The organism is Thiomicrospira pelophila DSM 1534 (assembly GCF_000711195.1).
Taxonomy (GTDB): domain Bacteria; phylum Pseudomonadota; class Gammaproteobacteria; order Thiomicrospirales; family Thiomicrospiraceae; genus Thiomicrospira; species Thiomicrospira pelophila.
The window spans coordinates 1,671,075-1,728,745 of sequence record NZ_JOMR01000001.1 but is presented as its reverse complement, the minus strand read 5'-3'; the positions used below and the strand labels follow the sequence as shown (position 1 = coordinate 1,728,745).

54 protein-coding genes (2 of these 54 cut by a window edge) are annotated in these 57,671 nt (G+C 45.5%); 28 read left to right on the top strand and 26 right to left on the bottom strand.

Annotated features, from left to right (window positions below):
• The 11 genes from N746_RS0108280 to N746_RS0108230 all read right to left on the bottom strand — a co-directional run.
• Nucleotides 1-2, bottom strand: partial view of a late competence development ComFB family protein gene (locus N746_RS0108280; protein ID WP_029935683.1) — a 2-nt sliver only. It extends 286 nt beyond the left edge of the window; a 2-nt sliver of its 288-nt coding sequence is all that appears in the window; only part of the start codon is in view: it crosses the left edge, with 2 bases visible at nucleotides 1-2; its stop codon lies beyond the left edge, outside the window.
• 15 nt (nucleotides 3-17) lie between these two features.
• Entirely contained in the window at nucleotides 18-287 is a 270-nt protein-coding gene (locus N746_RS0108275; protein ID WP_029935681.1) for a late competence development ComFB family protein, read from the bottom strand.
• A 128-nt stretch (nucleotides 288-415) separates the two neighbouring features.
• Entirely contained in the window at nucleotides 416-1,702 is a 1,287-nt protein-coding gene (gene purD, locus N746_RS0108270; RefSeq protein WP_029935680.1) for a phosphoribosylamine--glycine ligase, read from the bottom strand.
• A 200-nt stretch (nucleotides 1,703-1,902) separates the two neighbouring features.
• A complete protein-coding gene (gene purH / locus N746_RS0108265; RefSeq protein WP_029935679.1) occupies nucleotides 1,903-3,465 on the bottom strand; it encodes a bifunctional phosphoribosylaminoimidazolecarboxamide formyltransferase/IMP cyclohydrolase in 1,563 nt (520 codons plus the stop codon).
• Nucleotides 3,466-3,525: 60 nt separating this feature from the next.
• Nucleotides 3,526-3,783 carry a helix-turn-helix domain-containing protein gene (locus tag N746_RS0108260; RefSeq protein WP_029935677.1) on the bottom strand — a complete coding sequence of 86 codons (258 nt, stop codon included), beginning with the start codon at nucleotides 3,781-3,783 and terminating at the stop codon, nucleotides 3,526-3,528.
• Between the two features lie 28 nt (nucleotides 3,784-3,811).
• The gene (gene dusB, locus N746_RS0108255) at nucleotides 3,812-4,777 is read right to left on the bottom strand and encodes a tRNA dihydrouridine synthase DusB (RefSeq protein WP_029935674.1); all 966 of its coding nucleotides are present in this window, start codon (nucleotides 4,775-4,777) and stop codon (nucleotides 3,812-3,814) included.
• 34 nt (nucleotides 4,778-4,811) lie between these two features.
• Nucleotides 4,812-5,687, bottom strand: a complete 876-nt coding sequence (gene prmA, locus N746_RS0108250; protein ID WP_029935672.1) for a 50S ribosomal protein L11 methyltransferase — start codon at nucleotides 5,685-5,687, stop codon at nucleotides 4,812-4,814.
• 11 nt (nucleotides 5,688-5,698) lie between these two features.
• On the bottom strand, nucleotides 5,699-7,045 hold the full coding sequence (gene accC, locus N746_RS0108245) for an acetyl-CoA carboxylase biotin carboxylase subunit (protein ID WP_029935670.1): 1,347 nt from the start codon (nucleotides 7,043-7,045) through the stop codon (nucleotides 5,699-5,701).
• Nucleotides 7,046-7,060: 15 nt separating this feature from the next.
• Nucleotides 7,061-7,519, bottom strand: a complete 459-nt coding sequence (gene accB, locus N746_RS0108240; RefSeq protein ID WP_029935668.1) for an acetyl-CoA carboxylase biotin carboxyl carrier protein — start codon at nucleotides 7,517-7,519, stop codon at nucleotides 7,061-7,063.
• Between the two features lie 29 nt (nucleotides 7,520-7,548).
• Nucleotides 7,549-7,986: a type II 3-dehydroquinate dehydratase gene (gene aroQ, locus N746_RS0108235; protein WP_029935666.1), complete on the bottom strand. Its 438-nt coding sequence runs from the start codon at nucleotides 7,984-7,986 to the stop codon at nucleotides 7,549-7,551.
• 210 nt (nucleotides 7,987-8,196) lie between these two features.
• Nucleotides 8,197-10,422, bottom strand: coding sequence for a protein-disulfide reductase DsbD (locus tag N746_RS0108230; RefSeq protein ID WP_051678591.1), 2,226 nt, complete (start codon nucleotides 10,420-10,422; stop codon nucleotides 8,197-8,199).
• Between the two features lie 259 nt (nucleotides 10,423-10,681).
• Between N746_RS0108230 and N746_RS0108225 the strand changes: the two genes are divergently transcribed.
• From N746_RS0108225 to N746_RS10705, 4 genes are all read left to right on the top strand, one after another.
• Nucleotides 10,682-11,200: an FxsA family protein gene (locus N746_RS0108225; protein WP_029935663.1), complete on the top strand. Its 519-nt coding sequence runs from the start codon at nucleotides 10,682-10,684 to the stop codon at nucleotides 11,198-11,200.
• Nucleotides 11,201-11,237: 37 nt separating this feature from the next.
• Complete coding sequence (locus N746_RS0108220; protein ID WP_051678590.1) at nucleotides 11,238-11,507, top strand: hypothetical protein; 270 nt, start codon at nucleotides 11,238-11,240, stop codon at nucleotides 11,505-11,507.
• A gap of 159 nt (nucleotides 11,508-11,666) precedes the next feature.
• Entirely contained in the window at nucleotides 11,667-12,575 is a 909-nt protein-coding gene (locus tag N746_RS0108215; protein WP_029935659.1) for a phosphate/phosphite/phosphonate ABC transporter substrate-binding protein, read from the top strand.
• Nucleotides 12,572-15,022: an EAL domain-containing protein gene (locus N746_RS10705; protein ID WP_051678589.1), complete on the top strand. Its 2,451-nt coding sequence runs from the start codon at nucleotides 12,572-12,574 to the stop codon at nucleotides 15,020-15,022. Before N746_RS0108215 ends, N746_RS10705 begins: the two co-directional genes overlap by 4 nt.
• Here N746_RS10705 and N746_RS0108205 read toward each other — a convergent pair.
• The 5 genes from N746_RS0108205 to yrfG form a co-directional block, all read right to left on the bottom strand.
• A complete protein-coding gene (locus tag N746_RS0108205) occupies nucleotides 15,000-15,335 on the bottom strand; it encodes a hypothetical protein (protein ID WP_029935654.1) in 336 nt (111 codons plus the stop codon). The two genes, N746_RS10705 and N746_RS0108205, sit on opposite strands and share 23 nt — an antisense overlap.
• 7 nt (nucleotides 15,336-15,342) lie before the next feature.
• On the bottom strand, nucleotides 15,343-17,256 hold the full coding sequence (uup, locus tag N746_RS0108200) for an ATP-binding cassette ATPase Uup (protein ID WP_029935652.1): 1,914 nt from the start codon (nucleotides 17,254-17,256) through the stop codon (nucleotides 15,343-15,345).
• A 66-nt stretch (nucleotides 17,257-17,322) separates the two neighbouring features.
• Entirely contained in the window at nucleotides 17,323-18,030 is a 708-nt protein-coding gene (locus N746_RS0108195; protein ID WP_029935650.1) for a spermidine synthase, read from the bottom strand.
• Nucleotide 18,031: 1 nt separating this feature from the next.
• Complete coding sequence (locus N746_RS0108190) at nucleotides 18,032-18,571, bottom strand: redoxin domain-containing protein (RefSeq protein WP_029935648.1); 540 nt, start codon at nucleotides 18,569-18,571, stop codon at nucleotides 18,032-18,034.
• A complete protein-coding gene (gene yrfG, locus N746_RS0108185; protein ID WP_029935646.1) occupies nucleotides 18,564-19,244 on the bottom strand; it encodes a GMP/IMP nucleotidase in 681 nt (226 codons plus the stop codon). Before yrfG ends, N746_RS0108190 begins: the two co-directional genes overlap by 8 nt.
• Before the next feature lie 122 nt (nucleotides 19,245-19,366).
• Between yrfG and nudE the strand changes: the two genes are divergently transcribed.
• From nudE to N746_RS0108120, 13 genes are all read left to right on the top strand, one after another.
• Complete coding sequence (nudE, locus tag N746_RS0108180; protein WP_029935644.1) at nucleotides 19,367-19,921, top strand: ADP compounds hydrolase NudE; 555 nt, start codon at nucleotides 19,367-19,369, stop codon at nucleotides 19,919-19,921.
• Nucleotides 19,918-20,763, top strand: coding sequence for a 3'(2'),5'-bisphosphate nucleotidase CysQ (gene cysQ, locus N746_RS0108175; RefSeq protein ID WP_051678588.1), 846 nt, complete (start codon nucleotides 19,918-19,920; stop codon nucleotides 20,761-20,763). The genes nudE and cysQ overlap by 4 nt, the downstream gene beginning before the upstream one ends.
• A 440-nt stretch (nucleotides 20,764-21,203) precedes the next feature.
• Complete coding sequence (locus tag N746_RS0108170; protein ID WP_029935640.1) at nucleotides 21,204-21,416, top strand: Flp family type IVb pilin; 213 nt, start codon at nucleotides 21,204-21,206, stop codon at nucleotides 21,414-21,416.
• Nucleotides 21,388-21,885 carry a hypothetical protein gene (locus tag N746_RS0108165; protein WP_029935639.1) on the top strand — a complete coding sequence of 166 codons (498 nt, stop codon included), beginning with the start codon at nucleotides 21,388-21,390 and terminating at the stop codon, nucleotides 21,883-21,885. The genes N746_RS0108170 and N746_RS0108165 overlap by 29 nt, the downstream gene beginning before the upstream one ends.
• A gap of 17 nt (nucleotides 21,886-21,902) precedes the next feature.
• Nucleotides 21,903-22,775: a Flp pilus assembly protein CpaB gene (gene cpaB, locus N746_RS0108160; protein ID WP_029935637.1), complete on the top strand. Its 873-nt coding sequence runs from the start codon at nucleotides 21,903-21,905 to the stop codon at nucleotides 22,773-22,775.
• Nucleotides 22,772-24,352 (top strand): type II and III secretion system protein family protein, encoded by a 1,581-nt coding sequence (locus N746_RS0108155; RefSeq protein WP_245603355.1) that lies wholly within the window; start codon nucleotides 22,772-22,774, stop codon nucleotides 24,350-24,352. Before cpaB ends, N746_RS0108155 begins: the two co-directional genes overlap by 4 nt.
• Nucleotides 24,349-25,638, top strand: coding sequence for a CpaE/TadZ family protein (locus N746_RS0108150; RefSeq protein ID WP_029935633.1), 1,290 nt, complete (start codon nucleotides 24,349-24,351; stop codon nucleotides 25,636-25,638). Before N746_RS0108155 ends, N746_RS0108150 begins: the two co-directional genes overlap by 4 nt.
• Nucleotides 25,635-27,032: a TadA family conjugal transfer-associated ATPase gene (locus N746_RS0108145; protein ID WP_029935631.1), complete on the top strand. Its 1,398-nt coding sequence runs from the start codon at nucleotides 25,635-25,637 to the stop codon at nucleotides 27,030-27,032. The genes N746_RS0108150 and N746_RS0108145 overlap by 4 nt, the downstream gene beginning before the upstream one ends.
• Nucleotides 27,032-27,976 carry a type II secretion system F family protein gene (locus N746_RS0108140; protein ID WP_029935628.1) on the top strand — a complete coding sequence of 315 codons (945 nt, stop codon included), beginning with the start codon at nucleotides 27,032-27,034 and terminating at the stop codon, nucleotides 27,974-27,976. The genes N746_RS0108145 and N746_RS0108140 overlap by 1 nt, the downstream gene beginning before the upstream one ends.
• A 5-nt stretch (nucleotides 27,977-27,981) precedes the next feature.
• Complete coding sequence (locus tag N746_RS0108135) at nucleotides 27,982-28,878, top strand: type II secretion system F family protein (protein WP_029935627.1); 897 nt, start codon at nucleotides 27,982-27,984, stop codon at nucleotides 28,876-28,878.
• A 5-nt stretch (nucleotides 28,879-28,883) separates the two neighbouring features.
• Nucleotides 28,884-29,507 carry a tetratricopeptide repeat protein gene (locus tag N746_RS0108130; protein ID WP_162173036.1) on the top strand — a complete coding sequence of 208 codons (624 nt, stop codon included), beginning with the start codon at nucleotides 28,884-28,886 and terminating at the stop codon, nucleotides 29,505-29,507.
• Nucleotides 29,504-30,772 carry a hypothetical protein gene (locus N746_RS0108125; RefSeq protein ID WP_029935622.1) on the top strand — a complete coding sequence of 423 codons (1,269 nt, stop codon included), beginning with the start codon at nucleotides 29,504-29,506 and terminating at the stop codon, nucleotides 30,770-30,772. The genes N746_RS0108130 and N746_RS0108125 overlap by 4 nt, the downstream gene beginning before the upstream one ends.
• A 28-nt stretch (nucleotides 30,773-30,800) precedes the next feature.
• On the top strand, nucleotides 30,801-31,415 hold the full coding sequence (locus tag N746_RS0108120; RefSeq protein ID WP_029935619.1) for an outer membrane beta-barrel protein: 615 nt from the start codon (nucleotides 30,801-30,803) through the stop codon (nucleotides 31,413-31,415).
• 101 nt (nucleotides 31,416-31,516) lie between these two features.
• On the opposite strand, the gene N746_RS0108115 is transcribed toward N746_RS0108120, so the two are convergent.
• The 4 genes from N746_RS0108115 to N746_RS0108100 all read right to left on the bottom strand — a co-directional run bounded on the left by N746_RS0108115 (nucleotide 31,517) and on the right by N746_RS0108100 (nucleotide 36,167).
• On the bottom strand, nucleotides 31,517-32,338 hold the full coding sequence (locus tag N746_RS0108115) for an SDR family oxidoreductase (protein WP_029935617.1): 822 nt from the start codon (nucleotides 32,336-32,338) through the stop codon (nucleotides 31,517-31,519).
• 218 nt (nucleotides 32,339-32,556) lie between these two features.
• Complete coding sequence (locus N746_RS0108110) at nucleotides 32,557-33,843, bottom strand: OmpP1/FadL family transporter (RefSeq protein ID WP_029935615.1); 1,287 nt, start codon at nucleotides 33,841-33,843, stop codon at nucleotides 32,557-32,559.
• A gap of 440 nt (nucleotides 33,844-34,283) precedes the next feature.
• Nucleotides 34,284-34,856 (bottom strand): DUF302 domain-containing protein, encoded by a 573-nt coding sequence (locus N746_RS0108105; RefSeq protein ID WP_029935614.1) that lies wholly within the window; start codon nucleotides 34,854-34,856, stop codon nucleotides 34,284-34,286.
• A 177-nt stretch (nucleotides 34,857-35,033) separates the two neighbouring features.
• Nucleotides 35,034-36,167: a 4-phosphoerythronate dehydrogenase gene (locus N746_RS0108100; protein WP_029935611.1), complete on the bottom strand. Its 1,134-nt coding sequence runs from the start codon at nucleotides 36,165-36,167 to the stop codon at nucleotides 35,034-35,036.
• 73 nt (nucleotides 36,168-36,240) lie between these two features.
• Here N746_RS0108100 and N746_RS0108095 point away from each other — a divergent pair, with 73 nt between their 5' ends.
• The 6 genes from N746_RS0108095 to N746_RS0108070 all read left to right on the top strand — a co-directional run bounded on the left by N746_RS0108095 (nucleotide 36,241) and on the right by N746_RS0108070 (nucleotide 44,639).
• Complete coding sequence (locus N746_RS0108095; protein ID WP_029935610.1) at nucleotides 36,241-36,870, top strand: alpha/beta hydrolase; 630 nt, start codon at nucleotides 36,241-36,243, stop codon at nucleotides 36,868-36,870.
• 172 nt (nucleotides 36,871-37,042) lie between these two features.
• The gene (locus N746_RS0108090) at nucleotides 37,043-38,410 is read left to right on the top strand and encodes a TolC family protein (RefSeq protein WP_029935608.1); all 1,368 of its coding nucleotides are present in this window, start codon (nucleotides 37,043-37,045) and stop codon (nucleotides 38,408-38,410) included.
• A 20-nt stretch (nucleotides 38,411-38,430) separates the two neighbouring features.
• Entirely contained in the window at nucleotides 38,431-39,531 is a 1,101-nt protein-coding gene (locus tag N746_RS0108085; protein WP_029935606.1) for an efflux RND transporter periplasmic adaptor subunit, read from the top strand.
• 3 nt (nucleotides 39,532-39,534) lie between these two features.
• Complete coding sequence (locus N746_RS0108080; RefSeq protein ID WP_029935604.1) at nucleotides 39,535-42,867, top strand: efflux RND transporter permease subunit; 3,333 nt, start codon at nucleotides 39,535-39,537, stop codon at nucleotides 42,865-42,867.
• A gap of 120 nt (nucleotides 42,868-42,987) precedes the next feature.
• Nucleotides 42,988-43,890: a site-specific tyrosine recombinase XerD gene (xerD, locus tag N746_RS0108075; RefSeq protein WP_029935601.1), complete on the top strand. Its 903-nt coding sequence runs from the start codon at nucleotides 42,988-42,990 to the stop codon at nucleotides 43,888-43,890.
• A 23-nt stretch (nucleotides 43,891-43,913) separates the two neighbouring features.
• Nucleotides 43,914-44,639: a DsbC family protein gene (locus N746_RS0108070; protein ID WP_029935600.1), complete on the top strand. Its 726-nt coding sequence runs from the start codon at nucleotides 43,914-43,916 to the stop codon at nucleotides 44,637-44,639.
• Nucleotides 44,640-44,777: 138 nt separating this feature from the next.
• Here N746_RS0108070 and N746_RS0108065 read toward each other — a convergent pair whose 3' ends face one another.
• From N746_RS0108065 to N746_RS0108050, 4 genes are all read right to left on the bottom strand, one after another.
• Nucleotides 44,778-45,488, bottom strand: coding sequence for a TIGR04211 family SH3 domain-containing protein (locus tag N746_RS0108065; protein ID WP_029935597.1), 711 nt, complete (start codon nucleotides 45,486-45,488; stop codon nucleotides 44,778-44,780).
• Nucleotides 45,466-48,234: a valine--tRNA ligase gene (locus N746_RS0108060; protein WP_029935595.1), complete on the bottom strand. Its 2,769-nt coding sequence runs from the start codon at nucleotides 48,232-48,234 to the stop codon at nucleotides 45,466-45,468. Before N746_RS0108060 ends, N746_RS0108065 begins: the two co-directional genes overlap by 23 nt.
• A 173-nt stretch (nucleotides 48,235-48,407) precedes the next feature.
• Entirely contained in the window at nucleotides 48,408-49,169 is a 762-nt protein-coding gene (locus N746_RS0108055; protein WP_169736000.1) for a 2OG-Fe(II) oxygenase, read from the bottom strand.
• 18 nt (nucleotides 49,170-49,187) lie between these two features.
• Nucleotides 49,188-49,973 carry a flagellin N-terminal helical domain-containing protein gene (locus N746_RS0108050; protein ID WP_029935590.1) on the bottom strand — a complete coding sequence of 262 codons (786 nt, stop codon included), beginning with the start codon at nucleotides 49,971-49,973 and terminating at the stop codon, nucleotides 49,188-49,190.
• A 73-nt stretch (nucleotides 49,974-50,046) separates the two neighbouring features.
• On the opposite strand from N746_RS0108050, the gene N746_RS0108045 reads away from it, so the two are divergent.
• Nucleotides 50,047-50,475, top strand: a complete 429-nt coding sequence (locus tag N746_RS0108045) for a hypothetical protein (protein ID WP_029935587.1) — start codon at nucleotides 50,047-50,049, stop codon at nucleotides 50,473-50,475.
• Nucleotides 50,476-50,581: 106 nt separating this feature from the next.
• Here N746_RS0108045 and N746_RS0108040 read toward each other — a convergent pair whose 3' ends face one another.
• A complete protein-coding gene (locus tag N746_RS0108040; RefSeq protein ID WP_029935585.1) occupies nucleotides 50,582-51,829 on the bottom strand; it encodes an ammonium transporter in 1,248 nt (415 codons plus the stop codon).
• Between the two features lie 20 nt (nucleotides 51,830-51,849).
• Nucleotides 51,850-52,188, bottom strand: coding sequence for a P-II family nitrogen regulator (locus N746_RS0108035; protein WP_029935583.1), 339 nt, complete (start codon nucleotides 52,186-52,188; stop codon nucleotides 51,850-51,852).
• Between the two features lie 219 nt (nucleotides 52,189-52,407).
• Between N746_RS0108035 and N746_RS0108030 the strand changes: the two genes are divergently transcribed.
• The 4 genes from N746_RS0108030 to N746_RS0108015 all read left to right on the top strand — a co-directional run.
• Nucleotides 52,408-53,214: a hypothetical protein gene (locus N746_RS0108030; RefSeq protein ID WP_245603353.1), complete on the top strand. Its 807-nt coding sequence runs from the start codon at nucleotides 52,408-52,410 to the stop codon at nucleotides 53,212-53,214.
• Nucleotides 53,207-55,951 carry a bifunctional [glutamate--ammonia ligase]-adenylyl-L-tyrosine phosphorylase/[glutamate--ammonia-ligase] adenylyltransferase gene (gene glnE / locus N746_RS0108025; RefSeq protein ID WP_029935580.1) on the top strand — a complete coding sequence of 915 codons (2,745 nt, stop codon included), beginning with the start codon at nucleotides 53,207-53,209 and terminating at the stop codon, nucleotides 55,949-55,951. The genes N746_RS0108030 and glnE overlap by 8 nt, the downstream gene beginning before the upstream one ends.
• A gap of 149 nt (nucleotides 55,952-56,100) precedes the next feature.
• On the top strand, nucleotides 56,101-56,604 hold the full coding sequence (locus N746_RS0108020) for a DUF3015 family protein (RefSeq protein ID WP_051678587.1): 504 nt from the start codon (nucleotides 56,101-56,103) through the stop codon (nucleotides 56,602-56,604).
• Between the two features lie 63 nt (nucleotides 56,605-56,667).
• Nucleotides 56,668-57,671 carry the 5' portion of an Lnb N-terminal periplasmic domain-containing protein gene (locus N746_RS0108015; RefSeq protein ID WP_162173035.1) on the top strand. Its footprint extends 331 nt past the window's final position, so 1,004 of the gene's 1,335 nt are visible here — the first part of the coding sequence; its start codon is at nucleotides 56,668-56,670; the stop codon falls past the right edge of the window.

The window sequence follows — 57,671 nt, the reverse complement described above, 5'->3', positions numbered from 1 at the left end:
ATGGTCGCGGCTCCTTATCAAGCGGTGCGGTTGTGTATTCTGGTGACTTTGTCATGAGCATAGGCGACGGCATCTTTGACAGAATCGACAATTTTCATACGTTCGTTTTCGGTCATAAAAAAACACATGTCGACATTATGCCTGATATAGCGGGGTTGAATTTTATTGAGCGCTAAACAAGCCATGTCTTCAATCTCATCTTCACTTAAGCTGTCATTTGCATAAAACTGATTGATTTCATCAAACACGAGTTTTTCATAATAATTGTGAACAGAATCAAATGCCATGAGCCAAATACCTCGTAAATTCAATTTGTATTTTACCAACAGGTGAGAATATTGATAGGGGAAATTTAGGTAGGTTTTGAAACGGGACTGGCTTTGATAGCAAAACCAGTCTGAGGCAAGGAAGTGGATTATTTTTCGCGCGCGATTGCACGATAGCCTATGTCAGAACGTGAAAAACAGCCGGACCACTTAACTTGTTTGACGCCTTCATACGCACGTTTTTGTGCGGCGGTAACGTTATCGCCTAACGCGGTGACGCATAACACGCGACCACCGTTAGTAACGACTTGGTTTTGGTCATTCAGTGCAGTTCCGGCGTGGAAGACTTTTAAATCATCCGCATTGACTTGCTCTAAACCAGAGATCACATCCCCTTTATTGTAGTCTTCAGGATAACCGCCAGCCGCTAACACCACGCCTAAGGCGCTTCGTGCATCCCATTGGGCTTCAACCTGATCCAAGCGCTTGTCTAAAGCAGCCAAGCAAAGATCAGCCAAGTTAGATTGCAAGCGCATCATAATCGGCTGAGTTTCTGGGTCACCAAATCGACAGTTAAATTCCAATACTTTTGGCGTGCCGTCGGCGGCGACCATGACACCGGCGTATAAAAAGCCGGTGTAAGGCAAGCCATCCGCCGCCATACCTTTGATGGTAGGGTAGATCACTTCATTCATAATGCGGTTGTGAATCTCTGGCGTTACCACCGGAGCTGGCGTGTAAGCACCCATGCCGCCGGTGTTGGGGCCTTTGTCGCCATCATCACGCGCTTTATGATCTTGCGAGGTCGCCATCGGTAAAACATGCTCGCCATCCGCCATGACGATAAAGCTGGCTTCTTCGCCGTATAAAAATTCTTCGACCACCACGCGTGAACCCGCGTCACCAAATTTATTGCCCGCTAACATATCGCGAATCGCTTCTTCCGCTTCAGCGTTAGTTTGCGCCAGGATCACGCCTTTGCCTGCGGCTAAGCCGTCGGCTTTAATTACAATCGGCGTGCCTTTTTCAGCGATGTAGGCTAACGCCGGATCAACTTCGGTGAACACTTGGTATTCGGCGGTCGGAATTTTGTGCTTAGCTAAAAAGTCTTTACTAAAGGCTTTCGAACCTTCTAGCTGAGCCGCCCCTTTGCTGGGGCCAAAGCATTTTAAGCCAGCCGCTTCAAACGCATCCACCACCCCAATTACTAATGGCGCTTCTGGACCAACAATGGTTAAATCAATCGCCTTGTCTTTAGCAAACGCCACCAGGTCTGCTAGATCGGTCACACCGATATCGACATTGGTTAAACCCGGCTCAATCGCGGTACCCGCATTACCCGGTGCCACAAACACCTGCTCAACATTAGGCGCTTGCAACGTCTTCCAAGCCAACGCATGCTCACGCCCACCATTGCCAATAATTAAAACTTTCATTTAATCTTCCTTTACTTGATTCACCACGAAGTTCACGAAGAACACGAAGGAAAAACAAAATTTAATGCTGTAGAGCAGTCTGCGCTTTGCTCAAGATCAAGGCGGAGAAATGATCCGAAGCGCAGCCTACTAAAAGTAGGTGAGCATCGGAAGCGTTTCTCCAACGCCGAGATTGAGTAAATAAGCGGCTGCGGATTTATTTAATGTTTGAAGTGTCTCATTCCAGTGAACACCATCGCGATGCCGTGTTCGTTGGCGGCGGCGATGACTTCTTCGTCGCGCATGGAGCCACCCGGGTGAATCACAGCTTTAATCCCGGCCGCCGCCGCCGCATCTATACCATCGCGGAAAGGGAAGAAGGCATCTGATGCCATGACTGAGCCTTTCACTTCTAAACCTTCATCGGCGGCTTTAATGCCCGCGATTTTGGCACTGTAAACACGGCTCATCTGGCCAGCGCCCACACCAATCGTCATGCCGTCTTTAACATACACAATCGCGTTAGATTTAACGTATTTCGCCACTTTCCAGGCAAATAATAGGTCTTGCATTTGTTCAGCCGTTGGAGCGGTGTCGGTGACCACTTTTAAGTCTGATTCGGTAATCATGCCTAAGTCGCGATCTTGGACTAATAAACCACCGGTAACACGCTTGTAATCGTAAGCCGCCTGTTGACCAGACAGTTCGCCACAAGCTAGTAGGCGCACATTTTTCTTCGCTTCGACAATCGCTTGAGCTTCAGCGCTAATACTTGGTGCGATAATCACTTCAACAAACTGACGATCCACAATTGCTTGGGCGGTTTGCGCGTCAAGTTCGCGGTTAAACGCGATAATGCCGCCAAACGCTGAAGTCGGGTCGGTTTTATAAGCACGATCATAAGCTTCAAATAAGCTAGAACCAATTGATACACCGCAAGGATTGGCGTGTTTGACGATTACGCAAGCGGTTTTATCAAAGGTTTTCACCAATTCTAAAGCGGCATCCGTATCGGCAATGTTGTTGAATGACAGTTCTTTACCTTGTAGTTGAGTGGCGCTTGAAACGGAGGCCTCAGTAGCATTGCGTTCTACATAAAACGCGGCTTTTTGATGTGGATTTTCGCCATAACGCATCGACTGTTTTTTCACAAACTGAGTGTTGAAAGTGCGCGGGAAACGATCGGTTTGATCTTCTGAGAACATGGTGCCGAAGTAGTTGGCAATGGCGCCGTCATAACGTGCGGTTTGTTCAAAGGTTTTAATCGCTAAATCAAAACGCGTCGCATGTGCAAGCTGACCGTTATTAGCTTGCAACTCTTCTAGAATGCGAGCGTAATCTTTTGGGTCGGTAACGACGGCGACGTCTTTGTGGTTTTTGGCGGCCGAACGCAACATGGTTGGGCCACCGATGTCGATATTTTCTACGGCGTCTTCTAGCGAGCAATCGGCTTTGGCAACGGTCGCTTCAAACGGGTATAAGTTCACGACGACCATATCAATTGGTTTAATGCCGTGTTCGGCCATAATCGCATCATCTTTACCACGACGGCCTAATAAACCACCATGTACTTTCGGGTGCAGGGTTTTAACGCGTCCGTCCATCATTTCTGGAAACCCTGTGTAATCCGATACTTCGGTCACTTGCAGACCGGCTTCTAATAAGGCTTTATATGTGCCGCCTGTTGATAAAATATCAACGCCCATTTTATTTAGGGTTTGGGCAAATTCAATAATGCCAGTTTTATCAGAAACACTGATTAATGCACGACGCACGGGTTTCATAACGATCTCCAGGAATAACAAATTTTAAAAAGAAAAAGGGTGTTTGGCTTTTGCGAGGGTTCAATCCGAATCAATCATAATATTGTATTGCAGAATTTTCTTGCGTAGGGTGTTGCGGTTAATGCCAAGAATACAAGCGGTTTTGGATTGATTGCCGCAAGATTTAGTCAGCACATATTCAATTAGGGGTTTTTCGACCTGTTGAATCACCATTTCATGCAGGTTGCACGCTTGTTCTTCTTCAAGAGTGTTGAAGTAGTGATCCAATGTTTGGACTAGGTGTTCACTTATTGAGGTAGTGGGTGTATTCAAATTCATGAAGTTACATTGTCTTTAGTTACAGTCGTCAGGTTTCAAAAAATTGTTGGAGCCATAGGGTTTGTTCATCGGCGCTTTGCAAGCTATTGAACCGACGACGTAGTGTGTCGCCCTGTTCGATATGTTGGGCATACCAGCCAATATGTTTGCGCGCAATCCGTAGGCCTTGAAGTTCACCATAGAGTTGGTACAGACCGTCTAGGTGCGTGCGGATGACTTGGTAGCGTTGACTTGCGTCGGGCGGGCTCACAGCTTGTTTATTCGACAAGTAAGCCTCAATCTGTTTGAAAATCCAGGGATTTCCCAGCGCGCCTCGACCAATCATTATGCCATCGGCAAGCGTGTATTCTAATACAAATTGCGCCTGTTCGACATCACAAATATCACCATTGGCGATTATGGGTAGTGATACCGCCTGTTTTACGCGCTTTATACTGTCGTATTCGGCTTGACCTAAAAACTTGTCGGCGCGGGTTCGACCATGAATTGTGATGGCCGCTAGACCTTGCTGTTCGGCGAGTTGCGCAATTTGCACCGCATTGCGATTTAGTGGGTCCGTGCCAGTACGAATTTTGACTGTAACCGGAACATCGACGGCCTCGGTGACGGCTTTAAAAATTTGTTCAACACGTTCGGGATATCCCAATAGGGCTGAACCAGCGGCAATATTGCAGACTTTTTTGGCTGGGCATCCCAAGTTTAAATCAATGATTTGCGCCCCTTGTTCGACTTGTAGACGGGCGGCTTGGGCAAGTTCTTGCGGGTCTATCCCGAGTAATTGTACCGAACGAGGTTCGGGATCTTCTAGGTTGGCAAAGCGTGTGCTGGATTTTTTTGAGTCCCATAAATGGGTTTGTGCGCTTAACATTTCACCCACGGCATACCCCGCACCGTTTTGATAGCAAAGGCGACGAAACACTGAGTCGGTAATGCCAGCCATGGGAGCCAGAACTAAGTTGTTGGGGAGGGGGTAAGGTCCAATTTGCAATGACATTTAGAGCACCAGGCCTGGTTATGAAGCGAGTATTTTAGGCTTTTTGACCAGCGAGTAAAGCCCATTCATCTTGTGTATGACGAGTATTTAATTCAAATCCGAATTCACGGTAATGGGCGACTAATTCGTCAGCTTGGTTGGCTAATAAACCCGACAGAACAAGTTGGCCGCCGGATTTTACTAAGCGATCAAACTCTGGGGCAAGCTGTTTTAAAGGCCCAGCTAAGATGTTGGCTAATAAACAATCGGCGGGTTCGGCTTGAAAGTCTTTAACCAGCGCAAAGTCAATATTGACTTGATTGCGCTGTGCATTATTTTGACTAGCCAAAATAGCTTGCGGGTCAATATCGGTGCCTTTAACTTCCGCCGCACCAAGTTTGGCGGCGGCAATCGCTAAAATGCCTGATCCACAGCCATAATCAATTACCTGATGATTAAGTGGTGGGTTTTTATCCAACCAGCGTAAACACATGGCGGTGGTTGGGTGTGTACCCGTACCAAACGCCATACCTGGATCAAGTAGTAGGTTAACGGCACTCGGAACGGGCGCGTCTAGCCAGCTCGGCACAATCCACAGATTGTCGCCAAATTGCATAGGTTGAAATTGATCCATCCATTCACGAACCCAGTCTTTGTCTTCGATCTGTTCAATGCGATAGGCGCTCGTGGCGATTTGGGGCATCACTTGGGTGAGTGCGAGTAATAGGGCGGCGGTGTCGAGTTCCGCATCAAATAATCCCATGACACGTGTTTGATCCCAGATAGGCGTGGTGCCAATCTCAGGTTCGAAAATTTCTTGTTCGCCGGTTTCGGCGAAGGTGACCGAGACCGCACCGATGTCCATAAGGGCATCTGAAAGCGGTTCGGCTAATGCTTCTTCAACAATGGTGTTGATTTGTATCCATGCCATCGAACTGGACACTAAATTAAGTGTTCTAAACGATGTTCAAGATAGTGAATGTTGCGACCACCTTCTCGGAAACCTTGGTCGCTCATAATCTCTTTTTGTAGCTCAATATTGGTGTCAATACCTCGAATCGCCAGTTCAGTAAGAGCCGTATGCATACGCTCAATCGCAATATCACGATCAGAGCCGTAACAAATCACCTTGCCGATCATCGAATCGTAATGCGAAGGAACGGTATATTCTGTGTAGATATGTGTATCTATTCGAACACCTGGACCACCCGGTAAATGGAGTCGCGTGATTTTACCCGGAGAAGGCATAAAGTTCTTCGATGGGTTTTCGGCATTAATACGACACTCGATTGCATGCCCCGTGATTTTTACGTCGGACTGTTTAATCGACAAAGGACGTCCCATTGCAATTTCAATCTGAGCTTTCACTAGGTCGATGCCCGTTACTTGTTCGGTGACCGGATGCTCAACCTGAAGACGGGTGTTCATTTCAATAAAGTAAAACTCACCGTTTTCATATAAGAATTCAAATGTGCCCGCACCACGATAGTTAATATCGATACAGGCTTTGGCACAAATTGCGCCTATGCGATCACGCTGTTCTTGAGTCACGCCTGGAGCCGGGGCTTCTTCCACCACTTTTTGATGACGACGCTGCATTGAGCAGTCTCGTTCGCCAAGGTGAATCGCGTTGCCTTGACCATCGGCTAATACCTGGATTTCAATATGGCGTGGGTTTTCAAGAAACTTTTCCATGTAAACTTCAGGGTTACCAAACGCCGCACCGGCTTCTTGTTTGGTCAGTTGGATTGATTTAAGCAGGCTGCCTTCGGTGTGAACCACTCGCATGCCACGTCCACCGCCGCCGCCAGAGGCTTTGATGATAACTGGATAACCAATTTTTTTGGCCATCTTTATATTTTCTTCGCCGTTATCTCCTAATGGGCCACCCGAACCTGGAACGGTCGGCACGCCGGCCGCCATCATGGCACGAATGGCTTGTACCTTATCGCCCATCATGCGAATAGTATCGCCTTTTGGACCAACAAAAATAAAACCGCTTTCTTCAACACGGTCGGCGAAATCAGCATTTTCAGACAAAAAGCCATAACCCGGGTGAATCGCTTCGGAGTCGGTGACTTCGGCGGCCGAAATGATCGCCGGAATATTTAGATAACTCAGGTTAGATGGCGCTGGGCCAATACAAACCGTTTCATCCGCCATTAATACGTGCTTAAGATTCGTATCTGCCGTTGAGTGGACGGCAACGGTTTTAATCCCGAGTTGTTTACAAGCACGTAACACGCGCAAGGCAATCTCGCCGCGGTTCGCAATTAACAATTTTTCCATGAAACGCTCCGCAGATTATTCGATGATGAACAGGGTTTGGCCAAACTCAACTGGATCGCCGTTCTGAACCAGGATTTGCTTGATGGTGCCAGAAACTTCCGCTTCGATTGGATTCATGATTTTCATGGCTTCGATAATGCAAAGTGTGTCGCCCACATTGACTTTTTGGCCTACTTTTACAAAGTCTGCAGCGTCAGGAGAAGGGGCGGCATAAAAGGTGCCGACCATTGGTGAGGTGATTTTTTGCCCCGTTTCTGGAGCGGGAGCAGTTTCTGGAGCGGCGGCAGGAGCAGACGGAGCAGACGCTTGCATAGGTTGCTGCATTTGATGCTGCTGCATCGGTGCCGACTGCATAATAATCGGTTCTTTATTGCGGCTGATACGAACCGTGTGTTCGCCTTCTTTGATTTCGATTTCAGCAATGTTTGATTCTTCAACAATTTCGATCAGCTTGCGAATAGAACGAATATCCATGTGAGTATCCTTTGTTTTCTTTAGTTAAATTATTCGAGGTGTTTAATCGCGGCTTCCAACGCAAACCGGTAACCATCCGATCCAAGACCGGCAATCACGCCAACCGCAAGATCAGAAAAATAAGAGTGTTGACGGAAGTCTTCGCGTTTGTGTACGTTAGATAAATGTATTTCAATAAATGGTAGGCTCACGGCCGCGAGCGCATCCCGAATCGCTACGCTGGTATGGGTGAAAGCGGCCGGATTAATAATGATGAATTCGGTACCGTCGTCCATAGCTTGATGGATGCGTTCGATAATTTCGTGTTCCGCGTTTGATTGAAAGTGCCATAAACGCACAGCAAAGTCGTCGGCTATGGTTTCAAGTTCTTCAATAATGTCGGTGAGGGTTTGACGACCGTAAATAAGCGGTTCGCGGCGTCCCAGCATATTTAGATTGGGGCCGTTTATCACCAAAATGCTTGACATAACAGACGTTACCTGTGAGTGGAGTGGTTTAAATAGTGCAATTATACTGGAAAAAAAAGCATAAAACTATGTGTGTCAAAAATAAACGAGCTATTTTTGTTTTGAAATGCGCTAAAAGGCGTTGAACTGAATGGAAAGTGAATAAAACTTAAGAAAATGGATAGAACCACCAGGCCTGGTGGTTCTGTTTGGTCTAAAAGTTCGACTTATTTATTTTAAAGCCGATTCAATAGTGTTGGTAAACTTCTCGGCATTTTGGAAGCCGACGACACGTTGGCCGCGCTGTTCATTGCCATTGGCATCATAAAACAGAATCGCGGGTGGCCCAACAATGCCTAGTTCTTTCATTAAAGCTTTATGATCGTCGTTGTTGGCGGTCACATCCGCTTTTAGCAAAGTCACACCTTGCAGTGCGGCTTGTACCTTGGGATCGCTAAAGGTAAAGCGTTCCATTTCGATACAGCTCACACACCAGTCGGCATAGAAGTCGAGCATTACAGGCTGTCCTTGAACAAGGCGAGCTTGTAGCTCTTCTAGATTGTTGATTTTCTCAAAGCTGAGTTTGTCTTCAGCTTGCGCGGCCGATCCGCTGCCGCCTTGGAAAACTTTAAGCGGTTGCAGAAGGTCACGCGAGCCACCTGAAACGCCGATAATTAATACGATACCGTATACCAGCATACCAAGTCCCATAGCCTTCCAAAGTTTATGCCAGCTGGATTTGTCGCCAACCGGTTCGAGCGCGCCCATATAAATCGCTGAAGCAATTAATAATGCCGCCCAAGCTATTAGGCTTAACCAGCCCGGCATAATACGATCGGCCAACCATAAGGCAACCGCTAGTAGTAGGACACCAAATACCGCTTTTACAGTATTCATCCAAGCGCCCGCTCGTGGTAGTAGTTTACCTGCAGAGGTGCCTAACAATAGGAGCGGGACACCCATACCGATACTCATTGCAAATAAGGCTAAACCGCCTAATAGGGCATCGCCAGTTTGGCCGATGTAGATTAACGCACCGGCTAAAGGTGGGGCGACACATGGACCTACAATTAAGGCTGACAAGAAGCCCATAATGGCTACGCCGGTTAATGAACCACCTTGCTGTTGGTTCGAGATGTTGGTGATTTTACTTTGTAAGCCGCTTGGTAGTTGCAGTTCATAAAAGCCAAACATGGATAAGGCTAACAAGACAAAGACCACGGCAAAACTTCCCAGAATCCAAGGGTTTTGGAAGGCCGCTTGCAGGTTCGCACCAAAGATACCAGCGAGTACGCCTGCAATGGTATAAGCCACCGCCATCGCTAATACGAATACCAGTGACATAATAAAGGCGCGTTTGGTCGAGAGTTCTTTACCGCCTTGGCCTACGATAATGCTCGATAAAATCGGAATCATCGGGAACACGCAAGGCGTGAAAGACAATAATAAACCGAATACAAAGAAAGTTAGAACCACTACCCAAAGATTGGCGTTCATTAAAGTGTCGGTAATACGATCCGATTCCGACATGTCGGCACGATCCACACTGCTAGTAGAAGCGGCCGCGTTTGCAACGCCAAAGCTATCCGCGTCAATTTGCACCGTTTTGGTTTGCGGTGGATAACACACACCCGCATCCGCGCAACCCTGGTATTCAAATTCAACGGTTACGTTACCTTTGATGTCATAAAGTGGCAAACTAGCTTCAGCTTGACCGTAATAGACTTCCACTTGGCCAAAAATTGGGTCGTCTTTCATTTTGCCGCTTGGAGTTTGCAACTCACCTAAACGCGCTTCGCCATCCACAATACGCGCTTTGATTTTGTCGCGGTACAGATAGTAAGCTTCTGCGATACGAATGTCGGCAATGATTTGACCTTCGCCATTCGGTTCGGCTTGAAACTTAAAGGCGTCATCAACATCCAGCAAATCACCAGACTGATCCGAACCGGAAGCGAGTAACTTGTTAAGTTCAGCTAAAGAGTTGACCGAGCTCAGATCGGATTGTGAACCGGAAGCTTGAGCCGGTAATTCAACCGATACTTTTTTGGTTTGAGGCGGGTAGCAGACACCATATTCTTCCGAGCAGCCCTGGTATTTAACGGTCAGCTGTGCGCTTGAAGTTTGCGCTTGATAGGGCACGCGAATACTGAAATCTTTTTTATAAACGTCTACTTCACCAAATAATGGGTCGTTTTTGCGAACAGGGGTTGGAAATTGAGGTTTAGATAATTGAATATCAGACGATTCAACGCTGATGCGTTCCTGATACAAATAATAACCCTTGGCTATCTTCCAGCCGACCGTTAATTCGGCATCGGAAGCTTTAATGGTTTGCAATTGAAAGGCTTGATCGGCTTCAAGCAGATCGTCTTCGTTCGCAAAACTCTGACTTGAAATCGCCAATAAACCAGCGACAAGCCAGGTTTGAATAAGTAAACGCCATGTTTGTTTCATAATAATTTCCAATCGTATTGAATCACAAACCCACTAAAGGGGCGGTCAAAGAAGGCTAAACAAGGAGCCTTAATATCTTAGTACCAATTTGGTTGCTAATTCTAGCAGACTCCATTATAGACAGGGGTAAGCTTTTAAAGTGTGGAGGGTTTGTGCAAAACCCAAACAAGATAATTAGACGGTAAATATTCGAGTTCCTCTTGAAAAACGAAGCCGATGATGTCATAAAAACAGTTCATTTATGGTTAGAGCGGAAATTATGTTTAAAGTATTTTTTATTGTTTTTATTGTCGTGCCCTTGTTGGAGCTGTATGTATTAATCGAAGTGGGCTCAGAAATTGGCGCCTTGCCGACAATTTTATTGACGATTCTCACCGCCTTGATAGGTGGCTTGTTAATGAAATATCAAGGTCTGCAAGTGGTGCAACAAGCTCAAATAGCCGTGGCGAAGGGCGAAGCGCCAGAGCAACAAGTGATTGAAGGCATGATGATCTTCATTGGTGGTGCAATGTTATTACTACCAGGCCTAGTGACGGATTTCTTAGGTTTTATGTTTCTGCTACCCCCTGTTAGAGTCGCGCTGGCCAAACGTTGGCTGGCCAAACGCGCCCGTGACCCGCAAGGTTTTAGTTATGTACAAACCGAATGGACAGTAAAAGACGTTGAGCCGACACGCGTGCGTCACTACCAATCAACACGTGATGCCGATGTAATTGAAGGTGAAGTAGTGGATTCAGACGATAAAAAAACCGATCAAGACGACCGTTCGGCGCGCTAGGTCAAATTAAGTTCAGTTTTAGAAAAGAGGGCGGGATATGAAGCGATTAGGAATTTTGGTATTAATGCTGAGTTTGGGTTGGGTCAATGTTTATGCATCTGAACCTAAAGAGATTGAGGTCGGTTCTGTCGTAATGGGCACTGACGGTCAAATGCGAGTAAGCATAAACGGTCAGTTTTTAACCCGCCAAAGTGAGAAAGATGGCGTCAAAGTGTTGGATATGGATTATCGCCAGGTCAAGCTTGAGTTTGAAGGACGTGAGCTTATATTAAGCCCCGGTCAAAACTGGAAAAGCCAGCAAGATTAGTTCACTAAGTGTTTTTTAGGCATCCGACGGCTAATTTCTGCAGTATTTGTATGGGATCTTCTTTATACTATTTATTGAAATAGTTTTTTTTTTGAGCTTATTCTGCTTGGAATACTGCAGCAGTTGTTATTGCTTAAAATGCAATGAGTGAGGGTGCCTATGAAATCGTTTTTTATGCTAGTGCTATTAGGCGTGTTAATTCTAGCTGGCTGTGAACAATCTAATACGCCCGATATCAAACTTCCCTACAGCCAAACCCCTCCATCAAATTCTGTTAGCGTCTACCGCTTTGCGGTTCACCCTTTGCATAACCCTCAAAAACTTATGGAAGCCTATCAGCCTTTGATTAATCATATTAATCAGGATCTAGACGGTGTTCGCATTGAACTGGAAGCGTCGCGAGACTATCAAGTCTATGAAGCTAAGATTGAACAGCGTGAACCGGCGTTTATATTACCCAATCCATGGCAAACTTTGGTGGCCATGCAAAAAGGTTATAACGTGATAGCGATGGCCGGAAATGCGGATGATTTTAAGGGCATTTTTATCGTGCGCAAAGACGCTAATATTCTAGCTCCAAAAGATTTAATTGGTAAAACCGTTGCTTACCCATCCCCGACTGCGTTAGCGGCGGCTATTATGCCGCAATACTTTTTATACCAAGCGGGCTTGAATATAAATAACGATGTTCAGAATAGTTATGTTGGCTCACAAGAGTCTTCCATTATGAATGTTTATCTTGGTTCGGCAGCCGCAGGTGCCACCTGGCCACCGCCCTGGCGGGCATTTGTAAAAGATCATCCACAAGAGGCCGCCCAGCTTAAAGTCATTTGGCAAACTGAACCTTTATTAAACAATTCGGTGATGGTGAGAGAGGATGTGCCTCTTGATTTGGCCAAACAGGTAACAAAACATTTATTAAACCTGCATAAGAGTGATCAAGGTCAGCGTGTTTTGGGGCTCATGGAAACCGAGCAGTTTTATGCCGCTGATAACGCTCGTTATGATTTGGTGCGAGACTATATTCAACGTTTTGAACAGAATGTTCGACTTGTGAGGCAGCCGTGAAACAGACTTTTTTAAAACTAAAGTATTGGCTGCTTGGCAGTGTTCGTCGTCAACTTGTGGTTGGGATGGTTCTGGTGGTAACGGCATTGCTCGCATTATTTATTTGGGAGGTCACGCGTGAACATCGAAGCTTGATGCAGGAACTTAAAACCGAACACGCCATGGGTTTGGCGCAAAATGTGGCGAGTTCGACTGCCGTTTGGGTTGCCTCGCGTGATTTTTCTGGACTGCAAAATATTATTGATGGGGTCGATAAATATCCAGATTTAACCCATGCCATCATACTAGATATTAACAGTCAGATTTTGGCACACAACGATGTCTCTTATCGTGGCCAATACTTATTAGACATGCCTAGTCAGCCAGTCTTGACAGTGATCCAGAAGAATCAAGACTTCATTGATCTAGCCAATCCCATTATGTTAGCTGGTCAGCATATTGGGTGGGTGCGAATTGGTTTAACCCAAGCAGCAGAACTTAAACGGTTTGAGAAAATTAAATATTCGGCTACGGTGTTTTTGTTAATGGCTGTCGTTTTGTCGGCTTTGTTAGCCACTATGGCCGCGCGTTATTTAACGCGTCGGCTGTATGCGATTCGAACGGTGGCGGATCAGGTTAAGTTGGGCAAGCGGTCATTAAGGGTCAAGCTTGATGGGATTGACGAAGCCGCACAATTAGCCAAACGTTTTAATATGATGCTCGACACCTTGGTAAATCGTGAAAATGAAATTATTGAATCTCATCAAGCCTTAGAAGAGAGTGAAAGCCGTTTAAACCAAATTATGGCTGTTAACCATGAAGGTATTTGGGATTGGGATATTAAAGCGGGCAAGGTTATTCATAATCAAAGTTGGGCCGATTTGATCGGACTTACAGATGGTTTGTTGGAGCACCCGGCTAGTGTTTTTTTTGATGCCGTACATCCTGAGGATCGTGAAAAAGTCAATTTTGCGGTAGGCGAGTGTTTTAAACTCCAAGGCTACTACAGACTAGAGTACCGGTTTATACAAATGACCACAGGTAAAGAAGTTTGGGTGCAGGATCGAGGAGACGTGGTTGAGCGCGACTCAGATGGCAATCCTTTGCGAATGGTGGGCGGATTTTATGAGGTGACTGAACGTAAGCAGGCTGAAGAGGCGATTGAAAACCTGGCGTTTTATGATCCACTGACCCAACTACCAAACCGGCGCTTATTACAAGATCGCTTACAACAAGAAATGGCCGTTACCGAACGTAGCAAGCGCGTGTGTGCGTTAATGTTTATTGACTTGGACGACTTTAAAACCTTAAACGATACGTTGGGACACGACACGGGTGATGAACTGCTACGCCAAGTATCCGTTAGGTTAAGAGAGTGCGTAAGAGATTGCGACACGGTGGCACGACTTGGGGGGGATGAATTTGTCTTAATGTTGCCAGATATGGATAGTGACTGGAATGATGCCGCGACTCATGCCGAACAGGTCGCTCAAAAAGTGTTACGTGTTTTAAATCAGCCTTATCAGTTAAGTTCAACCACTTATCACATCACTCCCAGCATTGGGGTTAAATTGTTTTCCGGTCATCGTGAAACTCTGGAAGAGCTGCTTAAACATGCTGATCTAGCGATGTATCAAGCCAAAGCCAAAGGCCGTAATACGGTTCGTTTTTATGATAAAACCATGCAAGAAGTAGTACACGCTAAAGCACTGATGGAAACGAATATGCGCCAAGCCATTCAGAAAAACCACTTTGTGTTGTTCTACCAGCCTCAAATCAATAGCGATGGTCAGATTATTGGCGCAGAAGCTTTGCTACGCTGGCTTGACCCAGAGCATGGTTTAATTGCGCCGAATGTGTTTATTCCATTGGCTGAAGAAAATGGGTTGATTTTGCCGATAGGACGCTGGGTTTTACAGGCCGCTTGTGAGCAGTTAGTGGCTTGGTCAAGCCAACCATCTACCGAGAAGCTAGTGATTGCGGTTAACGTGAGTGCGCGTCAGTTCCATCAAAGCGATTTGGTTGAACAGGTAGAAACGATTTGCCGTCAGACCGGTGCGAACCCACGGCGCCTAAAGTTAGAATTAACCGAAAGCTTGTTGGTTAAAGACATGGAAGATGTGATTGATAAAATGCAAGCGCTTAAAAAACTCGGGGTTAGTTTTTCACTGGATGATTTTGGCACCGGTTATTCGTCCTTGTCTTATCTAAAACGTCTGCCGATAGATCAGCTCAAAATTGATCAAGCGTTTGTGCGCGATATTATTGGCGATAGTAACGATGCGGCGATAGCGCGAGCCGTCATTGCATTAGCCGGTAGTATGGAGTTTAATGTCATCGCGGAAGGCGTCGAAACGACAGAGCAACATCAAATGTTAAGCCGTATGGGTTGTCGAATGTTTCAAGGTTATTTGTTTGGTCGGCCGGTGCCAATTGAAGATTTTTTTAATCAAAACGCAAAATCTTAAATACCACCAGGCCTGGTGGGTGCAGCTCAAAACGTACTTTTTCGCTGATGCGGCCTTCGTCGAGTTGATCGGCGCAAGCGTTGTTGATTTGCCAGCCAAAACTGTAATGCATTAAATAGCGTTGTTCAGCTAGATGTTCAATCGCATCAATTTGCATGTCGCCCGTGTAATTGGCGAAGTGGCTAATATGTGACAAATCGGTAATCAGTTCAGCTTCCAACTCATTTAAGCGGGCGCGTAAAGCCTCAGCAAGTTGCTGGTTTAAGCTTACGCTGTCTGCTGTTTTGGTATTTAAATCCAGTTCAATCTTCATATAAAAATCAGTTTAATAAGCTTTCTAAACGTTCCCAGTCGGCAAATGCCTGCTCCAGTTCCGCTTCTTTTTTATTGAGTTCGGCCAACACGGCTTGTACTTTGGCGTCATCTTGCTGATAAAAATCGGCATCGGCCATCTGCTCGCCTAAAGCTTCCAACTCGGATTCAAGCGTTTCAATTTTAGCCGGCAGGGCATCGTATTCGCGCTGGTCTTTATAGCTGAGTTTTTTGGGCGGTTTGCTGGTTTCGGCCGATGGCTGAGATGGTTTGGTTTCGGCTGGAGTCTGGGCTTTGCCGCCTGACTTGGATTTAGACTGATCTAGGTTCGGGCGCTGGCGAATCCAATCATCGTAGCCACCCACGTATTCGTTCACCAGGCCTGGTGCATCAAATACAATTGAGCTGGTGACCACGTTATTTAAAAAGGCACGGTCATGGCTCACAATTAATACCGTGCCAGCGTAGTTCATTAATAAGTCTTCCAACAACTCGAGCGTTTCGACATCCAAATCATTGGTGGGCTCATCCAAAATTAATAGATTGGATGGTTTGGCAAATACCTGAGCCAATAACAAACGATTACGTTCGCCACCAGATAAGGACTTAACCGGCTGACGTGCACGATCCGGCGCAAACAAGAAGTCGCTTAAGTAACCAATAATGTGTTTGCGCACACCGTTGATTTCAACATGATCGCTCGAATCCATCACGTTTTCTGCGACGGAAAGGTTTTCATCCAGTTTGGCGCGATGCTGGTCAAAGTAGGCAATCTGTAAATTGGTGCCCAGTTCCACGGACCCTTGATTAGGTTGTTGTTTACCCAGTAAAAGTTTTAATAAGGTGGATTTACCACAGCCGTTCGGGCCGATTAAGCCAACTTTGTCGCCGCGCATAATCACACAAGAGAAGTCTTTGACAATGGTTTTATCTGGCCAAGCGAAGCTTAGGTCTTTAATCTCGATGACTTTCTTGCCCGAGTTTTCGCCCAGATTGACTTGTAGGTTAGCCGTGCCTTGCTGGCTACGACGTGCCTGGTGTTCTAAACGCAGTTTTTCTAATGCGCGTACACGGCCTTCGTTGCGGGTACGGCGCGCTTTGATGCCTTGGCGAATCCAAACCTCTTCTTGCGCGAGTTTTTTATCAAACTCGGCATTGGCTTTGGCTTCGGCTTCCAGATGCGCTTGTTTGCGTTCTAAAAATGTGGCGTAATCGCACTCCCAACTGGATAAATGACCGCGATCCACTTCAACAATACGCGTGGCTAATGCCTGCAAAAAGGCACGGTCATGCGTAATAAAAATCAGCGCACAACGCAGGTTTTTCAAAAAGCCTTCCAACCATTGAATCGACGGAATATCCAAATGGTTGGTGGGTTCGTCAAGCAATAACACATCGGGTTCTTGCACCAAAGCCTGGGCTAATAACACGCGTCTTTTCATGCCACCGGAAAGGGATGAAAATTCATCATCGGTCGGCAAACCCAGTTTGGATAAAATCGTATCCACGCGTTGATTCATTTCCCAACCATTTTGCGATTCGATGGTTTGCTGCAGTTTTTGTAAACGATCCATCGCTTCGTCCGTAAATTCTTGACCGAGCGCTTGCGCGGCGTGGTGATACGCTTTTAATACTTCGCCAATATCACCTAAGCCTTGCGCGACTACATCAAATACTGTGCCTTGCACATCGTGCGGCACTTCCTGCTGCAGTTTTGCAATATGCACGCCATCTTGCACGATGCGCGTGCCTTCATCCATCGGCTGAATGCCTTCGATAATTTTGAGCAGGGTCGATTTACCCTCACCGTTACGCCCGACAATACAAACGCGCTCGTTTGGCTCGACTTGGAAATGAATTTTGCTGAGCAAGGGCGCGGCGCCAAAGCTTAAAGAGATGTCGCGTAAGAATAATAAAGCCATGATAACGAAAGGGTCTCGAATAAAAATGTGGAACTATTTTAGCAGGGTTTGCACCAGGCCTGGTGGTTAGCTTGTTTGATATTGTAGGATCAAGTTTTTGCTTGAGTTGATTGGAAACAGTTCGATCGGGCCGAGCGATTCAAAAAACTGAATGACTTTTAAGGTGGGTTCGGGCGTGCTTTGCCACAGGTTGAAAAGCACCAGGCCTGGTGCTTTCACTTGTTCGACGAGCTGGTTTAAAAACGCCGGTTGGCAAAATTCGTTTGGCATGCCATCTTCATTAAAAACATCCACTACGATGACATCGAAGGTTTGGCGGTTGTGTTGCATAAACACGGCCGCATCTTGCGCTTGGGTTTTAATGTTGGTGTGAAACGGCAGGTGAAAAAAATCGTGTGCAATGTCAATAACACTTCGGCGTAAATCCACCAGTGTCATCTGTAGCTTGGGTTCGGAGATAAATAATTTACTCGCCAGTGAGCCGCCGCCGACGCCTAGCATTAATAAGCTGTTGAGTGGTTTTTTATAGGAGAACTCAGCGATTTTTTGTTCGAGCACCTGTTGGTATTCAAACGCTAAATTTAACGGCGCTTGAAAAAAGTAACGGCTTTGTTTAACGGGCGAGTCGAAATGCAAACTGCGACAAATTTTAGTGTCGATTACTTGAATCAAGCCGTATTCATCACGTTCGGCATGAATAATTTCGCCGCCGTAACGCTGTTTTGGTGACGGGGTTTGGCGGTTTGAGCGTTTAAGGCGGAACGGATTGACCAATCTAAAACGCTCCCTGACGGTTCGCCCACCACAATCGGGCGCGCAAGCCCCAGCTCGAACTCAGGCCAACTTCAATAAACGCAATGTGGCCTTGCGCATCAATAATAAAGTCGGCGGGCACCGCGCGTGCGCCGTATTGTTTAAACAGTGAGCCGTCGGCGTCGTTAATAATTAAACGTGGGTCCATATTATGTTGCTCGGCATAATCCAGTAAAGCCTGGTCATTGCCGGATTGGGTGGCGATGCTGAGTACGCGGTAGTCTTTTGCCAAGTCCTCAATACCATCGCGCGAAAACTCACAAATCGGACACCAGGTCGCCCAAAAGTGCACCAACACGGCTTCGCCTTCAAAATCCGCCAGGCTGAGGTTTTCGCCCATTAAGTTGGCGGTTTGAAAATCGGGGGCCACGTCACGCACCACATCGCCTTGCATAAAAGGGCGAATCATCAAATAAATGATAAAAAAGCCAACTAGCCAAACAGCGTTATTAATCCACTTATTTTGCCAAGCCTGTTTAAGACGATCACGCAGGTTACTCATGTAAAGCACCTTGGCGTAAAGGCAGGATTTCGCCGAAAAACTCAAAGTAGTTAAAACCTTGCGGATCGATCCGATCCATTTGCGGACTGACATGGACCGCCGCTAATAAATGTGCAATGCCATATTGCTCAGCGGTTTGCAAAGCGTGAATGTTGTCATCAATTAATAAAGTACGCGCTGGATCATAAGGACTCACCGATTGAATGTGGTTCCAAATCGCGATGTCTTCTTTAGGGGTGCCAAAATCATGTGCGGAAATTAAATGGTCAAAGTAGGGGGCGATTTGAGTCATCTCTAACTTGAGTGCCAAACTATCGCGATGCGCATTCGTCACCATCACGACTTTTTTATCCAGTTGGCGTAACTGGCCTAAAAATGTCATCACATCCGGGTGGGCCCGAATCAGATGTTTAATTTCGCGCTTTAAATCTGCAATCGATAGTTCAAAACGTTCGCTCCAATAATCTAGACAATACCAATTAAGTGTTCCAGTTTGCTCTTGAATTGCCGTTCTAACCTGTTTTTTGGCTTCATCAAACCCTAGGTTATGGTGTAAGGCATAGGCTTCGGGCAAATAATCCATCCAAAAGGACCAATCAAAATGCAAGTCGAGCAAGGTGCCGTCCATGTCTAATAATACTGTGTCGATTTCATCCCATGCTAGGTCTGACATAATCGCTCCTTATAGTCTCTGATTTGCCGCTGTTTATATGAACGCGCTTTAAGCGGCTTATAAAGGTTTTGTTGGGCGGTTTATAAGTTGAAGCCATCGCGGCCATGACGTATGATTCGTTCATGAAACTGAAAAAACGACCCTCCATTTTAGCTGAAAATATCGTGATGCAGTCACGAATCTTTACCGTGCAAGCTCAACATCTTGAGTTTTCAAATGGGGTGCAAGTGCATTATGAGCGTTTGATGGGACATCAAGATGGTGCGGTATTAATTGTGCCGATGCTGAATGACGAAACCTTATTATTGATTCGCGAGTATAGCGCGGGGGTCGGCCGCTACGAGCTGGGTTTTCCCAAAGGCAAGATTGATCCAGGTGAAACCTGGCTTGAGGCCGGCACGCGCGAATGTGTTGAAGAAATTGGATTTCGGCCTTTGCAACTTGATTATTTGGATCAAGTGACTTTAGCCGCCGGTTATATGGATCACCATACGCATTTGGTATTGGCGCGTGGACTAGTAGAAGACTCAGCCGAAGGCGATGAGCCGGAACCGCTTGAAGTGGTGACTTGGCCATTGGATGATTGGCAAAAACTTCTAATTCACCCCGATTTTAGTGAAGGTCGCGCTTACGCGGCGTTATTTTTAGTGCTACAAAAACTCGGACGCCTAGCATGACTTCATCGGGCATTACACCCAGTACAGACGACTACCAGGCCTGGTTGCCTAAGGTGTGCGACGCCGCGCACAAAGCCGGGGAACAGATTTTAGAAATATACCGTTGTCCAGAATGCGAAATCGAAAAAAAGGCCGATGGCTCACCGGTGACCATAGCGGATAAAACAGCCGACGAGTCGATTCGTTTAGCTTTGGCGAAACTGACGCCACATATTCCGGTGGTGAGCGAAGAAAATGTCGAGTCCACACCTTTTTCAGAGCGCCAGAACTGGGCGGTCTATTGGCTAGTCGATCCACTGGATGGAACCAAAGAGTTTATTGAGCGCACCGATGAGTTTTGTGTCAACATTGCGCTGATTGTAAATCAACAGCCGGTGCTGGGTGTGGTTTACGGCCCAGTGTTGAACGTGACCTATTGCGCGATAGCGGGGCAGCCAGCCACTAAAACGGATCAAAATAAAACTCGCACCATTCAGGTTCGCAAGCCGATACAACAACCGATTAAAGTTGCGGTCAGTCGTCGTCATGGCACCAAAGTCAAAGCCTTTCAAGCCGCCTTGCCAGATTGCCAAACCGTGCATATGGGGTCGGCCTTAAAGTCTTGCTTAGTCGCCGAAGGCGTGGCGGATGTTTATCCACGCTTTGGCCCAACTTCGCACTGGGATACCGCCGCCTCACAAGTGATTGTCGAGTCCGCCGGTGGCCGTATTATTGATGCGCAAGGTCACGACTTGCGTTATCAACCCAGTGCATCCTTATTGAATCCTTATTTTATGGTCATCGGTGATGCTCAATTCGCTTGGCCTGCCTTTCCTTTGCCGCCTAAAAAAACTAAAAGTTAGTTCGCTTAATTGAACCGCTCAATTTTTTGTTATTTTCATTTAGCTTTTATTTATTCAAGTCACCTTCCTGTAAATTCCAATTAATATCATGTGGTTATAAGATTTTTCTTGATGCCCGTATAGTTTTTTCTTATAGCTTTGAGAACGGCTATAAGTTGAATAAATACCGGTATAAGTCATTAAAAATGCAATAAAACCAATCGCTTATATGTTAAAAGATAATTTTATTACCATATTATTAAATCCTAATTACATGACTTAATAAGGTTATAAAAATGTTCTTATATAAAATGCGCACTTTTTTATTGTGACCCAGCTTTCTCTCGTGTATAATTGCGTGAACATTTTTTTCACAAAGTGGTTTTTTTGTCTTCTTAGCACTTTGATGGAAAATGTGTAAATCATAAAAAGAATACGAAGATAACTTAAGGAGTGTCCACATGAAGATGTCAAAACTAGAACAAATCCACGCCCAAATGATGGCTCGTAAATTAGAAAAGCAAAAAGGCGCCACTTTGATTGAGTACGCCCTCGTAGCCGCTGGTGTAGCAGGTTTGGTAGCTATTTTCTTTACTGGCGATACTACCTCTGGGCTAGGCAAGATAGTTAATGATTTGTTAACAGATGTTTCAACGGCTATCGGTGGCGCTTAACTTAACCATGAAGCAAGACCCGCAACGCGGCGCGATTATGATCGAGGCGGCTTATGTGTTGCCCTTTATGTTTCTCGCGATTTTATTGCAAATCGAAGCCGTCAATTACGCCAGCGATCGTTTGTATGCCAATAACATCATGACCGACATGAACCAGTTGGTAATGTCGCATGCGAATCAAACCTCGACATCCGGTGAAGATGTCGGGTTTACCATTTGCAATGCCGATGGGCGGGTCGAGGTTCTTGATACACAAGCGGAAGCCGCGTTGCGTTCTAATTTTGAAACCGCGATTGGGGTCGATCCCGATGCGATGGAAATCGTGTATAAACCCTCGGTTACCAACGGCGTCACCAGTTTTGTGGTGGAGGTGTCTGTGCCATCTAGCACAATTGTGTTGCCCGAAGCCTTTGCTACGTCGTTTCCTATCAAAACCAATATGCTGTTAAGCATTGATCTAAGCTGTTAATCCATTCAGGAGTTGTCATGAAAGCTAAAAAAAGTGATTTAGTGCTGTATGGCGTTGCCTTTATTTCCGCCATGCTCGCGATATTGCTTGTGTACGGCTATGTGCAAAGCCGAGTGGACCAGGCCAGCCAACAAGTGGCTGTTAAAACCGTCACGGTGGTCGAAAAGCCAGAATTACGTAGTGTGGTGGTGGCGAGTCGAGATCTGTATCGCGGCGAACGCATTGAGGTAGAGGACATTACGGTATTAAACGTGCCGACCGAAGGCGTGGTATTAAAAGGCGTTATCGTCGATCCCCAAGCGGTAGTCGGGCATGTATTAAACCAAACCGTATATGCCGGTGAATGGATTATTGATCGCAAAATTGGCTCAGACGAAAGCCAGTCGAACACTGGAATGGGAAGTTTATTAGACGAAGGACGTCGCGCTGTGCGAATTCCGGTGAGTCCTGAAAGTGGCTTAATCGGTTTGTTACGCCCCAGCGATCATGTGGACGTCATCGGTGTGTTTGAAAGCGCGGATGGCAGTCGCATGATTAGCCGAACTGTTTTGGAAAACATAGAAGTTCTGATGGTGGGAGACCAGGCCAATTATTCCCGCTCTGAGAACAAAAAATCGGATGAAAAGTCGGCGTCATCGCAAGGACGTTCGATGGTGACTTTGAATGTGGATACCAATCAAGCCGAACAGTTGGCGTTAGCCGTGAATGTGGGCACGGTGCATTTGGCTTTACGTAATGCCACCGATGTCGCCCTGGTTAACTCAAATGGTGTCAATGTCAAAGTGATGGAGTCATCACCGCAGCATCGACCTGTTTATACCCCAAAACCCAAACGTGAAGTTATTGAAATTATGCAGGGCGGACAAGTGCAAGAGGTAATCAGAAAGTGAACAAACTAACCTACTCAAATTTAAGCTTTGCTCAACTCACATTAATTGCGCTTCTGTTTGGCTTACCTTTTTCTGTCCAATCTGCGGTGCAGTCGGTTTATGAAATGATGGAAACCGAAAGCAAAATAGTTAAGCTCGATTCTGACTTGCAGCGAGCCATGGTCGCTAATTCTGACTTAGCCAGTGTACAGGTGATCAATAATCGCGAATTGTTAGTGAGCGGCCAAAAAGCAGGGCGTACCGATCTCATTTTGTGGTACCGAAATAAGCCTAATCAAGATGTAAGGATTTCGTTAAAAATCACCCCAGACCAGTCACGTCACGAAGAAATTATGGACGCGTTAACCGACTTAATGCGTGATTTAGATCCGGATGGCGGCGTTACCTTTCAATTAAGAACCGCTTGGATTAACCCAGAATCTTCAGTACGCCGCGAAATTGATGAAGTGGGGAATCAGGTTGATGGTGATGGCAACGCCCGTATTTTAGGGCGTCAGGATAAAACCGTTCTACAGGATGCCGAAAACGTCGGCCAGCTTCGAGTGAAATCCTTGGCGGGCAATTACATGGTGATATTAAGCGGTGAAGTGAACAATGCCGCCAAGAAAAAACGCATTCATTCCGTCATCTCTGCGCTGGGTTTAAGCGTGGTTAATATGATCAATGTTACCGGCCCTAAACAAATTCGCTTGTCGGTGCGAGTGGCCGAAGTCACCAAAGGCAATCCATTTAGAAGTGGTTTTGCGGTGCGTGATAAACGCGATCGCTATGGCATCTTCCCACCGGGTAATTTAGGTACAACCGCCAGTTTTTTATTAAATGTTGATAGTGTGGCTTCGGGTACCCAAGCAGGTCTGTCTTTTCCGCATCAAGATGGCTTTCAACTTGGCTTTAATCCACGCGGGGGCAACTTATTTGGGGTGCTATCGATGCTCGAAGGACATAATTTAGCACGAGTATTAGCTAAGCCAGAGTTGATTGTTCAATCGGGCGAAACCGCCAGCTTTTTAGTGGGGGGCGAAGTACCGATTCCGGTGGCGCAAAACGAAGATGCGATTTCGGTCAGTTTTAAAGAATATGGTGTGCGCCTGAGTTTTAGTCCGATTGTGACGGAGCAGGGCAATATTCAAATGACGGTTGAACCTGAAATCAGCAATATAGACCAAGGCAGCGGCACTCAAGCCGGCACCATTATCGTACCGGGGTTCAAAACGCGTAAAGCCGCGACCACTATTACATTGGCTTCCGGCCAAAGTTTTGTAATTGGTGGTTTGATTCAAGACAACTTCAGTAGCAGTGTTAACAAAATACCTTTCTTAGGTGATATTCCGGTTTTGGGCGCGTTATTTCGCTCGACTAGCTATGAAAAAGATGAGTCCGAGTTGGCGATTATGGTGACCGCTAAATTTGAAGACCCGATTAATTCGGACCAAAACGTGAAATTGCCAGGTGAAGATTTGGATCGTCCAAGTGCATTGGATGGTTTTATTTTCGGCAAGGTGGCCAAGATGTTGCCGCCCGATACTAGTGCTATGCCAACAACAAGTATCAAAATTGGATTGGAGAGCCCATTATGACCTCAAAAGCGACCAACCTGGTTTTAAAATCGGCACTCTATATTGGTGAGGACGAAGACCTTAAAGAATCGGTACGCGTTGCCATCAGCAGTAAATACACGATGGAATCGCTCGCGGGCGCGCCCAAAGTTTGGCCACAAGAAGTTAACCTGGTTTTAATGGAGTTTGATGGCGAAAAGGCCGCTACTTTATCCAATATCGCGCACATTTTGACCATATCGAAAGGTGTGCCGCTTTATATTTTATTAAAGCAAAAAGATGTGGATTTTATTATCGAAGCCAGTCATTACGGGGTTCAAGGCTTTATTGAATGTCCGTATGAAGTACTTCAGATTCTATCGATTATTCACATGCAAGATCGTCGCCGCACCGGTAAAAATGGGGTGGTGTCGAGCTTTTTCAGCTTAAAAGGCGGGGTTGGTTGCACCACTTTGGCCACCAATGTAGCCTCACATATTCGCAGCATGACGGATCAACATGCGGTAATTTTAGATTTAAATGTGCCGTTGGGCGATACCGCGCTTTACTTGAATATGGAAGAACGTCAGCTTTATACCATTACCGATTTTATTCACAACATTAACCGTTTCGATGACAACTTAATCTATAAGTCACTTAGCAAGCATGAATCGGGTTTGTTTCTGTTACCTTTGCCGGTTGAAATGACCGAATTGGATAGCCTAAATGGCGAAACCATTAAAAAAATCATTGCCTCGTTACGCCGCTATTTTGATCACGTGATTATCGATTGTGCGAGTAACTTATCGGATGTTACGCTTTCTTGTTTGGATGTATCTGACAATATTATTTTGGTAGCAGAGCCTTCCTTATCATCACTGCGCTCCGTTAATAAAGTGCTTCAACTTGGTAAAAGACTAGGTTATTCCGAAGGCACGATGACTTTGTTGATGAACCGAAATCAATCAAATATTGACGAAGGTTTGCAAGAAATCATTCAAATGTTAGAAGCTGGCCAAACCACCTATGTGGATAACGATTACATGTTATTTAATGAATCGCTCAACAAAGGCGAGCTGATCAATAAATTTGCACCTAAATCTCGAGTCAACCAGCAATTAGAATGCATTGCCAAGCTTCTGCATCATGGTGCCGCCCATCATGAAATATTGCGCGACGAATCCAGCCAGAAAGCCACACGCTCTTTAATGGGCTTTGTGAAACAGAGTTTGCTGTCGCATCTTAAAAAACCAACCATCAGCAATATTAAGTTTAAGTCGAAAAAAACGGTTGCTAGCGAAGCTGAACTTAAGGTTGTCAAATCATGAACTTGCGTGATCGATTAAAACAATTCGACGAAAACAAAAAACACTATACCGCTCCGAATTCGCCGGTTGCGACTCAAAACGAAAAAGCCAAAGTTGCCTTGGCTAAGCAATCGCAAAAAGACGACTTTTTTCAAATTAAAGATCGTTGTCAGCGTAAAGCGGCCGAGGACGATGCGTTTTATCGAGCCGATAGTAAAGAAACTCGTCAAGAGTTACGCCCCAGATTAGAAGAGTTAGTGCATGAAGTCGCCAACGAAATGGGCTATCCGTTATCCGAACTCGAAGTGCGCCAGCTCAGCTATGAGTTGTTGGACGAAATTTATGGCCTCGGACCTATCGAACCCTTGATTGCTGACCCCAGCGTGTCAGATATCTTGATTAACGGTTATAACCAAATTTATGTAGAACGATTTGGCAAGTTAGAACTGACCAATATTTCATTTATTAGTGAAGATCATTTGCGCAATAAGGTAGATCGCATGCTCTATGTGACTGGCCGGCGTGTAGATGAACGCTCTCCATTGGTCGATGCGCGTTTAGCCGACGGTTCGCGTATAAACGTGATTATCCCACCGCTTTCAGTGGATGGCATCGTGGTGTCGATTCGTCGTTTTCCCGACAAGCATTTACGCCCGAAAGACCTGATTACTTTTGGTGCTTTGACCGAAGAAATGTATCAGTTTTTGGAGTATTCGGTGAAAGCCGGTTTAAACATGATTGTGTGCGGTGGAACCGGCTCAGGCAAAACCACCACATTGAATATTTTGTCTGGCTTAATTCCCGAAGACGAACGGGTGATTACGATTGAAGACAGTGCCGAATTACGCATGCAGCAAAATCATGTAGTGCGTTTAGAGTCGCGCCCGAGTAACGCTGAAGGTATTGGTGAAATTTCACAGCGCGAACTGCTAAAAAACGCACTGCGTATGCGCCCAGATCGAATCATTTTGGGTGAAGTGCGTGGTGGCGAAGTGTTGGATATGTTGCAAGCCATGAATACGGGGCACGATGGTTCATTGGCTACCTTGCACGCCAATAACCCACGCGACTGCATTTCTCGATTGGAATTGATGATTAACTTAAGCGGGGTGGATATTCCATTTACCTCGATTCGCAAACAAATTTCGAGCGCCATCGACTTAATTATCTTTGTCGAGCGTGGGCGCGATGGTAAACGTCGGATTAAATCGATTACCGAAGTAACCGGAGTTGAAGAAGACAATGTCGTATTACAGGAAATCTTCCAGTTTAAACAACAAAAAGATCCGATTAGCGGTCTGAGTAAAGGTGTGTTTAGCGCCACTGGGCTTAGACCAAGTTGCAGCAAAAAGTGTGAAGACTCCGGCATTATTCTGCCGTCCAATTTGTTTGACTTTGAAACCGAGGTCTTCTAATGGAGTTGGGCTTTGTGCTGGTGTCTTTGGCGATCATGCTACCGTTTGGCATATTGGTGGCGATTCATCAAATGAAACAAAAACGCCAAACGGCTGAACATTTACACCGGATGTTAAGCCGTATCGGCCTGGATCCAAGTCCACAAGATGGCTTGAATAAACAAAAACGTCGTTTAATTAAGTTCTTCCCAATTTATACCCTCGTGCAAAACCAGCTAAAACAAGCCGGTTTAATAGAGCGCGCCGCCATTATTAAATTAATCGTCGTGCAATCGTTACTGGTGTTTATTTCGGTTTATGTTTGGGTTACCCGTATGGGTAGTCAAGATCATCAAGCCTTGTTGATGGCGAGTTTATTACCGTTTTTGCCCGCTTTATTTGTTTGGCTTAAACAGCGTAAACGTCAGGCCAAAATAAAGTCACAGTTTCCCGAAATGCTCGATACGTTAGTGCGTGCTCTACAGTCGGGTTTTGGTATTGATGGTGCGCTTAATCTGGTCGCGAATGAGTTTCCTGATCCCTTGGGCAAAGAAATAAAAGAAGTGAATTCACAGTTGCAACTGGGCATTAGTATGCGTGATATTTTGCGTGAATTTCAGCGTCGTATCACCTTATCCGAAGCGCAATATTTTGTTGTCACCTTAATTATTCAACGTGAGACCGGCGGTCAACTGGTTGAAATTTTAAGTGATCTATCCAAAATGATGCGCCGTCGTGAACGTTTTCAAGCCAAATTAAAATCCCTAACCGCCGAATCACGCTTTACCGCTTTATTTATTGGCGGTGCGCCATTGGTTTATTTAGCTTACAAACTCCTGTTTCAGCCAGACTCAATGACCTTCTTTTTAACGGACCCCACCGGCCAAAAGTTATTTTGGGGCTCGTTATTTTTAATGTTAACCGGCACAGTGTTATTACGTGTCATGCTTAAAATAAGGTTTTAAGGCCTATGGATATCTTGAGTTTATTATTGGTAACAGGCTTGTTGGTATTTGTCAGTGTGTTTTCTTTAACGCGGTTGTTTTTTAAGCAGCATGACAAGTTGTTTCAACTCGAACGACTCAAATCACGCGTGGGAGTTGGTCAGCTTTATAGCCAAATTCAAACCCAACACAATAATTGTTGGTGGTGTGTCGTCGGTAATTATTTAGGCTCTAAAAACATAAAAGAGCTGCAGAAAATTCAAATCAAATTGGTGCGCGCCGGATTTAGAAAGGCCGAACATATTGGAGCATTCTATTTTTTGAAAACATTATTTGTACTGGCTTTATTGGCAATCGGTCTGGTTTTGTGGGTGGCGCAAATTGCGCCTTGGCCAATCGTGTTTATTTTGCCGGTGTTTTCATTATTAATTCCCGAACATTTTTTAAGCTGGTTAGCTAAGTTGCGCCTTAATCGTATTAGCCAAAGTTTGCCGGATTTTTTGGATATGGCCAACGTTTGTATGAACGCAGGTTTAAGTTGGATGGTGGCGATTAAACGTGTATCGCACGAATTAAAGGATCTGCATCCAGATATCAGTTATGAATTCAACTACCTATTAGAGCAGATTCAAATAGGTGTGCCGCGAATAGAAGCGCTGCGTCAATTCGCTAGCCGAAACCCGATAAAAGATATTGAGCAGTTGGTTCTATTGTTGATTCAAAACGAAAAACTCGGCAGCCCGGTGAGTGACTCAATACGAGCCTTTTCAAAGCGGATGTACGATGAGCGAGAAGAAATTATGACCGATAAAGCCGCTCAAGCTTCAGCCAAAATGGCGGTGGTGATTTTGCCGTTTTTGATGCTGCCGTATTTCATATTAATGCTTGGCGAGAAGTTCGTCATGATGGCCAGAGGATGGTAAAAACAATGCAAACGATCACCTCAGTTATTTCAATGGTTTTACTACTCGCCGCGCTCGGTTTGAGTGGTTGTGCAAACACCCCAAAAAATGAGTCGGCCGATCCGACTGAAAACACCAAGCCATTGGCTGACAGTTTAACCGAGGAGTCGCAGTTTGAGTTTGCGATGGATATGGTGCGTTTACAAATGGATCGTGCGGAGTGGGAAAGAGCCGAAAAATTGCTGTTAAAGCTGCGCCGTTCGCATGCAAATGAACCGGAAGTATTTCGTTTATTAGGGCGTGTGTATGAGGCAAAAGACCAGCTAGACCTAGCTTATATAACCCGTGAACAACTTTTAAAAATTGAAGAGCATACGCGCTCAGACGAAGCCGATTTTGCACGCACGGCGATCCAGTTAGAACGATATGAGGCGGCGGAAACTACCTACCAGGCCTGGTTGTTAGACGAACAAAATCATGTACAAGTGGCGGGATTAAATAATTTGGGATTTAGTGCTTTACTGCAATCGAATTTAGCGCAGGCCAGAACCTATTTTGATCGAGCCTTAGCCCTCGATCCGCTTAATCAAAAATCGCGAAATAATTTGGCGTTATTACGTCAAATACAGGAGCAGGAGAGTCAGCCTTGAGTATTAAAACTAAACAATCTATTCGACAAACTGGGTCAATATCTGTGTTAGGGATTTTAACGGTATTATCTGGGCTAACGGGCTTCTTAATGATATTAGAACTCAGCGACAAAATGACCCAGCAATCAGTTTTAGAGAACCATGCCACGGCGGTGGCGCCGGTTGCGATTCGAGCTGAGATAGCCATTCGTCAAGACTCGGATGATCCACAGCGTGCGATTAAAGAAGTCGATCAACTGCTTAACCAGCTCGGCTATAACCAGATACCGGAAGAGGGCGAAGACAAGGCAATCAATGTCAGCCTGACGTTCGGTAATATTGAAGGGCAGGGTGATAATGCCCGCTTTACTCCTTTGTCAATGAATGCTTCCAACCCGCGTGGATTGGCAAATAATATGGATGACATTGTTGAATTTAGCGCGGTTGCGGTTGAGTTAACTTACCAACAGTCTAGTTTTATTGGTGAATTTGATTGGTTTAAACCCAAAGGGCGAACTATTTATGGTTTGTCTGAAAAACAAAAAGAAGATATTGGCGGTGGCTGTTTTTGTCAAAGTCGTTATAACGCTTGTCTTGCCGCCGAACCTGAAGTCGGATATGAAACCATTATGGGACAAAAAGAAACCGATACCGTTGAGGCCGACGCCGTACGTAAAAACTATTGTGAGTATGGTTACATGCCAACCAAATCAAGTAGTACAACGGAGAAGAAATACCTGAATTTCGATGTGCCGGACAAGTGGTTAGGTTCAACTGATGTGTCTGAAGTTGAAATGGTCAATTACCAAAGCCCGGTTAGCGTTAGTTCATCTAATTTTTTTATGTGCCCGTGTATGCCATCAGGCGGCATTACGCATAAAAACTATAACGGCACAACGGTTTACACACTGGGTTGTTGTTTTATGCCTAAAGCTGAAAAAGTCAGCGGTGATTTTTATGTTGGGCGCGTGGGCATGTGTATCGCTAACACCAATAATACTAATGTCGCTAACTTGTCGGCTTTTTATAGTGATAAATCCACCATACCGCAAGACTCGGTAAACGATAGCAAAGTCACCCGTTGTTTAAGTTACTTGGAAAATAACCGATATCTGCAGCAAAGTTGCGTTGAACAGCAACGTGAAACCAAGGTCAGTTTTTTACAATGGATGATTATGAGTTTCACCTGGCCATTTATCAGCTGGGAACGAAGCTATCAAGATGTGGATTGTGTGACTCGAAACATGCGCTGGTATGGCTCATTTATTTGGGGCGATTGGTATTAAAACCGTCATATAAAGATAAGGGTACAAAATGAAGTGGATGAAAACTTGGTCGTGGCTAATTGGATTAGGCTTGCTATCAGGCGCGCAAGCATCAGATCGAGCCGGCTATTTTGGTTTGATGGATGCGGATACTTATGTAGGATTGGGGGTCGCACAGCAAACTATCAAGGTAAAAGACTTTAAAGACACCAAAGTACCAGGCCTGGTGCTTACTGTAGGAACCCAAGTTTCATCCTGGGTAGATGCGGAGTTTCGTGTATCCACTAATCAAAAGCAAATTGACATCAAGCATGCGGATTTTAATGTCGAAATGCAATTTGACGAATTTTATGATGTTAGTGGGTTGTTTAAGTTTAAATGGCAAGGTCAAGGGTCAGCGCAACCGCAACCGCTTGGTTTACATGCCACTCTAGGTTATAACTTTAGTCAATATAAAACACGCGAAGTGAATGCCGGGGTTGCACAGGATGTGAATAAACAAACCCAAGATGGCTTTATGTATGGCGTGGGCGCGAGTTTTAAACTGAACCCTAGTCATACGGTTGAGTTAAACTACTTGTCTCTACAGAGCCGCGATAGTTTTGATAACACCGGCCAAATGAAGCGCGACTCTATCGGTTTGAGTTGGTTGTATTATTATTGATGAGCAGGTCGGTTCTGTCACTCTGAGCAAAGCGAAGAGTCTCCTTCCGAATCCCTCCAGCTCTAAGATCCTTCACTTACGTTCAGGATGATAGGGTAGGGTTAAATCAAACTCCCGTAACCTTCTTGGTAAGTTGGGTATTTAAACTCATAGCCGCTCTCACGGATTTTGGCGTTGGATAGGCGTTTGTTGCTGCGCATGGTGCGGCTGTTTTCGGTGGGTTCGGTGTGTTCGATGTAGCCCACGCTTAATTGCTCGGCTAGCCACTCATAGACTTCACAGGACTGGGTGGGTTGGTTGTCCACGCCAATGTAAAGCGGGTCCGCTTTATCTAGATTCATTAAGTGTTTAAATATGCCGACGCAATCATCTGTGTGGATACGATTGCTGTATACGTCCTCCATACAATGCGCCTTGCCTTTCATCACCAAATCGATGATATGGGTGCGGCCTGGGCCATAAATGCCGCCAAAACGCACCACCGTCGCCGGATAACCTGAGTTTAAGGCGAGGTTTTCGCCTTCTAATAAACGACGACTTGAGAAGTTATGCTCTTCGGCCAAGCTGTCTTCGGTTACCCATTCGCCTTCGTTTTGACTAAAAACGGAGGTGCTGGAGGTAAAAAACAAGTGTCTCAGCTTTTGACCGTTTAACGCATGCAACAGATTTTTCAAACCCGCCACATAAGCTTGGTAATAGGCAAAGTCGTTATATTTACCCGCAGCCGCGGTGTAGAACACCGTGTCCAAATCACTCGGCAGCTCTAATGCCTCGCTGGTTAAATCGGCGCTGATCGCGATCATGGGTTCGGGGATTTTGTCGCCATCGCGGCGTAAACCGTAAACCTGGTGGCCGTCGGCCGTCAGCTCAAGTCCTAAACGACAACCTATGTCACCACAGCCAGCAATGAGTATTTTCGCCATAACGTCCCTATATAAATGTGAGGGTGGATTTTGGGTGTAGTATGCACAAAATTGCTGGAATAAAAAAGATGTAGCGAAAGATTTTCGAAGGAAATTTTAAGCGCAGGTTGGAGCGTACAGTATATAAGCTAGATACAAAAAAGCCAGACTAGGTCTGGCTAAAGCTCTATTAGGAGGAAAACAGCGCGTGCCGAAGCACGCGTTGATCTTACGGTTTTTTAGAAGTTCATACGCAATGACACGGTATAACCGATTTGCGAGTGAGTAACTTCGTGAGTTGTTGCATCTGCAGTAGCTTGCTGAGATAGATACCCTGTATTTACAGTTTTGCTAACTTCAGAAGCATACACTACTGCACCCTCCAAAGTCATGCGGTTAGTTAATTCGTAACCACCGCCGATTGTAAAATGAGTCTCAACAATACCTGGGAAGAAATGGTTGTTAAAAATGTTAGTAGCTTGAGCTAAGCCATTAGCTTGAGCGCTTGCTGTTGCGTCATCTACTTCTTTTATTGGGTCTTCGGCATGGTTGATACCTACACCTGCCCAATATCCATTACCAGAGTATTTTGCGCCTAAGGCAAAGACATTTTGGTCATCCCAGTTAAAATCTTTATAGCCTTTAGCTTGGCCCCATGCGATTTGCTTAAAGTCAGCAGTGTACATCATATTACCCATGTTATAAGCAACGCCAATTTTTAATTCTGCTGGTTGCTCTAGGTCATCACTAAATGTTCCAGCAGGAAGGTTAAACCCGTCTGCAGCAGTAGTAATTTGATCCTTGTACTTCATGGCAATAGCAGACTGATAAGCTAAACCGATTGTTAGTTCAGGAGAAATGTCAAAATAACCACCTAAGTTAAAGCCATAACCTAAATCGGTTGACATACCGTTACCAACGTTATGAGTAACGTCATCAGCTGGATTCAGAGGTGTTCCATTAGTATCATATTGCTTAAGGTTGATATCAAGTGAACCATATTGGATAACTGGCGCAAAACCAATGCCATATTGCTCTGTGTTATAAGCTAAAGTTGGAGCAAACTTCATAATCTGCAAGTTACTATAACCATTAAACAAACCCATTCCATCTGTTGCACCACCGTTGTCACGATAGTCAACACCCATGCCGGCTGAACCGTAAATGCCTAGGCCAAAGACTAAATTTTCGTTAATGCGAGTCGCCATAGACACTTCAGGAATAATGTTGGTGTCAGCATCACTTGTTTGTGAAACTGGGCCAGTCTGGCTTGCAACATCCGTTTCAGCTTTTACATTCGGCTTAAACAAAGTCCCACCAATCGCAAATTCAGTGCCTTGCATTTTACCGATCAAAGCTGGGTTGGTTAGAGCGTTTTCAGAACCGAAGAAAGCGGCGGCGCCTGTGCCGCCTAATGCGCGTGCTTGTGCGCCTAGACCGATTAGGTGGTCACCGTTGGTTGCTAAAACTGGTTGTGAAACCATGACCGCTGCGGTGATGGCTAATGCAATTTTGGTTTTTTTCATTTGAATATCCTTATTTAGTGATCTTTTATACTTAAGACTTTATTTTGTGTAGCGCGAGGTCACATCCTGCGTTGGACGTTACTATCGCGTAATTGAAACAAAAAAGATAATTCAAAAAACTTTATGGGGTATTTGCTAAATTAATGTGACATAAGTTTTTGATAATACAATGATGTTCTTATATTGAAATACGTATATTGGTATAAGTTTTTTTGATGAATGAGCGGGTTTTTGGGGGATGCATCTTTTTTTAGCATGACACGGTTTTTAACCGTCATCTTGAACCTAGTGAAAGATCTTGTGGCGGGTGGACTGGGTTTGAGACTCTTCGCTTTGCTCAGAGTGACAGAAGGGGGTTTGATTCAGGCATAAAAAAACCACCAGGCCTGGTGGCGCTGGTGGTTTTGTTTTATGCAATGAATCGTTAGATTCGGGTCAGATTAGAATGCGCCAGTTGCGCCATTTTCCATCATTTTCCAGATTGCATTACGTACGTCCATAGTTAATTCTTTTAACTCTGGTGGCATTTCTTTACCCATTTTTACCATCATGTCCATGTTCATGGTGTAAAGATGTAAACCATCTTCTTGTTCAACCACCGCTACACGGCAAGGTAGGAAAGCGGACATGGCTGGGCTGAAGTTAAGCATGTGACGAGCGGTTTCTGGGTTACATGCAGAAATGATATGGATTACGTCTGATTCAATGCCGCGAGCATTCAATTCAGAAGATAAAGGCAGTTCACCAACATTCATTAAGCCAGGAGTTTGAATGGCTACGTCGTTGATGCTGTCGATAACGTCTTGTAGGGTTAGATCGTCCGCTACTTTACGGTGCCATACTACCGCCCAACCGATATCACCTTCACTTTCAACCCAGCGATCCCAGATTTCGTTGAAAGTGCCCCAAGCGCCTTCTTCAAGGTTGCCTGCTGCTTTCATTGTGCCACAGCCTGACATTAAGGCGATGATGCCGGCTAGGAAGCCAACTTTTAGCATTGTGATGGTTTTCATGTGAGTACATCCTTTAATTTGGTTTTCTAATCGAAAGAGCACAAAGTGTGACGCTTTCTTGATTTCGGAAATAAGATTACTCTTATATTTTGCAAAAGAGAAAATCAAATTTTTTGTTCTGTGATAACAAAATTTTATTAGCATTCCCTAATTCTCTAATATTAGGGATTTCTTATCTTAATCATCTTTGATTTGGAATCCAAGTGCTTTCAGGGTTTTATTAAGTTCAAATTGTGCACTAGACTCCAGTTTGTGCCATCTCCATTCTCGTCGAATTGGGTATTGACGGCGGTGTAATTCAAATTGGTTTTGCACATTGTTTACACTTTTATCGCGAATGGCTTGGTCGTCCGCGACAATATCGTAGGCTTGTTTTAGTATTTGTGCCAAGGCGGTTTGGGTTTTATGGCTCGTCGGTGGGGTTAGGGGTTTAGGTGCGGGCGGTAATTGCTTTTGCCAGTCATTTTGAGCTGTGACCTGCCAAAAATCACACAATTGTTGATACACCATAGATGAACCCGCAACTTTGGCTTCTAACGAATGCCCTGCAATATGGGCTGTCGCGATATCGGCCTTGGCGTAGAGTTCGGCATTAATATGGGGTTCGTTTTGCCAGCAGTCGATCACATTGGCGCGATTATGAAGCTGGCACCAGGCCTGCTCGTTAATAATGCCGCCACGCGCGGCGTTAATTAAAATAGCGCTGGACTTAATCAAGCTCATATTGTTTGAGTTGAGTAAATCGAAGCTGGCAAACTCGCCAGTTTTGGTTAAAGGGGTATGTACACTAATAATGTCGGCTTGTTGAAGTAAGTTATTCAACCCAGTAAATTCGGCTTGGCCTTCCGCTTGTTGGCGTGGTGGGTCATTTAATAAACAGGTCATGCCGAGTGCGCGTGCTTTTTGTCGTAAAAGTTTGCCAACGTGACCCACTCCAATAATGCCAAGGGTTTGTTGTGATAAATCGATGTGATGTTGTTCGGCTAACACGAGTAGGGCGCTAATCACATATTCCGCTACCGAATTGGCGTTGCAACCTTGGGCTGAATAAAAGCGAATATTATTTCGCGCCAACCAGGCCTGGTCGATATGATCTAACCCCACCACGGTGCTACCAACAAACTTGACTGAGCTGCTATCGAGCAGGGCGGCATTCACTTGGGTGCGTGAGCGCACAATCAGTGCATCGGCGTGGCGTACTAAATCGGCATTAATGTCGCGACCGGGCACCAGTTTGATCTCGCCCAGGTGCGAAAACATGGCTTGTGCATAAGGAATCGCATCATCAATAATGAGGGTTTTTTGTGTCATACTAAGCTCCATAAAATAGGTCGCCCATCGCCGAGTTGTGCGCATTGGGTAAGGGTTTGAAGAAGGATAACGCATGTTACAAAAAACGCAATCGACTTTGATTGAAGGACCGACGGGGTCAATTGAGTGCCGAGTAGGACGGGTTAAGCCGGGCTTGCGACCACCAGGCCTGGTGGTGCTGACGCATCCGCATCCATTATATGATGGCACCATGAATAATAAGGTCGTTACCACCATGGAACGTGCGTTTGCACAAATGGGTTGGCAAACTTTGGCGTTTAACTTTCGGGGCGTGGGGCGTAGCGAAGGCGAATACGATCATGGCGAGGGCGAACAAGCCGATTTGGCCGCCGCAGTGACTTGGGCGCAAGGTATGTTTGGGGATTTGCCTTTAGCATTGGCGGGCTTCTCGTTTGGCAGTTATGTAAGTTTAATGCAGGCCAAAAGCTTACAAGCACAGCACCTAATGACGGTTGCGCCGCCAGTTAACTTATATAATTTTGGCGAGTTGAATTTACCAGATAACTTGCGTTGGCACTTGGTGCAAGGTGGCCAAGACGAAGTGGTGCCGCCACATAAGGTGATTAATTGGATGCGTGGTTTAAATCATCGACCAGATGTGTATTGGCGTGAAGGCGCGAGTCATTACTTTCATGGCGAATTACTCTGGTTAAAAAAGGTCGTCAATCTCGCCATAGAGTAAGCTTTTAGTAAATTTTATTGGTATATAAGGTTTTACTTATATATGAAGTTCGATATAATATTAGGAATTTCTTATATTCTAATGTGCTTGAAAAGAAAAAAACCTAGCTATATTCTGGCTAAATTATCCAATTTTGATCAGTTTGTTAGTCATTTTCTAAAGGAAAACAACGATGAAATTACGTATTTTGGCATTGGCTATTGCGGTGGCATCACCAGGCCTGGTGACGGCGCAAACCATCGACTTTCAAACCAGCGTGGAAACCACGCTGTCTCAAAACCCGCAGCGTGACCAAAGTCATGCGCAAATTGACCAGGCGCAAGCCGCTTTAAGTCAGGCTGGCTTGAGTCGTTTGCCGCAGTTTAATTTGTCTTTTACGGCTTCTAACTCTAATAACCCGTTAAATGTATTTGGCATGAAGTTGCAGCAGCGTGATGCAAGTTTTCGCGACTTTGGTTTTGCTGAAGCACCCCCTACGGGTTCAATAGATACTGTACCAGACGATTTGAACAAACCAGGCGGTTACACCGACTTTAATACGCGCATTGAAATGCTATTGCCGATTTGGAATGGTGGCAAAATTTCAAGTGCCAAGAATCAAGCTGGTGCGATGCTAGAAGCGGCGCAAAAAGGCGATGTCGCGGTTCAGCAAATGCTGACCTATTATGTGTATGAAGCTTATGAGGGGGTGCATGCCGCACGTGCTTTTATTCAAGTGGCCGAACAAGCCTTGAAAGCGGCGGATGCTTATGTCAAAACCACGCGTAACTTAGTACAACAAGGAGTGGTGTTACGTTCGGAGTTATTAAGCGCCCAAGCCCACCAAGCCGAAGCTGAATTGATGCTAGAACAAGCCAAAAACCACGAGCAAATGGCATTGGACGGTTTGCGGTCGTTAATGGGTATGGAAACCTACGCGCCGTTGGATGTGGCTGGTCGCGTTAATATTGATTTGCCAAGTGAGAGCTTGGATGAGATGACGCAAATGGCGTTGGACTCGAACCCTAAGTTGCAAGCCATGCGTCAACAAGTCAAAGCCAGCCATGCGGCCGTGAAAGGCTCGCGTGCCGATTTGTATCCAAGCTTTAATTTAATGGCGCGTCACGATTGGAACGATAACGAGCTTGGCTTTAACGCCAGCTCTTATACAGTGGCGGCGGTCGCGTCTTGGAAAATCACCGACTTTGGTGTGACCGGTCGTGCGGTGGATCAAGCCAATGCAGCGGCCAGAGGTCAGGAAGCGCAGCTGCGTTTGGAAGAACAAGCGGTGCGTTTAAATTTGCTGAAGTCTTGGCGTCAGTATCAAAACGAGTTGAAAAAAGTGGAGTCAAATAAAGCCGCGGTTAACTATGCAGCAGAAGCGCAAAGTTTGATTGCACGCCGTTATGAAACTGGGGTATCGACCATGACAGAGGTTTTGACGAGTCAAGCTCAGCTGGATAAAGCCCGCGCCGAATTGGCGAATGCCGAGTACGCGAAGAATATACAAAAAGCGCAATTGCGATTGGCGACAGGCCGTATGCACTTGGATCAAATGTAATCGATTAGAGGATAGAAATTATGAAACCGATGTGGATGTTAATAAATGCCGGTATTGTCGCGGCGCTTTTAGGTGTAAGCGGTTGTTCGTCGGATGATGCGAAAGATGAGGCGGCTTATGATGTAGCCAAATATGAAGTGACGACACATAAAGTGGGCTTGGGAACGGTGCCAATGGTGTCGCACGTTCCTGGTTCTGTGGTGCCAGATCAGCAAGCGCGTATTGCCTCACGTTTGATGGGGTATATTCGCAGCATCCCAGTGGAAGTGGGCGAAAGCGTGAAACGCGGTGATTTATTATTCTCCATTGACCCGCAAGACATTCAAAGCCAAATTTCGCAAGCACGTGCCGGATTTTTACAGGCGCAAGCGGCGTTAGAAAATGCGAAGGCCGATTTTGAGCGTTTCTCAGAATTGTATAAAGAAGAGTCGGTGTCGCGTCAGCAGTTTGACGGGATTCGTTTGCAATACAGTGTGGCACAAGAAAACCTAGCGGCCGCCAAAGCCGGTTTGGAACAAGCTGAATCGCAACTAAATTATGCGAATGTGCGGGCGCCGTTTGATGGCGTAGTTGTCAGAAAAATGGCGGTAGCAGGCGATTTAGCGGCACCGGGCAATCCTGTAGTCATTATTGAAAACTTGAAGTCCTTAAGTGTACAGGCGGAAGTATCACAAGATTTGTATGCACAATTGCAAGTGGGTGACACCGCGTTAGTGATGGTGGATGGTCAGAAAGAGCCGTTAGAAGCCGAAATTTATTCATTAGTTTCAGCCGCCAACCCAAAGACGCGTGGACATAACTTGAAGTTAAGCTTGCCAGTGGTTAATAACGTCAATTCCGGTACATTTGCACGCATTGAATTTAAACGCGGCGAGCGCCAAACGCTGTTGATCCCTAAAGAAGCGGTGGTGAACCGTAGTGGGATTGAAGGTGTATTTGTGGTCAATGATGATAATCATGTGCAGTTCCGTATGGTGCGTATAGGTATGGAGCAGAATGGGCATTACGAAGTGCAAGCTGGTTTGGATATTGATGAAGTGATTGTGACTTCAAACAATCAAACCTTGGTAAATGGCGATCAAGTGGTCGTAACGTCTTCGAATTCTGAAACAGGAGCCTAACCCATGGCGCATGAGGATAAAGAGATTAAATTAAACATGGCCGGTAAGCTGGCGCAGATGTTTATTCATTCCAAAATTACCATGATGATTATGATTGCGGTGTTGTTGGCCGGGATGTTGGCATTATTTGTCACGCCGCGTGAATACAATCCACAAATTGTGGTGCCGGCCGCTAATATTATGGTGCCGAAGGCGGGTGCAACTCCGGATGAAGTAAACAACATGGTGGTGAAACCGCTTGAAACCATTATGAACGCCTTGCCGGGGGTGGAAAACACCTATGGTTATGCTACTAGCGATTTTGGCGTGGTCACGGTGCAGTTTGAAGTGGGTGAAAACCAGGTTGATAGCTTGGTGAAGGTTTACAACCAGGTGATGCAAAATATGGATCGCATGCCGCCAGATACCCAAGATCCCATTATAAAACCAATTAATGTGGATGATGTGCCGATTTTAACCTTGGCTTTAACATCGGAACGTTTGGGAGGGTTTGATTTACGCGATATCAGTTTAAAACTGATTGAACAGTTGCGTAATGTGCCGGGTGTTTCGTTTACCGAAGTTATGGGTGGTCAGCAGCGAGCGGTCAATGTTTGGTTGGATTCGCAAAAGATTGCCATGACTGGTTTATCGCTGGAAGATATTAGCGATATGTTGATGGGCAGTAATGTGTCGTTGCCAGTAGGTTCGTTGGTTAATAACAATAGCCATCATCCGGTACGCGTGAATGGTTATTTAGGGAATGCGCAGGAAGTGGGCGATATTATTATTGGCGCGGATAAAGGCCAACCGATTTTCTTGCGTGACATTGCACGCATTGAAGATGGACCGCTTGAGACTGAGGTGCATACGCGTATTGGCTATGGCATGGCGGCACACGCCAGCAAACGCGGCGAATTCCCAGCCGTGACCTTGTCGGTTGCTAAGAAACCCGGTACCAACGCGGTAACCGTATCGAATGCGGTACTGGAAAAGCTCGAAGAATTAAAAGTGAGTATGTTACCGGCTGATGTCGAAGTTGTCGTGACTCGCAATGACGGCGAAATGGCCGATCAAGCTGTGAATATTTTGATTGAACACTTGGGTATCGCCATTGCCTCAGTGGTGATTATTTTAATGATCTTTTTGGGTTGGCGCGAAGCGGGCATTGTAACCCTAACCGTGCCGCTAATTTTGTTTGTGGTATTAGTGGTGGGGCTATTGTTTGGCCAAACCATGAACCGCATTACGCTCTTCGCCTTGATTCTGTCGTTGGGTTTATTGGTGGATGCCGCGATTGTTGTAATTGAAAATATTCACCGGCATATCCATCAAGGTTTTGACCCAAAAAACTTTGATCAACTCTTGATTAAAGCCACCAATGAAATTGGTAACCCAACTAATGTGGCGACTTTAGCGGTTATTTTGGCGTTTATCCCAATGATGTTTGTAACTGGCATGATGGGGCCGTTTATGGCTCCGATTCCGTTTAACGTGCCGATTGCGATGATCGCTTCTTTGTTGATTGCTTATATTTTAGTGCCTTATGCCTCTTACCGTTGGTTGGGCAAAAAAGCTATTGCTGAGATGCAACGCCGCGAAAGTATGGAATCGCATCACGTCGAAAAAGAAGATTGGATGCAACGTTTATATGTCAAAACCATTGTGCCGATGATTGAAAGCCGTACCAAGCGTAATATTTTCTTGGGTGCGGTCTTGGTGAGCCTGATGGCCGCGATGTTGCAACCGGCGTTGCAGTTTATGCGAGATGATGGCATGAATAATCCGCTGCATAAGGCGGGGGTTGAGGTCAAAATGTTGCCATTTGATAACACCAATACGTTCTTAGTGCAGGTGGACATGCCAGCCGGTACCGCGACAGAAGCGACCGATCGGGTGGTACGTTTTGTGGGTGATATTTTATCTAAAACGCCTTATGTAAACGATTACACGGTTTATTTGGGTGCGCCTGCTCCGATTGATTTCGCGGCCTTAGTGCGTGGCGACTTGATTAAGCAGGGTAGTGAGTTTGCTCAAATTAGAGTGAACTTAGAAGATAAGCATCACCGTAGTTTAAGTTCGCATGAAATTGCGCAACTATTACATGATCGATTTGCGATGGTGCGTCAAGATTTCCCAGAAGCGAAGGTGAAAATTTACGAAACCCCGCCTGGGCCACCGGTCTCTTCACAAATTTTAGCTGAAGTTTATGGTCCGGATTATGACGTGTTACGTACGGCGGCAAATGAAATCACCGCTAAGTATGAGCAGATATACGGCATGATCAATATCGATAACTCGGTGACGGGTGATGTGCATAGTTACGAAATTAATATTGACCGCGAAAAGGCTAATTTACTCGGCATCGCTCCTGCGGTGGTGAGTAAGATGTTGCGCGACTATATTAATGGTTACGAGCTGGGTTATATGCATTTGGATAATGTGCGTGAACCGGTCAATATTGTGGTACGTTTGCCGCGTGAAGAGCGTACCGTGCCAGAGCAGTTGCTGAACTTGCGCGTGAATTCTTTCTCGGGTGAAGCGGTGCCGTTGTCGTCTATCGCGACAATTAATGAACGCATATTGGATAAACCAATCATGCGGCGTGATCAACATTCGATGGTGATGGTTGGTGGCGAATTGTTGCGCTCTAGCCCAGTTTATGCCGTATTAACTCTGGATAAAATGTTAGACGGCGTGACCTTGCCAGAGTCGGGCGTGAGCTTTACCACGGCCAACTTGGGCTTTGTCGAAGCTCAACCAAAAGATGTGACGGATTACACTTTGTTGTGGGGCGGTGAAATGCGTCTTACGCTGGATGTGTTCCGAGATATGGGCTCGGCGTTTATTGTCGCGTTGATCTTTATCTATCTGATTTTAGTTGGCTACTATCGCTCGTTCATGGTGCCGGTAATTGTCATGGGAGCGATTCCATTGACGATGATTGGTGTATTCCCAGGCCATTGGTTAATGGGGCAAGCATTTACGGCGACTTCTATGATCGGGGTCATTGCTTTGGCGGGTATCGTGGTGCGTAACTCCTTGTTATTGATCGACTTTATTTTGGAATATCGTCGTGAAGGTAAGAGCTTGCGAGAATCGGTGATTGAAGCCGGTAAGGTTCGTTTCCGTCCGATTCTGTTAACGGCCTTAGCCATTATTACGGCGTCGTTGATTCTAACGACCGACCCGGTATTTGGTGGACTGGCGATTGCGTTGATCTTCGGTACGATTTCATCAACTGTGTTGACCTTATTAGTGATTCCGTTGATGTATTTCATCTGGCAGACCTATTATCCGTCTAGCCCAGATCCGGAAGATTCACCTAGAATCGCGAGAGATTTACAAGCGAAATAAATAAATCCATTAGCTTGTTATAAACCCCGCCATGGCGGGGTTTTTTATATCTGGCTTTGGCGACTTAGCAGAGTATGGTTTAATAAGTTTAATTTGTACGCCTAAAGTGAAATGAGGTTTATGGACGCCGTAAAATTTGAAGACGCTTTGGCGTTATTTTTAGAACATTTATTATTATCTGAAGGTTTGAGTGCAAATACACAAGCGGCGTATCGGACCGATTTAACCCAGTTTGCACGTTGGTTGGGCAAGCTGGAATCCGCGGCTTGGCAACAGGTGAGTCGGGATGATTTGCAGAGCTATATTCGTTACCTGCAAGAAGCCGGTCGACAGGATCGTTCAATCGCTCGTATGGTGTCATCGCTTAAACGCTTGTATGGGTTTGCGATTGAACAGGCCTGGTTGTCAATTAATCCGTGTGATTTATTAAAAACACCAAATACGTCGGCGGCGATTCCAAGTGTGTTAAGCGAATCACAAATTAGTGATTTGTTAGATGCACCGGATACCAGCACGGATTTGGGTTTGCGAGATCGTGCGATTTTAGAGTTAATGTATGCCAGTGGTTTGCGTGTATCGGAAGTGGTGAACTTACCTTTGTCGCAGTTAAATTTGTCGGCGGGTTTGGTCATGGTCACAGGTAAAGGTAACAAGGAACGCATTGTGCCATTGGGTGAGTATGCGAGTGAATGGTTAGCGCGTTATTTAAAAAGCGCACGACCAGGCCTGGTGGGTGACAAATGGGTTGATACTTTGTTTGTATCGCGTTTAGGGCGTACCATGACACGGCAGACACTCTGGCACCGGATTCATAATCTTGCCCAAATCGCGGGCATCGCTGGTAAACTATCGCCTCATGGTCTGCGTCATGCATTTGCGACGCATTTGATTAATCATGGAGCGGATTTACGCAGTGTGCAGTTGTTGCTAGGGCATAGTGATTTGTCGACTACACAAATTTATACTCATGTCGCGAAAGAGCGCTTAAAATCCTTACATCAGCAACATCATCCGCGCGGCTAATTTTATTAAAGAATAGGACAAGTATGTTTACAACAGTTTTGAAACGAACACTACCAGGTCTGGTGATCAGTGCGTTAAGTATGAATATAGCCATCGCAGACGAGACCACCGATAAGATTCAAAAGAAGCTTAACGAAATTATTCCGAGCGCGCCAACAGCACAAATAAGCGAATCGCCGGTTGTAGGTTTGTATCAAGTCATTGTGGGCCCAAATGTGATTTACATGACGGCGGATACAAAGTTTTTGTTTAACGGAAATTTAATTGATTTGGCTACGCGCGAGAATTTAACCGAATCGGCTAAAAATCAAGCACGTAAGCAAACCCTAGAGGCCATTCCGACGGATTCGATGATTGAGTTCCCGGCAAAAGGTGATACGAAAGCTACCATTACTGTATTTACCGATATTGACTGCCCTTATTGTAAGAAGTTTCATAAAGATGTACCCGAGCTAAATAAAGAAGGCATTACGGTACGTTATTTAGCTTTCCCACGCTCAGGTGTGGATACGCCTAGCTATGAAAAAATGGTATCGATCTGGTGTGCCGATGATCCCGCTAAAAGCTTAGATGATGCTAAGAAGGGCACGAATCCGCAGACCAAAAGCTGTGATAACCCGGTAAAAGACCATATGTCACAAGCCCAGTTGTTTGGTATTAACGGTACCCCAACCATTATTTTTGAAGATGGTAATATGGTGCCAGGTTATGTGCCAGCAGAAGAATTGATACCAGCGTTGTTGAAGTAGACTCGAATACCGCTAGACGACCTCCTTTTAAAGCCAGGAGGTTGGTTGTGGCATTAAATTTTACGAACAAAAAACCAGGCAAGGTGCGAGCACCAGGCCTGGTTTTTTTATGGGCAAGGTTTTTTCAGGTTTAGATTTTTAAATCTTGTCCCAACCGCCACGACGTTTTGGAATTCTAAAGAAACGACCCAATAGCAAACCGGCTAGTAACACGCCCGCACCGGCTAAAAACCACTGGCGTTTAACCGTGTCTTCAGCACGCGCAATTTGTTCGCGCATAATCACGTTTTGCGATTCTAAATCACCAATCAAACGACGCATTTCCTGGTTTTGTTGATCAAGCTCGATTGCACCACCTGAAATACTGGTAAGGTGATCAAACTCTTTATCAAGTTCAAACTTTTCTTGCTTGATGGTTTCAAGCTCTTGGCTGGTGGTATTTGCACGTGTTTTTAATTCGTTGTGCTCAGACTGTAAAGCTTTGTACTGAGCGTTTAGTTTATTCAAACGAGCGGTTTGTTCAGCCAGTAAAACTTTTGATGGTGTGTCATTTTGAATCGCGATTTTATTCACCCAGCCTTCTAACGTGGCGCCATTGTGAATATATTCAACGCGTGACCAGTTGGAGTCACCTACTTCAAGCACTTTAATTGGGCTGCCGGCTTCCAACATACGAATAATGCGAAATTCGTTACCCGCACCACGACGCAACGGCACTTCAATGCTGTCACTAATATAATGCGTATATTCTTCAGCGTGAGCTAAGGACGGTATTAACCACATGGGCTGAACCATAACGGCTAGGCCGACAATAGGTAAAAATCGTTTAAAGCTGTTGAATTTTCGCATGTTGTTGCTCCAGGTTAGTCAAGGCGTTGGCTATATCTTGCAGTTTTTCACGCTCTTTGGCAACTACTTCTGCCGGCGCTCGTGCTACAAATTTATCATTATTTAGCTTGCCATCCAATCTTTTTTGTTCGTTTTTTAAACGATCAATCTCTTTTTCAAGGCGAGCTAACTCCGCTGACTTGTCAATTAAGCCAGCCATTGGGATCAATATATTCATTTCACCGACCAGTGCGATCGCCGACTCCGGGGCTTGGTTGGCATCGGTAAGGATGTCGATGGATTCTAGTTTAGCCAGGGTCATTAAGAATAAACGGTTATTGTTTAACCAGACCTGGTCTTGATCAGAAACCTTGCTTAACAACACGGGCAAGGCTTTGCTAGGGGCGATATCCATTTCTGAACGGATACGACGTACGCCCATAATAAATTGCTTAACCCAGTCCAGCTCGGCTTCGGCTGCGGTATCAATTTTTGTGCTGTCGGCTTGCGGATAAGGTTGCAACATAATGGTGTCACCCTGTTTGCCAGCCAAAGGCGCGACTGTCTGCCAAGCTTCTTCGGTGATAAACGGCATAATCGGGTGCATTAAGCGTAATAGGGTTTCGAGTACGCGCACCAAGGTACGGCGGGTGCCACGTTTGGCGGCATCGGATGAGTCTTGGTTTAGGATGGGTTTAGATAATTCTAAATACCAATCACAGTATTCGTTCCAGGTGAACTCATAGATAAGGTTAGCGGCGAGGTCAAAACGGTATTGTTCGAAATGGCGTACCACTTCGGTTTCGACTGTTTGTAGACGCGACACAATCCAGCGATCGGCTAGCGATAATTCGATGGGCTGTTTTTCATCTACCCCAGTATCGAAGCCTTGTGTATTCATTAGAACATAGCGGGTCGCGTTCCAAAGTTTGTTGCAGAAGTTGCGATAACCGTCGCAGCGATTTAAGTCGAAACGAATATCGCGCCCAGTAGAGGCAAGCGAAGCAAACGTAAAACGGATCGCATCGGTGCCGAAAGCCGCAATGCCGTCGGCGAATTGTTTGCGGGTATCTTTTTCGATCTTGGCGGCTTTTTCAGGCTGCATCAGGCCGGTGGTACGTTTGCTGACAAGGCTTTCTAAATCTATGCCGTCGATGAGGTCTATCGGGTCAAGCACATTGCCTTTGGATTTCGACATTTTTTGACCTTCGCTGTCACGAACCAAACCATGCACATATACTTGTTTGAAAGGCACTTGGCCTGTGAACTTGAGGGTCATCATAATCATACGGGCGACCCAGAAGAAAATGATGTCAAAACCGGTTACCAATACGGAGGTAGGATGAAATTTTTCCAATTCAGGTGTTTTTTCCGGCCAGCCGAGTGTCGAGAAGGTCCATAAAGCCGAACTAAACCAGGTGTCGAGCACATCATCATCTTGGCGTAATGCACGCTCACCTAGGTTATGTTTGGCGCGCACTTCGGCTTCGTCACGACCAACATACACACCGCCTTCGTCATCGTACCAAGCTGGGATGCGGTGCCCCCACCAGATTTGACGTGAAATACACCAGTCTTGGATATTGTTCATCCATTCAAAGTAGGTGTTTTCCCAATTTTTGGGAACGAATTCAATGTCGCCATTTTTAACCGCGTCAATCGCCGGTTTGGCAAGTTCTTGAACCGCGACATACCATTGATCGGTCAGTAATGGCTCAATCACCGCATGAGTACGATCGCCGCGCGGCACCATGAGTTTATGCGGCTCGATTTTTTCCATCAAATCCAGCGCTTCTAAATCGGCAATGATTTGCTTACGCGCAGCAAAACGATCTAAGCCCTGATATTTTTCCGGTGCTTCGTCATTAATCGCTGCATCTTGGGTGAAGATGTTCAGCATCGGCAAGTTATGGCGTTTGCCCATTTCGTAATCGTTAAAATCGTGAGCCGGCGTGATTTTGACACAACCAGTACCAAATTCAGGATCCACATAGTCATCGGCAATAATCGGGATTTCACGACCCACTAAAGGCAGGGTGATGGTTTTGCCGATCAGCGCTTGGTAACGCTCGTCCTCTGGGTGCACGGCGACAGCTTGATCGCCTAACATGGTTTCAGGACGTGTGGTGGCCACCACTAGATGACCGGAACCATCCGTTAATGGATAACGCATGTGCCATAGATTACCTTGTTCTTCTTCGGAAATAACTTCTAAATCGGATACGGCGGTGTGCAGAACTGGGTCCCAGTTAACCAGACGTTTGCCGCGATAAATTAAGCCTTCTTCGTGCAGCTTAACGAACACTTCTTTTACCGCATTCGACAAACCATCATCCATGGTAAAACGCTCACGACTCCAGTCTGGAGAAGCGCCTAAGCGACGTAGCTGTTTGGTGATGGTACCGCCAGATTCGGCTTTCCATTTCCAAATTTCATCAATAAACTTTTCTCGACCCACATCATGACGACTTAAACCTTTCGCGGCCAGCTGGCGTTCTACCACCATTTGGGTCGCAATACCGGCGTGATCTGTACCCGGTTGCCAGAGTGTAGGTTTGCCTTGCATACGATTCAGGCGGATTAGGGTGTCCATAATCGTATCTTGGAAAGCGTGCCCCATATGTAAACTGCCGGTGACGTTGGGCGGTGGGATCATAATGCAATAAGGATCTTGATCGCTGTTTAAGTTGGGTGCAAAGTAGCCGGCGTTTTCCCAAGTTTGGTACCACTTGGTTTCAATCGTTTTGGGGTCGAAATGCTTTTCCATAATGTGTTGTTCGTTTCTGTTTGAAAAATAGGATTAATTATAGCAAGCCAAAGGCTTTTGGTGGGAGGGAATCCGCCCGCAATATCGAACTTCTTAGTTATACGGGGATGGATTAATCCTTGTTAGACTTTGTGATCAAACCACCAGGCCTGGTGCCGAGTTAAATGGGCAGATTAAGAGGGTGGGTTAAGTTGCCCTGCGATGGAAGTGTTAAGTCGGAACCAACCCGCAATGCTGGCTCTTGGTTGCTGGGTGGGTTTGACTTCGTGGGGTACTTGTTCGCTCATAAACAGTACCAGCGTGCCGATTTCGGGCGTGACTTGGCCGATAATGTGAGTGTCTTGTTCGTCGTAGATCACGAGTTCGCCGCCCCAACTGTCTAGCCAGTCGGGATTAAGATAGCTCACGGTCGTTACCATTCGATTGGCCGCACCACGAAAACTATCCCAATGTTTTTTATAAAAGTCACCAGGCGAGTAGAGTGCAAAGTGGGCTTCGTATTCAAACAAGCCAAGAAATAATTGGCGATTCAGTTCGAGTTGTAACTGCTGCATTAGATCCAGGTATTGAGCTTGAGCAGGGCTGGTGCGTTCGAGCCAGTGAATGCTGTCGCGTCGAATGCGTTGGTTAAGTTGATGCTCTTGACCTCGACCAATACCGGCTTGTTGCATTTCACCCTGTTGATCAAGCTGATCGATTTCATGTAGCAAAGTTAAACAAAGTTGCGAATCAATGGCATCCGGCCAAACATGCCAGCCTTTTTCAACCAGGTTGTCGATAGCGAGGTCAAGTTGGGTTTGATCAAAATACTGAGGTTGCATGGCTGGGGTTCCTGCCGAAGTGGATTCGCGAATTATGCGACCAGGCCTGGTGGTTTGCAAGTGTTTGTAGAGGAGGGCTGAAAAAAATAATGCGCCCTTAGGTATTGGGCGCATAAGACTAGGCGGAGAATCTTAACCTAGTAATTGGAGGACATTGGATTTGTCTTGGTTGCCTTGTACTTGCATCATGATGCTGGCTTGCATAAGTACATCGTTGCGTGCTTTATCTGTAGAAGCTCGCGCCATGTCGGTATCAAGAATTTGGCTACGACTAGCGTAACTGTTTTCTTGGCTGGTGGCCATATTGGATACCGCTGAATATAGGCCGTTTTGTTGGGCGCCAAAATTGGCTTGGCTTGCACTAAGTAGGTCGGTGGCGTTTAACAAGGCTTCGGCTGCCGCACTTGCATTAGCCGGGTTGCTTAAATCCATGCCAGTTAAGCCCAACGCATCGCTGGTTAGAGTTGGCATGGTAAGGTTGCTTTTGCTACTATCACCCAGCGCAATCTCAATGTCTGGATTCTGGCCGTCCAATAATGAAATATCATTAAACTTGGTGGTGGCCGCTGTACGGTTAATTTCTTCCATCTGCTGCTGAAACTCAGTGTTGAGCATATTACGCTGAGATGCGCTCATGGTTCCGTTCATTGATTGGATGGATAGTTCATACATACGCTGGATACTGTCTGTCATGCCACGAGACGCGCCATCAGCGGTCTGCAATAATGACATACCATCATTCGCGTTACGCATACCAACCGATTGACCCATGATTTCTGTGGTCATGCCAGTCACCACGGCTAAGCCTGCCGCGTTATCCGCCGATCGGTTAATTTGCTGACCAGTTGTTAAGCTAGTGTTGGTTGGGTTGTAAGGGCTATAAGGCGAACCTACACTGTTAATAGAATCGACGCTCATACTCATTCTCCTGAGAAATTTTGTTTCGTAGTTCTATAATACGCCTAATTTTTTAAAAATCAAAGGAAAGCTAATGTCTTGTTGTGGAAAGGGTTTTTGCAATTTTCAGTTTGCGGACGGAGCGCCTTTAACGGATTATTCGGTCACGAATATGAACGCGCAGTATTTGTTTTTACCTTATGGCACTTTGTTGCAAAAAAACGAAATAGTCCGAATTTGGATGGAGTCGGGAAAAGCCAAAGAGGTGGCGATTGAGGCCAAGTGGCCAATTGCGTTTGATCAGCAGGGGGCGCATGCGGTTGGACGAGATCGTGAACTACCTTGGCAGCTAGTGGCGATGGATACCGGGTTTGAGTTGGATGATATTTTAGATTGGCCGAATCATGATTTAGCGAATCCGAATGAACAGCCGGTTGTGCTGGAGTTTCGCCATCCGATTGAAGTGAAGCCCAGTTTAAAAATGCGGTTATTGCAGTTGTTATATAAAATTCGTAATTTGTAGGCCTAATATAGGCACCAGGCCTGGTGCTCTTGGTGGCTAACCTTTATTGCAGATATAAAAAACCCCGCCGAAGCGGGGTTAGTTTTAAGCGAGTTATTATTCAGTCTTATTTTTTACCAAACTCAGGGTAGGCTTCCATGCCACACTCTGATTGATCAAGACCTTCGTACTCTTGCTCTTCGCTAACACGTACACCCATTACCGCTTTGATAATGAACCACACGATTAAGCTGGCAATGAATACCCAAGCAAAGATTGATACGATACCGATTAGCTGTGCGCCAATGGTTGCATCTGCGTTGTTGAATACGACTGCGATTAAGCCCCAGATACCTACGATACCGTGAACAGAGATCGCACCAACCGGATCATCGATTCTTAACTTCTTGTCCATGATCAAGATCGCGAATACGACTAACATACCACCGATTAAACCAATAACCGCCGCCGATAGAGGCGTAGGTGATAATGGGTCAGCGGTGATAGATACTAGACCCGCTAGCGCACCGTTTAAGATCATAGTTAAGTCAACTTTACCAAACATGATGCGTGAGATAATCATCGCACCGATCACACCTGCTGCAGCCGCTAAGTTTGTGTTTACAAAGATCATCGCCACTGCGTTAGCGTTTTCAACGGTTGAGATTTGCAACTGTGAACCACCGTTGAAACCGAACCAACCTAACCATAGGATGAAGGTACCTAGCGCAGCTAAAGGCATGTTTGCGCCCGGAATCGCACGAACTTCACCGTTTGGACCATATTTACCCTTACGTGAACCAAGTACTAATACACCTGCTAGAGCGGCGGCTGCACCGGCCATGTGAACGATACCAGAACCAGCAAAGTCAGAGAAACCAAGCTCGCTTAGGAAACCGCCACCCCATGTCCAGAAACCTTGAACCGGATAGATAACCGCGGTCATCGCGATAGCAAACACAAAGAACGACATAAGTTTCATACGTTCAGCAACCGCACCAGAAACAATCGACATCGCCGTGGCTACAAACACCACTTGGAAGAAGAAGTCGGCTAGGTTTGAGTAGTAAGGAGCATCCTCACCACCGGCTACCACGGCCGCGGTTGTGTTATCCGCACCTAATAAGAAGCTTAGGCCAGGAATTACGCTGTTAACGCCGTCACCATACATAATGTTGTAACCGACCAACATATACATCAAGCTGGCAATTGAAAATAAGCCCACGTTTTTCGCTAAGATTTCAGTGGTATTTTTACTGCGCACCAAACCGGCTTCGAGCATGGTAAAGCCCGCCGCCATCCACATAACGAGTGCCCCCGCCATGAGGAAGTAAAAGGTGTCGAGCGCGTAACTGAGTTCGAGTACTTGTTCCATCACATTATTCCTTCTGTTAATTAAAGGGCGACATCGCCGGTTTCTTCAGTACGGATACGCACCGCTTGTTCGATCGGCATCACAAAGATTTTGCCGTCACCGATTTTGCCGGTGCGCGCGGCATTGCCAATCGCTTCAATTGCGGTATCAACTTTGTCATCGCTAATCGCGATTTCGAGACGTACTTTAGGAAGAAATTCGATCGCGTATTCCGCACCACGATAAATTTCAGTGTGACCTTTTTGGCGACCGAAGCCTTTTGCTTCTGTTACGGTCATGCCATGCACTTCGATGTCGTGCAGGGCTTCGCGTACGTCGTCCAGCTTAAAAGGTTTGATTATTGCCACTATAAGTTTCATACTTAGTAACCTCCATTTAGGGCTTGTTTTAAAGGCGTTCAGCCCTTTTTTATCACCCGTGTTGAAAAAAAGTTTCAGTTACAATAAGCTTTAGTTGTGCCTATTTTTATAAAACACATAAAATACAATAGGTTAGTTTTTAATTTAATGAAAATAAGTCATCTTTTTAATATTAAAAGAGCGGTCTTGTTTTTGATTGGTGCAAGGTGATTAAAGTTGGTGCATAAGACGATTGGATGGATAGCTCAGTGGCCTAAAATAGTGTGGGCTTTGGTGTTGCAGCTGTTGGCGATAGGCGCTTTGGCGCTGATAGTGAAGGGGTTAAGTTTTGTGATTTCGCCACCTTATCCAGATTGGGCACTTGTGCTGGGGCAAGCGACGATTGCAGCCTTGTTAAGTTGGCGCTTACCTTATTGGTGGCGTTGGATTCAGTTTATTATTCCTCTGGGGTTATATGCGGCCTTGTTGCTTAACGTGAGTCCGTTGTTGGCCTTGGTCTCGTTTGTGCTTTTGTGGCTAGTGTTTCGCAACAGTGTGGTGAATCGTGTGCCTTTATATCTGACCAATCAGATTACGCGTCAGGCCTTAAAAGAGTTGGTAAGTGATCGTACTGATGTTCTTTTTATTGATCTGGGTTGTGGCATGGGTCATAACGTAGTTTATATGAATGGTTTGACGAATGTGACCCAATCCGTGGGTGTCGAAACGGCTTGGTTGCCTTATTGGTGGGCAAAATTTCAAAGCCTGTTGAGCGGCGGGCAAGTATTCAGGCAGAATATCGACTCGGTGGATTTATCGCAATACAATCTGATCTATGCGTTTTTATCTCCCGAGCCTATGGCGCAGCTTTGGCGAAAGGTGCAGGCTGAGATGTCGCCCAACGCTTTATTTGTGAGTAATAGTTTTGCGATACCGGATGTGATTCCCGATGCGATTTGGCAGCTGGCCGATAAGCGTCAAACCGAATTATTTGTGTATAAAAAAGATTCGCCGAGCGAGTCAAACCAGGAGTTAAGTCATGCATGATGCGCGTTCATTAATCGAGTCGGTTACGCCTTGGAGTTTGTTTGTCGAACGTGAATATCAGCGTTATCCAGAACTGATCGAGCTCAATTATGAACGACTGTATCAACCGAATGAATTGGTAGCCGAATGCCGTGAAGCCTTATTGGCTTGTGAGTCGGAATTGGCACTCAAACAAATGCTACGCCAACTCAGACGTGAGCAGATGGTGCGTATTGCAGTGCGTGATTTGGCTGGTTTGGCGGATTTGAATGAAACCATGCGTGATGTTTCCGATTTGGCGGATGGCTTGGTGTCAGGCGCATTGGATTGGTTGTATCCACGTTTCTGCGAAAAATACGGCACACCAATTGGGCAGGAATCCGGTGAAGCTCAAACTTTAATTGTATTGGGAATGGGGAAACTCGGCGGCTATGAACTTAACTTTTCGTCCGATATTGATTTGATTTTTGTTTACGCTGAAAGCGGTCAAACGGACGGTGCGCGGGCGATGTCGAATGACCAGTTTTTCGCCAAACTAGGGCAGATGCTAAACAAAATGCTAACCGAAATGATGCCCGAAGGCATTGTGTATCGTGTGGATATGCGCTTGCGTCCATTTGGCGAGGCCGGCCCATTAGCGATAAGTTTTGCGGGTAGCGAGCATTATTATGAAATGCATGGCCGAGCGTGGGAGCGTTATGCACTAGTGAAAGCACGTGCAATAGCAGGGGATAGGGACAAGGCGCAAGAGTTATTTGAAATTTTGCGTCCGTTTGTTTATCGCCGTTATGTCGATTACACCGCGATGGATTCGTTACGTGATTTAAAGCGAATGATTAAAACCGAAGTGCGCAAGAAGAGCATGGAAAATAACATAAAGTTGGGGGCGGGCGGCATTCGCGAAATAGAATTTATCGTGCAAGCCTTCCAATTGGTGCATGGTGGCCGAGATAAGGTGCTACAAGGGCGTTCGTTATTACCCATGCTGCAATACTTGGCAGAGCAGGATTATATTGCGACCCAAGATGCTGAGGAGCTTAAAGCGGCCTATGTGTTTTTACGTCGTGCCGAAAATCGTCTGCAAGAATGGAACGACCAACAAACTCATGATCTACCTGATGACGAAGCGCAACGACAAGTGTTAGCCGAAGCCATGGGCTTTGCCAACTATGCGGAGTTTATGCAACAACTCAATGACTATCGCCAAATCGTACAACAGCACTTTGACGATGTGTTTGCTGAGGAAGCCGATGTGTGCGATTTAACGGATGCGTTGGCACAGGCATGGAAGGGACCGCTTGAAGATGACGCGCTGGTGATTTTGACGCAGTTTGGTTTCCATAAGCCGGGCGAAATTTTGAATTTATTGCGCCAATTTAAAAAGGCGCGCTCTGTCGGGCAGATGAGTGCCGAAGCGACCACTCGATTAGAGCACGTAATGCCGTTGTTATTAAAACAATTGGCTGGTCAGGAAGATAACCAAGAAATCGCATTGCAACGTGCCTTAAGTGTGATTGAAAGTGTGGTACGTCGCAGTGTGTATTTGGTGTTGTTAAAAGAAAACCCAGTCGCGTTGGCGCATTTAATTAAGTTGTGTGCGGCCAGTCCATGGTTAACGGATATGCTGGTTAAATATCCGGCCTTGATGGATCAATTGTTGGACCTGCGTAGTTTGTATCGACCACTTGAGTTAAAAGAATTACTCGCTGAAGCGCAAACCTTATTAACCACCTATGGTGATGACGAAGAGCAATTTATGTTGCAGCTGCGTCATTGGCGTCACGCCCAAGTATTCCGAGTGGGCGCAGGGGATATTACAGGACAAGTACCGGTGATGCATGTGAGTGATTATTTAACTTGGATTGCCGAAGCCGTGCTAAATGTTACACATGATTATGTTTGGCAGAAAATGACCGCCAAACATGGCTTGCCCGCTGGGCAATCTGAGTCGCCATTTTTGGTACTGGGTTATGGCAAGCTAGGTGGGATTGAGTTGGGCTATGGGTCAGATTTGGATGTGGTGTTTTTATACGACCTGGATGCAAGTGATGCAAAAACTCAAGCCAGCCAGGAAAATCAACGATCGCTGGATTACGCCACGTTTTTTACCCGCATGGGGCAAAAAATAATTTCGGTGCTGACGACCTTAATGCCGGCCGGTCAGTTGTATGAAATTGACACACGTTTACGCCCAAATGGCGCAAGCGGTTTGATGGTCATAACCTTAAAGAATTTTGAACAATATCAGAAAGAAAAAGCCTGGAACTGGGAGCATCAAGCTTTAATTCGAGCACGTGCGGTGGTGGGTTCCGATCAAGTTAGGTCACATTTTGAAGCGTTTAGGACAGCCTTCCTAACTCAGCCACGTGATGCGACCAAAGTTCAAGCTGAAGTAGCCGAAATGCGCCGCAAAATGCGAGAAGGGTTAGATAAGTCAAATGAACATGAGTTTGACTTAAAGCATGGAACTGGCGGGATTGTGGATATTGAGTTTATCGTGCAATATTTGGTTTTAGCCTTTGCGCATCAACAACCAGGCCTGGTGGTCTATTCCGACAATATGCGAATTTTGGATGAACTGAAAGATTCGGGTATTTTATCGAACGACGCGATTGAAAAATTACAAGATCATTATCGAACTTACCGAAGTGCGTATCATCGTTTAGCTTTACAAAAACAAAAGGCCATAGTGAGTGCCAAAGAATTTGTGATTGAACGCGCCGAGACAAGCGCGATATGGCATGAATTAATGGGTTAAATTTAGATTAATGATATTGATCAAATTAACTATTTTTACGGGTGTATTTTTTTGTAATTTAGACAGAATTAAGAAGATTTTTTTAGTTACGTTGTTATAATTAAATCTGGCTTAGTAGCCAGTAATATTAAATATTTTGGAGAATTTTTATGAAGAAGTTAGCATTTGCGGTAGCCGCCGCGTCGGTTCTATCTATGTCATCAGTTCATGCGCAGGATCGTGATTTTGGTCAGATTTATACTGACTGCGGGTTAGGTGGTTTGATTGGTGCGCAAATCGAAGATAAATCAACCGCTAATGTCATGGCGATTATCACCAACGTTACTTGGGATTTAGGTACAACTGCAATCAGTTCTAATTTAACTACACCTGAAAGCTGTGCAAATAACAAGGCTAAAATGGCTGCATTCATTCTTGAAACCTATCCACAGATCGAAGCCGATTTGGCAAAAGGTGAAGGCCAACATTTAACTGCGTTGTTAAATGTTGCGGGTTGTGATGCGAAGTCACATGCACAAGTTTCACAGGGTTTACGTGCTGATTTAGCGGCATCAGTATCAGCGGATAGCTACGCAACACAAACGCGTTTTGAGCAAGCGGAAGTATTGCATAGTCAATTAAGCCAGCGCGCTGCTGGTTCATGCTCTATCTAATTACAGATTGAGTCAGTTCAAAAAGGCAAGCAATAGCTTGCCTTTTTTATGGTTGAAATAAATATGTTTTTTTTTCGGGTTCCCCCTCTTTTTCTTCCCTTAGCCTCACTGCTATTTTCAAGCATTGCCATTAGTCAATCTTCCGGTGAGCATTATGTTGAGCGTGCACTGGCATTAAAACTGCAAAACAATGTCACTTGGCATAAGCTGTTGCATTACGACCCACTGCTTATGCGTAGTGAAGTCTTAACGGATTCGTTTTTTATCGCTGACTTCGGGCGAACCGATCCAAAACAGGAGCTTATTGCAACCTTAGAAGCCTATTTTTCAGATTTGAGTGATCATGATTCAATGCTGATACAGTGTCAATTCCCGGCTCGTTATTTATGGCTGGATCGCCAACTTAATTTGCCTGATTACAAGTTTAGACAACCAGCTTGTTCATCATTTGAACGTTGGGCTAAATTAGATGAAGTGCGCTCAATTAGCGCCATTATGGTAAGTGGTTACTTTGGGAATCCGGCCTCTACGTTTGGTCATTCGTTATTAAAGTTTAATAGTGACAAAACATCTCGTTATCTGGATTTGACGTTTAATTATGGCGCATTAGTGCCTGACGATGAACCGATTCTTCGATATATCTATAAAGGCATTCTCGGTGGGTATGAATCGGGCTTTTCAGATGGACATTATTACTCGCAAGATATGGTTTATTCACGTACTGAGTTTCGTGACATGTGGGACTATGAGCTTAATTTGTCAGAATATGAGCGTCATTTGATCATAAGCCATTTATGGGAAGTCGCGGGTAAAAAGTTTGATTATTATTTTTTGACTAAAAATTGCGCTTTTCGAATTGCGGAAGTATTGGAATTGGTTGAAGGCGATGATCACTTAACTAGTCGATCTAGCCTTTGGTACGCACCAGTCGAACTCTTTAACCGAATTGAGGATATTAACCAAAAAAAGTCGGGTAATTATATTCGCGACATAAGTTTTGTACCTTCCTATCAACGTAATTTATATGCGCGTCTAGATGATCTAAATGATTTGGAATTAATCTCGTT

What these genes read in the sequence shown, in the direction of transcription:
- N746_RS0108275 (WP_029935681.1), bottom strand. Translation starts at nt 287, where the DNA reads ATGGCATTTGATTCTGTTCACAATTATTATGAAAAACTCGTGTTTGAT.
- purD (WP_029935680.1), bottom strand. Translation starts at nt 1,702, where the DNA reads ATGAAAGTTTTAATTATTGGCAATGGTGGGCGTGAGCATGCGTTGGCT.
- purH (WP_029935679.1), bottom strand. Translation starts at nt 3,465, where the DNA reads ATGAAACCCGTGCGTCGTGCATTAATCAGTGTTTCTGATAAAACTGGC.
- N746_RS0108260 (WP_029935677.1), bottom strand. Translation starts at nt 3,783, where the DNA reads ATGAATTTGAATACACCCACTACCTCAATAAGTGAACACCTAGTCCAA.
- dusB (WP_029935674.1), bottom strand. Translation starts at nt 4,777, where the DNA reads ATGTCATTGCAAATTGGACCTTACCCCCTCCCCAACAACTTAGTTCTG.
- prmA (WP_029935672.1), bottom strand. Translation starts at nt 5,687, where the DNA reads ATGGCATGGATACAAATCAACACCATTGTTGAAGAAGCATTAGCCGAA.
- accC (WP_029935670.1), bottom strand. Translation starts at nt 7,045, where the DNA reads ATGGAAAAATTGTTAATTGCGAACCGCGGCGAGATTGCCTTGCGCGTG.
- accB (WP_029935668.1), bottom strand. Translation starts at nt 7,519, where the DNA reads ATGGATATTCGTTCTATTCGCAAGCTGATCGAAATTGTTGAAGAATCA.
- aroQ (WP_029935666.1), bottom strand. Translation starts at nt 7,986, where the DNA reads ATGTCAAGCATTTTGGTGATAAACGGCCCCAATCTAAATATGCTGGGA.
- N746_RS0108230 (WP_051678591.1), bottom strand. Translation starts at nt 10,422, where the DNA reads ATGAAACAAACATGGCGTTTACTTATTCAAACCTGGCTTGTCGCTGGT.
- N746_RS0108225 (WP_029935663.1), top strand. Translation starts at nt 10,682, where the DNA reads ATGTTTAAAGTATTTTTTATTGTTTTTATTGTCGTGCCCTTGTTGGAG.
- N746_RS0108220 (WP_051678590.1), top strand. Translation starts at nt 11,238, where the DNA reads ATGAAGCGATTAGGAATTTTGGTATTAATGCTGAGTTTGGGTTGGGTC.
- N746_RS0108215 (WP_029935659.1), top strand. Translation starts at nt 11,667, where the DNA reads ATGAAATCGTTTTTTATGCTAGTGCTATTAGGCGTGTTAATTCTAGCT.
- N746_RS0108205 (WP_029935654.1), bottom strand. Translation starts at nt 15,335, where the DNA reads ATGAAGATTGAACTGGATTTAAATACCAAAACAGCAGACAGCGTAAGC.
- uup (WP_029935652.1), bottom strand. Translation starts at nt 17,256, where the DNA reads ATGGCTTTATTATTCTTACGCGACATCTCTTTAAGCTTTGGCGCCGCG.
- N746_RS0108190 (WP_029935648.1), bottom strand. Translation starts at nt 18,571, where the DNA reads ATGAGTAACCTGCGTGATCGTCTTAAACAGGCTTGGCAAAATAAGTGG.
- yrfG (WP_029935646.1), bottom strand. Translation starts at nt 19,244, where the DNA reads ATGTCAGACCTAGCATGGGATGAAATCGACACAGTATTATTAGACATG.
- nudE (WP_029935644.1), top strand. Translation starts at nt 19,367, where the DNA reads ATGAAACTGAAAAAACGACCCTCCATTTTAGCTGAAAATATCGTGATG.
- cysQ (WP_051678588.1), top strand. Translation starts at nt 19,918, where the DNA reads ATGACTTCATCGGGCATTACACCCAGTACAGACGACTACCAGGCCTGG.
- N746_RS0108170 (WP_029935640.1), top strand. Translation starts at nt 21,204, where the DNA reads ATGAAGATGTCAAAACTAGAACAAATCCACGCCCAAATGATGGCTCGT.
- N746_RS0108165 (WP_029935639.1), top strand. Translation starts at nt 21,388, where the DNA reads ATGTTTCAACGGCTATCGGTGGCGCTTAACTTAACCATGAAGCAAGAC.
- cpaB (WP_029935637.1), top strand. Translation starts at nt 21,903, where the DNA reads ATGAAAGCTAAAAAAAGTGATTTAGTGCTGTATGGCGTTGCCTTTATT.
- N746_RS0108150 (WP_029935633.1), top strand. Translation starts at nt 24,349, where the DNA reads ATGACCTCAAAAGCGACCAACCTGGTTTTAAAATCGGCACTCTATATT.
- N746_RS0108145 (WP_029935631.1), top strand. Translation starts at nt 25,635, where the DNA reads ATGAACTTGCGTGATCGATTAAAACAATTCGACGAAAACAAAAAACAC.
- N746_RS0108140 (WP_029935628.1), top strand. Translation starts at nt 27,032, where the DNA reads ATGGAGTTGGGCTTTGTGCTGGTGTCTTTGGCGATCATGCTACCGTTT.
- N746_RS0108135 (WP_029935627.1), top strand. Translation starts at nt 27,982, where the DNA reads ATGGATATCTTGAGTTTATTATTGGTAACAGGCTTGTTGGTATTTGTC.
- N746_RS0108130 (WP_162173036.1), top strand. Translation starts at nt 28,884, where the DNA reads ATGCAAACGATCACCTCAGTTATTTCAATGGTTTTACTACTCGCCGCG.
- N746_RS0108120 (WP_029935619.1), top strand. Translation starts at nt 30,801, where the DNA reads ATGAAGTGGATGAAAACTTGGTCGTGGCTAATTGGATTAGGCTTGCTA.
- N746_RS0108115 (WP_029935617.1), bottom strand. Translation starts at nt 32,338, where the DNA reads ATGGCGAAAATACTCATTGCTGGCTGTGGTGACATAGGTTGTCGTTTA.
- N746_RS0108110 (WP_029935615.1), bottom strand. Translation starts at nt 33,843, where the DNA reads ATGAAAAAAACCAAAATTGCATTAGCCATCACCGCAGCGGTCATGGTT.
- N746_RS0108105 (WP_029935614.1), bottom strand. Translation starts at nt 34,856, where the DNA reads ATGAAAACCATCACAATGCTAAAAGTTGGCTTCCTAGCCGGCATCATC.
- N746_RS0108100 (WP_029935611.1), bottom strand. Translation starts at nt 36,167, where the DNA reads ATGACACAAAAAACCCTCATTATTGATGATGCGATTCCTTATGCACAA.
- N746_RS0108095 (WP_029935610.1), top strand. Translation starts at nt 36,241, where the DNA reads ATGTTACAAAAAACGCAATCGACTTTGATTGAAGGACCGACGGGGTCA.
- N746_RS0108090 (WP_029935608.1), top strand. Translation starts at nt 37,043, where the DNA reads ATGAAATTACGTATTTTGGCATTGGCTATTGCGGTGGCATCACCAGGC.
- N746_RS0108085 (WP_029935606.1), top strand. Translation starts at nt 38,431, where the DNA reads ATGAAACCGATGTGGATGTTAATAAATGCCGGTATTGTCGCGGCGCTT.
- N746_RS0108080 (WP_029935604.1), top strand. Translation starts at nt 39,535, where the DNA reads ATGGCGCATGAGGATAAAGAGATTAAATTAAACATGGCCGGTAAGCTG.
- xerD (WP_029935601.1), top strand. Translation starts at nt 42,988, where the DNA reads ATGGACGCCGTAAAATTTGAAGACGCTTTGGCGTTATTTTTAGAACAT.
- N746_RS0108070 (WP_029935600.1), top strand. Translation starts at nt 43,914, where the DNA reads ATGTTTACAACAGTTTTGAAACGAACACTACCAGGTCTGGTGATCAGT.
- N746_RS0108065 (WP_029935597.1), bottom strand. Translation starts at nt 45,488, where the DNA reads ATGCGAAAATTCAACAGCTTTAAACGATTTTTACCTATTGTCGGCCTA.
- N746_RS0108060 (WP_029935595.1), bottom strand. Translation starts at nt 48,234, where the DNA reads ATGGAAAAGCATTTCGACCCCAAAACGATTGAAACCAAGTGGTACCAA.
- N746_RS0108055 (WP_169736000.1), bottom strand. Translation starts at nt 49,169, where the DNA reads ATGCGCCCAATACCTAAGGGCGCATTATTTTTTTCAGCCCTCCTCTAC.
- N746_RS0108050 (WP_029935590.1), bottom strand. Translation starts at nt 49,973, where the DNA reads ATGAGCGTCGATTCTATTAACAGTGTAGGTTCGCCTTATAGCCCTTAC.
- N746_RS0108045 (WP_029935587.1), top strand. Translation starts at nt 50,047, where the DNA reads ATGTCTTGTTGTGGAAAGGGTTTTTGCAATTTTCAGTTTGCGGACGGA.
- N746_RS0108040 (WP_029935585.1), bottom strand. Translation starts at nt 51,829, where the DNA reads ATGGAACAAGTACTCGAACTCAGTTACGCGCTCGACACCTTTTACTTC.
- N746_RS0108035 (WP_029935583.1), bottom strand. Translation starts at nt 52,188, where the DNA reads ATGAAACTTATAGTGGCAATAATCAAACCTTTTAAGCTGGACGACGTA.
- glnE (WP_029935580.1), top strand. Translation starts at nt 53,207, where the DNA reads ATGCATGATGCGCGTTCATTAATCGAGTCGGTTACGCCTTGGAGTTTG.
- N746_RS0108020 (WP_051678587.1), top strand. Translation starts at nt 56,101, where the DNA reads ATGAAGAAGTTAGCATTTGCGGTAGCCGCCGCGTCGGTTCTATCTATG.